Source organism: Streptomyces flavofungini, assembly GCF_041028215.1.
Taxonomy (GTDB): domain Bacteria; phylum Actinomycetota; class Actinomycetes; order Streptomycetales; family Streptomycetaceae; genus Streptomyces; species Streptomyces flavofungini_B.
The window spans coordinates 1-42,998 of sequence record NZ_JASKYR010000004.1; the positions used below are offsets into that span (position 1 = coordinate 1).

General features: G+C 66.6%; 35 protein-coding genes and 2 riboswitches. Of the genes, 18 read left to right on the plus strand and 17 right to left on the minus strand.

Going from position 1 to position 42,998, the window contains the following annotated elements; all coding sequences use genetic code 11:
* The 3 genes from AB8Z36_RS00460 to AB8Z36_RS00470 all read right to left on the minus strand — a co-directional run.
* On the minus strand, positions 1-747 hold a 747-nt coding region (locus tag AB8Z36_RS00460; protein ID WP_369211147.1), incomplete at its 3' end, for a helix-turn-helix transcriptional regulator.
* A 60-nt stretch (positions 748-807) separates the two neighbouring features.
* Positions 808-1,677, minus strand: a complete 870-nt coding sequence (locus AB8Z36_RS00465) for a thioesterase family protein (protein ID WP_369211148.1) — start codon at positions 1,675-1,677, stop codon at positions 808-810.
* A gap of 78 nt (positions 1,678-1,755) precedes the next feature.
* Positions 1,756-2,430, minus strand: a complete 675-nt coding sequence (locus tag AB8Z36_RS00470; protein WP_369211149.1) for a trimeric intracellular cation channel family protein — start codon at positions 2,428-2,430, stop codon at positions 1,756-1,758.
* Between the two features lie 192 nt (positions 2,431-2,622).
* Here AB8Z36_RS00470 and AB8Z36_RS00475 point away from each other — a divergent pair, with 192 nt between their 5' ends.
* A complete protein-coding gene (locus AB8Z36_RS00475) occupies positions 2,623-2,847 on the plus strand; it encodes a hypothetical protein (protein WP_369211150.1) in 225 nt (74 codons plus the stop codon).
* On the opposite strand, the gene AB8Z36_RS00480 is transcribed toward AB8Z36_RS00475, so the two are convergent.
* From AB8Z36_RS00480 to AB8Z36_RS00520, 9 genes are all read right to left on the minus strand, one after another.
* Complete coding sequence (locus tag AB8Z36_RS00480) at positions 2,844-4,235, minus strand: M1 family metallopeptidase (RefSeq protein ID WP_369211151.1); 1,392 nt, start codon at positions 4,233-4,235, stop codon at positions 2,844-2,846. The genes AB8Z36_RS00475 and AB8Z36_RS00480 overlap by 4 nt on opposite strands.
* Positions 4,236-4,356: 121 nt before the next feature.
* A complete protein-coding gene (locus AB8Z36_RS00485) occupies positions 4,357-5,610 on the minus strand; it encodes an ABC transporter ATP-binding protein (RefSeq protein WP_369211173.1) in 1,254 nt (417 codons plus the stop codon).
* A 23-nt stretch (positions 5,611-5,633) separates the two neighbouring features.
* On the minus strand, positions 5,634-6,731 hold the full coding sequence (locus AB8Z36_RS00490; RefSeq protein WP_369211152.1) for an ABC transporter ATP-binding protein: 1,098 nt from the start codon (positions 6,729-6,731) through the stop codon (positions 5,634-5,636).
* Positions 6,728-7,729, minus strand: a complete 1,002-nt coding sequence (locus AB8Z36_RS00495; protein ID WP_369211153.1) for an ABC transporter permease — start codon at positions 7,727-7,729, stop codon at positions 6,728-6,730. Before AB8Z36_RS00495 ends, AB8Z36_RS00490 begins: the two co-directional genes overlap by 4 nt.
* A 148-nt stretch (positions 7,730-7,877) precedes the next feature.
* The gene (locus AB8Z36_RS00500) at positions 7,878-9,641 is read right to left on the minus strand and encodes an ABC transporter substrate-binding protein (RefSeq protein ID WP_369211154.1); all 1,764 of its coding nucleotides are present in this window, start codon (positions 9,639-9,641) and stop codon (positions 7,878-7,880) included.
* 102 nt (positions 9,642-9,743) lie between these two features.
* On the minus strand, positions 9,744-10,748 hold the full coding sequence (locus AB8Z36_RS00505) for an ABC transporter permease (protein WP_369211155.1): 1,005 nt from the start codon (positions 10,746-10,748) through the stop codon (positions 9,744-9,746).
* Between the two features lie 317 nt (positions 10,749-11,065).
* Positions 11,066-11,839 (minus strand): enhanced serine sensitivity protein SseB C-terminal domain-containing protein, encoded by a 774-nt coding sequence (locus AB8Z36_RS00510; RefSeq protein WP_369211156.1) that lies wholly within the window; start codon positions 11,837-11,839, stop codon positions 11,066-11,068.
* 153 nt (positions 11,840-11,992) lie between these two features.
* Positions 11,993-12,766: an enhanced serine sensitivity protein SseB gene (locus AB8Z36_RS00515; protein WP_369211157.1), complete on the minus strand. Its 774-nt coding sequence runs from the start codon at positions 12,764-12,766 to the stop codon at positions 11,993-11,995.
* A gap of 86 nt (positions 12,767-12,852) precedes the next feature.
* Positions 12,853-13,533, minus strand: coding sequence for an AAA family ATPase (locus AB8Z36_RS00520; protein WP_369211174.1), 681 nt, complete (start codon positions 13,531-13,533; stop codon positions 12,853-12,855).
* Positions 13,534-13,677: 144 nt separating this feature from the next.
* Positions 13,678-13,783, plus strand: a riboswitch (glycine riboswitch).
* Positions 13,784-13,896, plus strand: a riboswitch (glycine riboswitch).
* A 35-nt stretch (positions 13,897-13,931) separates the two neighbouring features.
* Here AB8Z36_RS00520 and gcvT point away from each other — a divergent pair.
* The 4 genes from gcvT to AB8Z36_RS00540 all read left to right on the plus strand — a co-directional run bounded on the left by gcvT (position 13,932) and on the right by AB8Z36_RS00540 (position 18,368).
* Complete coding sequence (gene gcvT, locus AB8Z36_RS00525) at positions 13,932-15,056, plus strand: glycine cleavage system aminomethyltransferase GcvT (protein WP_369211158.1); 1,125 nt, start codon at positions 13,932-13,934, stop codon at positions 15,054-15,056.
* A gap of 100 nt (positions 15,057-15,156) precedes the next feature.
* Entirely contained in the window at positions 15,157-15,534 is a 378-nt protein-coding gene (gene gcvH, locus AB8Z36_RS00530) for a glycine cleavage system protein GcvH (RefSeq protein ID WP_369211159.1), read from the plus strand.
* A gap of 23 nt (positions 15,535-15,557) precedes the next feature.
* Positions 15,558-16,820 (plus strand): serine hydroxymethyltransferase, encoded by a 1,263-nt coding sequence (glyA, locus tag AB8Z36_RS00535; RefSeq protein ID WP_369211160.1) that lies wholly within the window; start codon positions 15,558-15,560, stop codon positions 16,818-16,820.
* Between the two features lie 177 nt (positions 16,821-16,997).
* A complete protein-coding gene (locus AB8Z36_RS00540) occupies positions 16,998-18,368 on the plus strand; it encodes an L-serine ammonia-lyase (protein WP_369211161.1) in 1,371 nt (456 codons plus the stop codon).
* Between the two features lie 934 nt (positions 18,369-19,302).
* On the opposite strand, the gene AB8Z36_RS00545 is transcribed toward AB8Z36_RS00540, so the two are convergent.
* Positions 19,303-19,428, minus strand: a complete 126-nt coding sequence (locus tag AB8Z36_RS00545; RefSeq protein ID WP_352280705.1) for a hypothetical protein — start codon at positions 19,426-19,428, stop codon at positions 19,303-19,305.
* A 292-nt stretch (positions 19,429-19,720) separates the two neighbouring features.
* Between AB8Z36_RS00545 and AB8Z36_RS00550 the strand changes: the two genes are divergently transcribed.
* Positions 19,721-20,998, plus strand: a complete 1,278-nt coding sequence (locus AB8Z36_RS00550) for a DGQHR domain-containing protein (protein WP_352280704.1) — start codon at positions 19,721-19,723, stop codon at positions 20,996-20,998.
* Positions 20,999-21,144: 146 nt separating this feature from the next.
* Here AB8Z36_RS00550 and AB8Z36_RS00555 read toward each other — a convergent pair whose 3' ends face one another.
* From AB8Z36_RS00555 to istA, 3 genes are all read right to left on the minus strand, one after another.
* Positions 21,145-22,503: a PIN domain-containing protein gene (locus AB8Z36_RS00555; RefSeq protein WP_369211162.1), complete on the minus strand. Its 1,359-nt coding sequence runs from the start codon at positions 22,501-22,503 to the stop codon at positions 21,145-21,147.
* Positions 22,504-23,536: 1,033 nt separating this feature from the next.
* Complete coding sequence (istB, locus tag AB8Z36_RS00565) at positions 23,537-24,313, minus strand: IS21-like element helper ATPase IstB (protein WP_369211163.1); 777 nt, start codon at positions 24,311-24,313, stop codon at positions 23,537-23,539.
* Positions 24,310-25,725 carry an IS21 family transposase gene (istA, locus tag AB8Z36_RS00570; protein WP_369211164.1) on the minus strand — a complete coding sequence of 472 codons (1,416 nt, stop codon included), beginning with the start codon at positions 25,723-25,725 and terminating at the stop codon, positions 24,310-24,312. Before istA ends, istB begins: the two co-directional genes overlap by 4 nt.
* Before the next feature lie 445 nt (positions 25,726-26,170).
* On the opposite strand from istA, the gene AB8Z36_RS00575 reads away from it, so the two are divergent.
* Entirely contained in the window at positions 26,171-27,373 is a 1,203-nt protein-coding gene (locus AB8Z36_RS00575) for an IS110 family transposase (RefSeq protein WP_369211175.1), read from the plus strand.
* A gap of 1,254 nt (positions 27,374-28,627) precedes the next feature.
* The gene (locus AB8Z36_RS00580) at positions 28,628-30,064 is read left to right on the plus strand and encodes a DNA phosphorothioation-associated putative methyltransferase (RefSeq protein ID WP_369211165.1); all 1,437 of its coding nucleotides are present in this window, start codon (positions 28,628-28,630) and stop codon (positions 30,062-30,064) included.
* Positions 30,065-30,071: 7 nt separating this feature from the next.
* On the opposite strand, the gene dndA is transcribed toward AB8Z36_RS00580, so the two are convergent.
* Positions 30,072-31,217 (minus strand): cysteine desulfurase DndA, encoded by a 1,146-nt coding sequence (gene dndA, locus AB8Z36_RS00585; protein WP_369211166.1) that lies wholly within the window; start codon positions 31,215-31,217, stop codon positions 30,072-30,074.
* A 75-nt stretch (positions 31,218-31,292) separates the two neighbouring features.
* Between dndA and dndB the strand changes: the two genes are divergently transcribed.
* The 10 genes from dndB (at position 31,293) to AB8Z36_RS00635 (ending at position 42,906) form a co-directional block, all read left to right on the plus strand.
* Positions 31,293-32,423 (plus strand): DNA sulfur modification protein DndB, encoded by a 1,131-nt coding sequence (gene dndB / locus AB8Z36_RS00590; RefSeq protein ID WP_369211167.1) that lies wholly within the window; start codon positions 31,293-31,295, stop codon positions 32,421-32,423.
* Positions 32,420-33,913, plus strand: a complete 1,494-nt coding sequence (gene dndC / locus AB8Z36_RS00595; RefSeq protein ID WP_352280945.1) for a DNA phosphorothioation system sulfurtransferase DndC — start codon at positions 32,420-32,422, stop codon at positions 33,911-33,913. The genes dndB and dndC overlap by 4 nt, the downstream gene beginning before the upstream one ends.
* Positions 33,900-35,891: a DNA sulfur modification protein DndD gene (gene dndD, locus AB8Z36_RS00600; RefSeq protein WP_369211168.1), complete on the plus strand. Its 1,992-nt coding sequence runs from the start codon at positions 33,900-33,902 to the stop codon at positions 35,889-35,891. The genes dndC and dndD overlap by 14 nt, the downstream gene beginning before the upstream one ends.
* Positions 35,881-36,261 (plus strand): DNA sulfur modification protein DndE, encoded by a 381-nt coding sequence (gene dndE / locus AB8Z36_RS00605; protein WP_352280949.1) that lies wholly within the window; start codon positions 35,881-35,883, stop codon positions 36,259-36,261. The genes dndD and dndE overlap by 11 nt, the downstream gene beginning before the upstream one ends.
* Positions 36,262-36,559: 298 nt before the next feature.
* Positions 36,560-37,030, plus strand: coding sequence for a hypothetical protein (locus tag AB8Z36_RS00610; protein WP_352280951.1), 471 nt, complete (start codon positions 36,560-36,562; stop codon positions 37,028-37,030).
* Positions 37,027-37,428, plus strand: a complete 402-nt coding sequence (locus tag AB8Z36_RS00615; protein WP_352280953.1) for a GIY-YIG nuclease family protein — start codon at positions 37,027-37,029, stop codon at positions 37,426-37,428. Before AB8Z36_RS00610 ends, AB8Z36_RS00615 begins: the two co-directional genes overlap by 4 nt.
* A 9-nt stretch (positions 37,429-37,437) precedes the next feature.
* The gene (locus tag AB8Z36_RS00620; RefSeq protein WP_369211169.1) at positions 37,438-39,168 is read left to right on the plus strand and encodes an ATP-binding protein; all 1,731 of its coding nucleotides are present in this window, start codon (positions 37,438-37,440) and stop codon (positions 39,166-39,168) included.
* Between the two features lie 110 nt (positions 39,169-39,278).
* Entirely contained in the window at positions 39,279-41,510 is a 2,232-nt protein-coding gene (locus AB8Z36_RS00625) for a hypothetical protein (RefSeq protein WP_369211170.1), read from the plus strand.
* A gap of 124 nt (positions 41,511-41,634) precedes the next feature.
* Positions 41,635-42,618: a tyrosine-type recombinase/integrase gene (locus AB8Z36_RS00630; RefSeq protein WP_369211171.1), complete on the plus strand. Its 984-nt coding sequence runs from the start codon at positions 41,635-41,637 to the stop codon at positions 42,616-42,618.
* 75 nt (positions 42,619-42,693) lie between these two features.
* Positions 42,694-42,906 carry an EF-hand domain-containing protein gene (locus AB8Z36_RS00635; RefSeq protein ID WP_369211172.1) on the plus strand — a complete coding sequence of 71 codons (213 nt, stop codon included), beginning with the start codon at positions 42,694-42,696 and terminating at the stop codon, positions 42,904-42,906.
* Positions 42,907-42,998 lie beyond the last annotated feature (92 nt).

Below are 42,998 nucleotides of genomic sequence, written 5' to 3' on the forward strand. Positions count from 1 at the left end.
GTCGAAGCGGGTGCGCCGGACCCGGGCCGTCACGTCGATGCCGCCGGGCCGCTCCTCCACCTGGCGCTTCAGGACCGCCCAGACGTCGGAGAGTTCGACCCCGGGGCGCCGGACGACCGGCGCCCCGGTGAGGGCCGCCGCGCGGACACGGTCGGCACGGAAGAGCCGGGGCGCACCGTCCATATCGGCGACGAGGTACCAGACACCGGCCTTGGAGACGAGGCCGTAGGGGTCGACGGTGTACTCCCTGGGCGCCGCGTCACCGCTGTGCCGGTAGCGCAGCGCGAGGCGCCGGTCGGCGAAGACCGCGTCCCGCAGGACCTCCACGTCCACGGGCGTGCGCGGCCCGTGCAGCCAGCGCGAGGAGTCGACGAGGATGCGGCGGCTCGTCATCTCGGCGGCGGGGCGGTGCGATTCCGGCAGCGCGGCCATGACCTTGCGCAGGGCCGAGCCGAGTGCCGCGTCCAGGCCGAGCGCGGCGTGCGCCCCCTGGGCGGCGAGGACGAACAGGGCCCGCGACTCGTCGGCGGTCAGCCCGGTCACGTCGGTGCGGAATCCCGCGAGCAGTTCGATCCCGCCGTGCCGCCCGCGCTCGGCGTAGACCGGGACACCGGAGGCGGAGAGCGCCTCGACGTCCCGGTAGATGGTGCGGACGGACACGCCGAGGCGCTCGGCCAGCTCGTGCGCGGGCACCCGGCCCCGCGTCTGGAGCAGCAGCAGGATGGAGAGCAACCGGTCGGACTTCACCGGGCAAGCATCCCCTACCCCCGCCCGCGCCCCACGGGCCCGGCGCGGTACCGGAAGGACCTAGCCCAGCCGTACCCGGGCGAGCTGGCGCGACTGGGCGACCAGGCGGTCCTCGCTGTCCCAGACCTCCGCGTCCTCCTCCAGGAATCCGCCCGCGAGGTTGCGCGTGCTGATCGCGACCCGGAGCGGTCCCGGGGCCGGGCGGTGGCGGACGTGCACCGTCAGTTCCACGGTCGGCACCCAGCCGGTCAGGCCCATCTCGAACGCGGTCGGCGGCAGCGCGTCCACCGCGAGCAGCAGCGACAGCGGGTCCGCGTCGCGGCCGTCGGCCAGGCCGAACCAGCCGCGCATCTCCCCCTTGCCGCTGGGCTGCCCGAGCGCCCAGCCGAGCGTGCTCGGGTCCAGCTTGAGGAAGAGGCGGTCGGCGATGGCCGAACTGCCGGGGACCGGCTGGTGATCGGGGGCGTCCTGGGCGCCGAAGCACTGGTCGAGCGGCGGCATCGCGGGCGGCTCGGCGGTGGTGCGGACGTCCTCGGGGAGCGCGTCGAGGTCCCCGTACGAGGCGAGCACGCGGATGCGCTCGATCTCGCGGCCCTCGTCGTCGTACTGGAAGAGCGAGGCCTGCCCGGTGGAGAGCGTGCGGCCCGCGCGCACCACGTCCGTGCGGATCACGGCGGGTCCCGGGTGCGAGGCGGTGAGGTAGTGCGCGGAGACAGTGAACGGGTCGGCGTGCGGCAGTGCGTCGGCGAGCGCGCGGCCGAGCACGGCGAGGAGATAGCCGCCGTTGACGGCGCTGATGATCGTCCACCCGGCGGAGAGGTCGATGTCGTACACGCCGGGCTCGCGCCGGGTGACCGCCGTGTCGCGGTCGAATTCGCTGTCGCCGATGCCCGCGGGCGCCGATGCGGGTACTGATGCTGCCGTTGCCATGGCAGCAACGTACAACATCTAATTACTGAGCGGTAGCTTTTGCCTGCGGCACCATAGGGCCCTGTAGCCCCTGTGGCGCTACGGCGTCTCCTCCACCTCCGCCTCCACCGCCGTCGAGCGGCGGTTCCAGGCCCGTGGCGCCCTCCAGTGGTAGCGCATCGCGAGCAGCCGCAGCGTGAACGCCGTCAGGATGGCGACGGAGGTGGTGAGGGTCGTGAGCTGCTCGTAGTGGATGCAGAGGGCGACCATCGTGGCGCCGACGATCGCGGGCACGGCGTAGAGGTCACGGTCCCAGCGGACCAGCGAGGGCACCTCGTTGGCGATGATGTCGCGCAGCACGCCGCCGCCCACCGCGGTCATGAGCCCGAGCGCCGCCGACGAGGTGAGGCCGAGGCCGTAGTCGTACGCCTTGGTCGTGCCCGTGACGCAGAACAGGCCGAGTCCGGCGGCGTCGAAGATGTTCACCGCGAGCTGGGTGCGCTCCACCTCCGGATGGAGGAAGAAGACCAGGAGGGCCGCGAAGAGCGGGGTGATGAAGTAGCCGAGGTCGGTGAAGGCGGCCGGCGGGACCGCCCCGATGACCAGATCGCGGAAGAGCCCTCCGCCCAGCGCGGTCACCTCGGCGAGCACGGCGATGCCGAAGACGTCGAAGTTCTTGCGCACGGCGAGCAGCGCGCCGGAGATCGCGAAGACGAAGATCCCCACGATGTCGAGCGCGTGCTGGACGGAGGGCGTGAACAGATCCTGGAGCACGCGCCATTCTTACCCGCGCGCGCCCCCGTCTCTCGCACACCTGACCCGCGTTTGAGACTTGCCCGGCCCGCTCTCCCTCTTCTTTCCGCGTCGCTCGGCGCCACAGAGCTCCAAAGTCCCCATGGGCGGTTCAATGAGACCGTTGAAGGCGTGAAGGAGTGCACGGAAACGGACGAGAGGAGAGCGGGCGGCATGCGGTTCGTGCTGGAGGTCGACATGGGTGAGACGGCGTTCGACGGGCGGGCGGCCGAGGAGCTGGGCCGGATTCTGCGGTACTGGGGCGGCAACCTCGGCCACTACGCCCTGGAGCCCGGTGACGCGGAGACCGTGTACGACTCCGCCTACCGGGCGGTCGGCGGCTGGCGCGTCACGGGACCCGAGCTGCCCGGGACGGCCGGGACGGCCGGGACGCCTTAAGGAAGCGCGGGCTTCCCCTTGGTGAAGAGCCAGGTGTGGAACAGCTCGTCGAGCTGCTCGCCGGAGACCCGCTCGGCCAGCCGGACGAAGTCGTCGGTGGTGGCGTTGGAGTAGCGCTTCTGCCCCACCCAGCTCTTCAGGAGCCGGAAGAAGTCCTTGTCCCCGATGCGCTCCCGCAGCACCTGGAGCGTCATCGCGCCGCGCTGGTAGACGGCCGAGGCGAACATCGTGTCGCGCTGCGGGTCGCCGACGACCGTCTGCCAGAACGGGGAGTCGGCCGGGCGCGCGTTGTAGGCGGCCATGAAGGACTCATGGGCGCTCGCGCGTCCCTTGTACTCGTTCCAGAGCCAGGGGCCGTACGTCGCGAAGCCCTCGTTGAGCCAGATGTGGTTCCAGGACGCGGGCGAGACGGAGTCGCCGAACCACTGGTGGGCCAGTTCGTGGACGATCGTGTTCTCCGAGCGGACGGCCGAGTAGATCGGCTTCGTCTGGGTCTCCAGGGAGAATCCGGCCTGCGGCATGTCGTCGACGATCGCGCCGGTCTCCTCGAAGGGGTACGGGCCGAAGACCTTCGACCAGTAGTCCGTGACCTCGCCCGTGATGCCGTAGACGTCGACGTCGCCCTTCGGCAGCGTCGGGTCGATCGCCACATAGATGGGCGTGCCTCCTGGGGTCCTCCCGGTCCGTACGTCGAACTTCCCGATGGTGGCGGTCGCGAGATAGGTCGCCATCGGCTTGGTCTCGCGCCAGTGCGCCGTGGTGTGCCCGCCCTTGGTGGAGGTGCCGACCAGACGGCCGTTGGAGACCGAGGTCAGCCCCTTGGGCGCCTTGATGCGGATGTCGAAGGCGGCCTTGTCCGAGGGGTGGTCACTGCCCGGGAACCAGGTGGAGGCCGCGTTCGGCTCGCAGGCCACGAAGACGCCGTCGGCGGTCTTCATCCAGCCGTAGTCGGAGCCGAAGACGATGGGGCCGCTGAGCGGTTCGGGCACGCCGCCGTAGTCGACGCTCACCTCGAAGGTCTTGTTCTTGCGCAGGGCCTCGCGGGGGGTGATCCGGATCTCGTCGCCCCCGCGCGTGAAGGCCGCCCGTCTGCCGTTCACCTCGACGCGGGTCACCGTGAGCTTCTGGAGGTCCAGGTCGAAGGAGGAGAGGTGCTGGGTGGCGCGCGCGGTGATCGTGGCGCGGGCGTCGAGCCGGTCGGTGTCCGGTTCGTAGGCGAGGTCCAGGGCGTAGTGGCGGATGTCGAAGCCGCCGTTGCCGAGCTGGGGGAAGTACGGGTCGCCGACGCCGTCGGAGCCGGGGTGGGGCGCGGGGGCGGCGGCGATCAGACAGAACGAGAGCGCCGCGGTCGCGAGCGCGCCCAGACGTGCCGAACGGGAGAGTGCCATGAGTCTTCCCTTCGAACGCGTTCCGATGGGGTGTTCGATGGAACGGACACGCAGACTCTGCACTCTCCCGTTACGGCATGTACATGACCCGTAGCGCGTACTTTGCCCGGGTCAACTTGCCTTAGCCGTCAGTCGACTTCTGACCCTTGTCCTTCGCGACGGCACCCTTGTCCGGCTCGGCCGCGCCCTTGTCGGGCTCGGCGGCACCCTTGTCCGACCCGGCGGGCTCCGGCTTCGCGGCCTCGGGCTCGGCGGGCTCCGGCTTGGCCGTGGCCTCCGGCTCCTCCGCCTTGGCGACCACCGTCACCACCTCGATCGCCTCCTTGGCGACCGAGAGCAGCTTGGTGTCCTCGGGCGCCTGGTCCTCGGCGTTCTCCGGGTGGTGGCAGGCCACCTGGTGGCCCGTGGCCAGCATGGCGAGCGGCGGTTCCTTGGTCTTGCAGATCTCCGTCGCCTTCCAGCACCGCGTGTGGAAGCGGCAGCCGCTCGGCGGGTCGATCGGCGAGGGGACGTCGCCGCGGAGCAGGATGCGCTCGCTCTTGACGCCGCGCCGCTTGGGGTCGGGCACCGGCACGGCGGAGAGCAGCGCCTTGGTGTACGGGTGCATCGGCGTGGAGTAGAGGTCCTTGCGGTTCGCCAGCTCCACGATCTTGCCGAGGTACATCACCGCGATGCGGTCCGACACGTGCCGGATGACCGACAGGTCGTGCGCGATGATCACGTACGTCAGGCCGAGCTCGTCCTGGAGGTCGTCCAGGAGGTTGACGACCTGTGCCTGGATGGACACGTCCAGGGCCGAGACCGGCTCGTCCGCCACGACCAGCTTGGGCCGCAGGGCGAGCGCCCGCGCGATGCCGATGCGCTGGCGCTGGCCGCCGGAGAACTCGTGCGGGTAGCGGTTGTAGTGCTCGGGGTTGAGCCCGACGCGCTCCAGCATCTCCTGCACGGTCTTCTTCACGCCGCCCTCGGGCTTGACGCCCTGGAGCTTGAAGGGCGCGCCGACGATCGTGCCGATCGTGTGCCGCGGGTTCAGCGACGAGTACGGGTCCTGGAAGATCATCTGGACGTCGCGGCGGAGCGGGCGCATGCCACCGGTGTTCAGATGGGTGATGTCCGTGCCCTCGAACTCGACCCGGCCGCCGGTCGGCTCGAGGAGGCGGGTGATGAGGCGGCCCATCGTCGACTTGCCGCAGCCGGACTCGCCCACCACGCCGAGCGTCTCGCCGGGACGGACGTCGAAGGTGAGCCCGTCGACCGCCTGCACGGCCGCCACCTGGCGCTGGAGCAGCCCCTTCTTGATGGGGAAGTGCTTCACCAGGCCGTCGACCTTGAGCAGCGGCTCGGGCGAGCCCTTCGTCTGCGCCGGGATCGTCATCTCCTGGCCCTTCACGTCATCGTTCACAGCTTCGGCGCAATCTCTTCGGTCCAGATCCGGGTGCGCTCTTCCCGCGACATGTGGCAGGCGGAGTAGTGTCCGTCGGCCACCAGGGTCAGTTCGGGACGCTCGCGGCGGGTGATCTGGTCCTTGGGGACGTCCGCGTAGGGGCAGCGCGGGTTGAAGGCGCAGCCGCTCGGCAGGTTGATCAGGCTGGGCGGGGAGCCCTTGACCGGGATGAGCCGGTCGGTCTCCTCGCGGTCGATGCGGGGCATCGAGCCGAGGAGGCCCCAGGTGTAGGGGTGCTGGGGCTCGTAGAAGACCTTCTCCGCGGGGCCGCGCTCCACGCACCGGCCGCCGTACATGACCAGGAGCTCGTCGGCCATCTCGGCGACGACGCCCAGGTCGTGCGTGATCATGATGACGGCGGAGCCGAACTCCTTCTGCAGATCCCGGATGAGATCGAGGATCTGCGCCTGGACGGTGACGTCGAGGGCGGTGGTCGGCTCGTCGGCGATGAGCAGCTCGGGGTTGTTGACGAGCGCCATGGCGATCATCGCGCGCTGGCGCATGCCGCCGGAGAACTCGTGCGGGTAGGAGTCCACGCGCTTGTCGGGCTGCGGGATGCCCACGCGGTCGAGCATCTCGACGGCGCGCTTGCGGGCGGTCTTCTTGTCGACGTCGTTGTGGACCCGGTACGCCTCGGTGATCTGCTGGCCGATGGAGTAGTACGGGTGCAGCGCGGAGAGCGGGTCCTGGAAGATCATCGCCATCTCGCGGCCGCGCAGCTTGCGCACGGCGACGGGGTCGGCGCCCAGCAGCTCCTGGCCGTTGAGCCAGATCTCGCCGGAGATCTGCGCCTTGCGGGAGCCGTACTGGCCCGCGGTGTGCAGGCCCAGGATGCCGAGCGAGGTCACCGACTTGCCGGAGCCGGACTCGCCCACGATGCCGAGGGTCTTGCCCTTCTCCAGCGTGAAGTTGAGCCCGTCGACGGACTTGACCAGGCCGTCGTCGGTCGGGAAGTGCACCTTGAGGTCGCGCACCTCCAGGAAGGCGGAGGGAGCGGGCGATCCCGCGACGGGCTCGCCCACCGCGGCACCGCTCTTGGACAGTTCGGTCATCCCAGCCTCACTCGCGGGTCGATGACGGCGTACATAAGGTCGACGACGAGGTTGGCCACGGCGATCGCGAGCGCCGCACACAGGGTCACGCCGAGAATCACGGGCAGGTCCTTGCTGCTGATGGCCCTGACCGCCTCCAGGCCGAGCCCCGGCAGGTTGAACGTGGACTCGGTGAGCACGGCGCCGCCCATGAGGACACCGAGGTCGAGTCCGAAGACCGTGAGGATCGGGGTCATCGCGGAGCGCAGCGCGTGCTTGCGGATGACGACGCCCTCACCGAGGCCCTTGGCGCGGGCGGTGCGGATGTAGTCCTCACCGAGCACTTCCAGCATGGTGGCGCGGGTGAGTCTCGCGTACATCGCGGCGTTGAGGAAGGCCAGCACGATCCACGGCAGGATCAGTGTCTCCAGCCAGACGTCGATGGAGTCGTCGGTACTGAGACTGTCGGCGATCTTGACCCAGCCGAGCTGGTGGACGAAGACGCCCATCGCGATCATGCCGGTGAAGAAGACGGGGAGCGAGACACCGGCGAGCGCGGTGGTCATCGCGGCGCGGTCCCAGATGGTGCCGCGGCGCAGTGCGGAGACGACGCCGGTGGCGACACCGCCCGCGAGCCACAGCACACAGGCGCCGGCGGCGAGTGCGGCGGTGACGGGCAGCGCGTCCTTGAGGGTCTCCCAGACGGGAGCCTCGGTGCGGAAGGAGTAGCCGAAGCAGGGCGCGGGGCAGTGCGTGACGTCACTTCCGTTGACGTAGTCGCGCCCCATCGGGATGCCCTTGATGAAGTCCCAGAACTGGACGAGCAGCGGGTCGTCGAGTCCCAGTTTGGTCCGGATGCCCTCGATCTGCTCGGCTCCGGTGGCCTTGCCGGCGAAGAGGACGGCGATGTCCTGTCCCGCCCACTTGGGCAGCATGAAGAAGACGGTGAAGGTCGCGAGCAGTACGACCAGCACCATGATGACTACGGCGATCAGGCGCCGGATGAGATAAGCAAGCACTGTGCGCGGCCCGGCGGTGGCCGGAACCCCCTTGTGAGGGGTCCCGGCCACCGCCCGGGGCCATCACCTGCCCTTCGGACTGGCGGGATTCGGCGGCGGTGTTCGTTCAACTACGGGACTTGCGTGAACTGCGTTTCCTGCTGGGGTGTTACTTCACGACGCCGAGGGAGACGTAGTCGTAACGGCCGTTGTAGCCGTCCGACATGTAGGCGTTGGTCAGCCGCGGCCCGCGCCAGGTGATGTTCTTCTCGTAGAGGAAGGGCATCCAGTCGGCGTTGTCAAGGATCTTCTTGTCGAGCTCCTTGTAGATCTCACCGGCCTTGGCGGGGTCGGTCTCCGCGATCGCCTTGTCGAAGAGGCCGTCGACCTTCTTGTCCTTGATCTGCGACTCGTTGTAGTTGCCGGTCGGGTTCAGGAAGCGGCTGTCGAACAGCGGCTGCGCGTAGCCCTGGCCGGACGGGAAGTCCGGGCCCCAGCCGCTCATCGTCATGCCGTAGCCGCGCTTCTTCACGACGGAGGGCGAGCCGGTGATGCTGGAGGTGTCGGCGCCGTCGAGGGAGTCGACCTCGACCTTGATGCCGACCTTGGCGAGCTGGGCCTGGAGCGCCTCGGCGGCGTCGACCTCACCCGGGTTGTTGTTGCGGGCGGTCAGCTTGGTGGCGAAGCCGCTGGGCTTGCCGCACTGCTTGAGCTCGTCCTTGGCCTTGGCGGCGTCCGGCTTGCCCTTGCGCTCCAGGACACCGTACGGGTCGTAGTCGCTGTAGCCCGGGATCGCCTTCGGGAAGGTGCTGTTGGCGATGTCACCGGCCGCGACCTTGCCGCCGCGGGTCTGCTGGAGGCTCGCGAAGTCGGTGGCGTAGAAGACGGCCTTGCGGCAGTGGACGTTGTCGAAGGGCTTCGCCGTGTGGATCAGGGCGACGTAGCGCACGAAGGACGTGTGCATGTTGTCGACGCTGTCACGGTGGTCGGAGACGGCCGTGACACGACCGGACTGGGTCATGCCCGTGCCGTTCATGTCGAGGTCGTAGTCGCCCTCCATCAGCTTCTTGTCGTTCTCCTCCAGGTTGGCGGAGATCGTCACGTCGATCTTGTCCGGCAGCGCCGCGCGGATCGGGTCCGAGGACTTCTTCCACTTGTCGTTGCGGACGAGGACGATCTTCTTGCCGGCCTTGTACGACTCGAACTTGTACGGGCCCGCGGAGAACGGCCGCTGGGTGTACTTGGCCTTGGTGTCCTTCTCCTTCTTCACCGCGGAGCCGGTCGGCATCGCGAGGAACTGCTCGAAGTCACCGTTGCGCTTGGGCAGCTTGAAGACGATGGTCTGGTCGTCGGGCGTCTCGATCGCGGCCAGACCCTCCTTCGAGGTGTCCTTGTACGGGCCCTTGTACTTGCCCTTGGGGTCGAGCGTCTGCTTGATGTAGCCCGGGCCACCGGTGATGGTGTCCGTCGCCCAGATGCGCTCGATGCCGTACTTGACGTCCTTGGAGGTCAGCTTCGAGCCGTCCTCCCAGGTCAGGCCGTCACGCAGCTTGTACGTGTAGGTCTTGCCGTCCTTGGAGATCTTCGCCGTGGAGGTGGCGAGGTCCGGGACCAGCTTCGTGCCCGCCTTGCCCGGCTTGGTGTCGTACGTGACGAGCTGGCGGGTGTAGAAGCGCATGAAGTCCCACGACATGCCGTAGTAGGCACGCTGGGGGTCGGCCGAGTCGAGGTCCTGCTTGCCGACCATCTTCAGCGTGCCCCCCGTCTTCTTCGAGGGGTTGGCGATCTTGTTCAGCGCGGCGTTGTAGCCCGCACCCTTCGAGTCGCCGTCTCCGTCACCGTCACCGCCGCCGCACGCCGTGGTGGTCACCAGCGCCGCGACCACGAGGGCCGCACCAGCGGTGAGCCGTCGTTTCGAGGAAACTGTGGGCATTTTCTCGTAACCTCCGAGATTCGCGGTCCCTGGCCATCTGCTGCCTGAGAACCATGGGTAGAGCCACCTGACATGCGGCAGGGGCAAGTCAGTAGGGGACTTCTAACGCGTCCCCTTCGGGTCGAGCGCGTCCCGCAGCCCGTCGCCGAAGAGGTTGAAGGCCAGCACGGTGATGAAGATCGTCACGCCGGGGAAGACCATGAACATCGGGTCGTGCTCGTAGGTCTCCAGCGCGTCCCGCAGCATGCCGCCCCAGGAGGCCGTCGGCGGCTTCACGCCGGCGCCGAGGAAGCTCAGGGCCGCCTCCGTGAGGATGTTGGTCGGGATCATCAGCGTCGCGTAGACGGTGATCGGCGCGACCAGGTTGGGCAGCAGCTCACGGAAGAGGATGTGGCGCTTGCCGCCGCCGAGGCTGCGGGCCGCTTCGACGTACTCGCGCTCACGCAGCGAAAGCGTCTGGCCTCTGACGATGCGTCCGACGTAGGGCCAGCCGAAGAAGCCGATGACCAGGACGAGGATCGCGACGCGCACGCTGGTGCCGGTCAGGCCCAGCAGGTCGTCGGGGAGCACGGAGACCAGGGAGATGATGAAGAGGAGCTGCGGGAACGAGAGCAGCACGTCCATCACGCGGCTGATCAGGGCGTCGACCCAGCCGCCGAAGTAACCGGCGATGATCCCGAAGAGGGTGCCGAGCGCCACGGCGACGATGGCCGCGAGGAACGCCACGAGGAGCGAGATCCGGGCGCCGTAGACGATGCGGCTGAAGACGTCGCGGCCCTTGTTGGGCTCGACCCCGAAGAGGAAGTCGCTGCTCACGCCGCCGAGCGCGCCCTTGGGCAGGTTCGTCAGCTCATCGAGCTTGTCCTGGTGGAAGTCGTTGGGCGGATGGCCGAGCAGGCTCACGATCAGGGGCGCGAAGACGGCGACCAGGACCAGGAAAACCACCGTGATGCCGCCCGCGAGGGCGACCTTGTCCCGCTTCAGGCGGTTCCAGGCGATCTGCTTGAGGGAACGGCCCTCGACCTTCTTCACCCCTGCATCAACTGCGGGAGCGACGTCCTCGGTCGGGTCCGCGTCCGCAGGTGTGTCATGCAATGGTGCCGTCATCGTGGCAGGGACCCCTCTCAACCGGTGGTGACCGGCCCGCACTTGCCGCTGTAGCGACGTGATCAGTCCGTCGTACACAGGGGCGAAGGCCCCTGGAGCGGGAGTCTTCATCCCCGTCGCGATCTGTTACCAGTCTTGAAGGTGAATGGATGCGCAACCGTGATGCTGTTCGAGGTGTTCCGTTATGCGGACGCGTGTGAACGGGGTGCGAACACGGGGCAGTTGGGTCACAAGATGGCACAGGAGTCCATAGGACCCCTGTCGCACCAGAACGGACATCCTGTCCGTTCGCGCTGTTCAGTGCCGGTCGGAGGCGCTCAGTACTGCGCCGGGTAGCCGTAACCGCCCGCGGGCGCCGGGGCGGCCTGGGCCTCGCGGTCGTAAAACGGCCTGGCGTTGGCTCGTAGCCACATCGCCACCGGGTCGTAATCATCGGACATCGCGACGGTCGACACCGGGAGCCCGTCGGGGACGGCCGCGATGGACTGCTGCATCATCGCCCGCACCGCGTCGACCGACGGCGGCGAGGTGTCGTACACATCGAGGCCGATGGCCAGATACGGCGCCCCGAGGGCGGGCTGCACCCAGGCGCGGCGCAGTGAGCGCACGGCGGAGGTGCGGTGCGCGTTCTGCGTCAGGAGGGCGTAGAACTGGGGGATCTCGATGGCCGGCTCGGTCAGCCTGAGCGGTCCGGCTGGCAGCAGGTCAAGGCCGCACGCGATGCGGCGCAGATCGAGCCAGGGGACGCCGACGCCGCCGCCGGGGGCGTGCGGGTTGAGCCAGAGGCCGTACAGGTCGGGGTAGAGGGTGCGGGCGACATCGATGCCGCGCACCACCTCATGGCTGCGGTTCCAGCCACTCGCGGAGAGCTCCTGGGCGGAGGTCACGCACGGTGCGTACCCAAGGCCCGCCACCTCCATGTTGCCGTACTGGGCGTCGGGCGATCCCGCCTGGCCGTGCCAGAGCAGCATCCACACCTGGTCGGCGGCGAGCGCGCGCAGCAGTGCCTCGTACGCGTCGTAACCCCCGGGCGTCACTTGGCGCAGCATCTGCTCGACCTGCCCGGCCGCGGCCGTGCCCGACGCACTCACCCGTTACCGCCCCTTCACGACGAACCTGGTGGACTCAAGGACCCTGACGGCCGGGGTACCCCGGCCGGGTCATGCAACCAGCTTAAGCGTCGGCCCCGGCGCGGACTTGACGTACGCGGCCCTCGGCCCGGCGCGTACTGGTATGGGTCGCCGCTAGCGGGAGTAGAACGGCCGCACCCTGTCGCGCAGCCAGTCGCCCACCGGGTCCTGGGCCACGTCGAGCAGGACGAGGTTGACCGGCCAGGGGACCGGGACCTGTCCGAGGGCGCGGCCGAGGGCCTCCATGGGCAGATCGCGCGCGTTGCCCTCCCAGGTGCTCAGCTCGACGCCGACGAAGAGGGTGGGGTCGTCGGTCTCGACGTCGGCCAGGCAGCGGCGGGCGGTCAGGACGACACCGGCCGCTTCGAACTCGCGCGCGGCGGCGGAGAGGAAGTCCACCGGGTCGTGCTGCCAGTCCGGCTCGTACAGGCGGACCCGGCCGCCGGCCGCGGGGCCGTCCAGTTCGGTGCGCCCGGCCCGGCAGAGCTCGGCGACGGCCGCGGGCGGCAGCGGGACGCCGACGGTGCCGTCCGGGTTCAGCGCGATGCCGAGCTGGGGCGGGAGGCCGCGCGCGAACTCCACCGCGGGCGCCACGGTGCGGCCCATGCGGTCGGCCGCGTCACCCAGGGCCTGGCGGAACTGCTGCTCGGAGGTGAAGACGGGGACGTAGGCCTGGCCCTCGATCTCCAGGGTCGGCAGGTCGAGGGTGCCGTCCTCGGGGCCGCCGCCGTTCGGCAGCGGTATCCACAGCTGGCTGCGGCCGAGCACCTCCACGATCCGGCCGCCCGCCGACGCCGGGGCGCCGAGCGAGGCCGCGAGGACCTCTTCCAGTTCGTTGCCCGGCCATCCGGTGTACGGGTGCGCCTGTGCCTGCCCCGGAAAATCCATCAGTCCAACCCCTGCTCGCGACCGCTCTGCCTGCGGCTCGCACCCTAGCGCCGCCCCCGCTCACCGGTCGAAGGCACCGCCCGCGCTCATCCGTCGAAGGCGATCCCCCGCAGCACCCGGGCCGCCGCCCGGTCCATGAGCACCGCGGAGCCGCAGCCGCGCGGCAGCTCGCCCCGCTCGGCGTCGCCGACCAGGCGGCCGACGGCCCTGCGGTGCCGCGCGAACGCGTACCTCGAGACGCCGCGCCCGCGCTCGCGCTGGCCCTGGAGCGCGGTGTCCGCCGGGACGTCGAGGAGGAGCAGGTGCAGAGTGCGTCCGCGGCGCAGCGCCTCGCGGGCCAGCCAGCGGCGGACCCAGGCCTGCGTGCCGCAGTCGTGCACGACGACGCTCGCCCCCGAGCGCAGCACCCGGCGCAGGCCGCGGTAGTGCGCGAGGCGGACCAGGGGGCGGTAGACCGCGTACGGCAGGCGGCCCGGCATGCGCGCCGCCCAGCGGTCCCGGGTGTCCTGGGAGTCGATGCGCGGCCCCGGCACCGCCTGCCGCATCAGCGTCGACTTTCCGCCACCGGGCAGTCCGGAGACGACGACGAGGTCGCCCTCGGCGAAGGTGAGGCGGTGCGGGCTGTGTCCGGCCCGCTGCCGCAGGTCGCGGACGACGGCCACGGGGAGCAGCGGTTGGCAGCTCTCCCTGGGCGGGGCGGCGGCCTGCCCCGGCAGCGCCACCCCCGTGGTCGTTGCGTAGGCACTGGTCCTGCTGCGCACCGTGATCGGCCTCCCCGTAGCTGTCACGTACTGCTTTCCCCGCCAAGTGTAAAGAGAAGGTAATGCCGGACAAGGGCATTTCGTGGACCGCGGCTCCCCCTTTACGAAGCCGCGTGCAATGATGTGCCCGCCAACTCCATACAGGCCGTTTGAATCCGCGCGGGAGAGTCCCCAGCACCCGTCGTACGACGTGCAGGGGCGCCGAAGGAGCAAGTTCCTCCCTTGAATCTCTCAGGCCCCGTACCGCGCGGGCGAGGCACATCTGAAAAGCGGGCCGTCTCCACGGTCCCACCCAAGGTGCAAGCCGTTCGTCCCGACGCCGGGACGCTCGCGGCGAACCTCTCAGGTACTGATGACAGATGGGGAGGATCGACCTCGCCCGTCATGCCCTGGGAGTTCCCTTCATGAGCACTGCCCCCCGCCTCACCGCCCTCGATGCCGTGCATCGGGCGCTCGGCGCGACCATGACCGACTTCGCGGGCTGGGACATGCCGCTGCGGTACGCCAGCGAGCGCGACGAGCACAACGCCGTGCGCACCAAGGCCGGCCTCTTCGACCTCTCCCACATGGGTGAGATCACCGTCACGGGCCCCGCGGCCGTCGACTTCCTGAACTTCGCCCTCGTCGGCAACATCGGCTCCGTGGGTGTCGGCCGCGCCCGCTACACGATGATCGTCGCCGAGGACGGCGGCATCCTGGACGACCTGATCGTCTACCGCCTCGGCGAGACGGAGTACATGGTCGTCGCCAACGCCTCGAACGCGCAGGTCGTCCTGGACGCGCTCACCGCCCGCGCCGGTTCGTTCGACGCCGAGGTCCGCGACGACCGCGAGGCCTACGCGCTCCTCGCCGTCCAGGGCCCCGAGTCCCCCGGCATCCTGAAGTCACTCACGGACGCCGACCTGGACGGCCTGAAGTACTACGCGGGCCTGCCCGGCACCGTCGCGGGCGTCCCCGCCCTGATCGCCCGTACGGGCTACACCGGCGAGGACGGCTTCGAGCTCTTCGTCGCCCCCGGTGACGCGGAGAAGCTGTGGGGCGCGCTGATGGAGGCGGGCACGCCCGTCGGCATGGTGCCCGCGGGCCTCTCCTGCCGTGACACCCTGCGCCTGGAGGCGGGCATGCCGCTGTACGGGCACGAGCTGACCGCCCAGCTGACCCCGTTCGACGCGGGGCTCGGCCGGGTCGTGAAGTTCGAGAAGACCTCGCAGGCGGAGACCTTCGTGGGCCGTGCCGCCCTCGCGGCCGCCGCCGAGCGCGCCGAGACCGCGCCGCCGCGCAAGCTGGTCGGCCTCGTCGCCGCGGGCCGCCGGGTGCCGCGCGCGGGCTTCTCCGTGGTCGCCGACGGCAAGGTCATCGGCGAGGTCACCTCCGGCGCCCCGTCGCCGACGCTGGGCAGGCCGATCGCCATGGCCTACGTCGACGCCGGGCACGCCGCCCCCGGCACCGAGGGCGTGGGCGTGGACATCCGCGGCACCCACGAGCCGTACGAGGTCGTGGCGCTTCCGTTCTACAAGCGCCAGAAGTGACACTCGGTGCGCGGGGTCATGGCACTCCAGCGCCAGGAGTGACCCCACCCACACCGTCCCCGTTCCGCAGCACCCACCCGCGTACAGGAGAATTCAGGACATGAGCAACCCCCAGCAGCTGCGTTACAGCAAGGAGCACGAGTGGCTGTCGGCCGCCGAGGAGGGCGTGTCGACCATCGGCATCACGGAGCACGCCGCCAACGCGCTCGGTGACGTCGTCTTCGTGCAGCTTCCGGAGGTCGGCGACACCGTGACCGCGGGCGAGACCTGCGGCGAGCTGGAGTCGACCAAGTCGGTCAGCGACCTCTACTCCCCGGTGAACGGCGAGGTCGTCGCCGCCAACCAGGACGTCGTCGACGACCCCTCGCTGGTCAATTCCGCTCCCTTCGAGGGCGGATGGCTGTTCAAGGTGCGCGTCACGGAGGAGCCGGGCGACCTGCTCTCCGCCGACGAGTACACCGCCTTCTCCGCCGGCTGACCTTTACCGATAGGGACCGTGTGATGTCGCTTCTGAACACCCCTCTCCACGAGCTGGACCCGGATGTCGCCGCCGCCGTCGACGCCGAGCTCCACCGCCAGCAGTCGACCCTGGAAATGATCGCCTCGGAGAACTTCGCTCCGGTCGCCGTCATGGAGGCCCAGGGCACCGTCCTCACCAACAAGTACGCCGAGGGCTACCCCGGCCGCCGCTACTACGGCGGCTGTGAGCACGTGGACGTGACCGAGCAGATCGCGATCGACCGGCTCAAGGACCTGTTCGGCGCCGAGTACGCCAACGTTCAGCCGCACTCCGGCGCCTCCGCCAACCAGGCCGCCCTCTTCGCGATCGCCCAGCCCGGCGACACGATCCTCGGCCTTGACCTGGCGCACGGCGGCCACCTCACCCACGGCATGCGCCTGAACTTCTCCGGCAAGCAGTTCAACGTGGTCGCCTACCACGTGGACGACACCGGTCTGATCGACATGGCCGAGGTCGAGCGCCTGGCCAAGGAGAACAGCCCGAAGGTGATCATCGCGGGCTGGTCCGCCTACCCGCGCCACCTGGACTTCGCCGAGTTCCGCCGGATCGCCGACGAGGTCGGCGCGAAGCTCTGGGTCGACATGGCGCACTTCGCCGGTCTCGTCGCCGCGGGCCTGCACCCGAACCCGGTGCCCTACGCGGACGTGGTCACCTCCACGACGCACAAGACCCTCGGCGGCCCGCGCGGCGGCGTCATCCTGGCCCGCGACAAGGAATTCGCCAAGAAGCTGAACTCCGCGGTCTTCCCCGGCTTCCAGGGCGGCCCGCTGGAGCACGTGATCGCGGCCAAGGCCGTCTCCTTCAAGGTCGCGGCCTCGGATGAATTCAAGGAGCGCCAGCAGCGCACCCTGGACGGCGCCCGCATCCTGGCCGAGCGCCTGGTCCAGGACGACGCGAAGGCCGTCGGCGTCGACGTCCTGTCCGGCGGCACGGACGTGCACCTGGTCCTGGTGGACCTGCGGAACAGCGAGCTCGACGGGCAGCAGGCCGAGGACCGCCTCCACGAGGTCGGCATCACGGTCAACCGCAACGCGGTCCCGAACGACCCGCGCCCCCCGATGATCACCTCGGGCCTGCGGATCGGCACGCCCGCGCTCGCCACCCGCGGTTTCGGTGACGAGGACTTCCGCGAGGTCGCCGACATCATCGCCGAGGCCCTCAAGCCGGGCTTCGACGCGGACTCCCTCAAGGCCCGCGTGACCGCTCTGGCCGACAAGCACCCGCTTTACCCCGGCCTGAAGTAGTTTCGTACGCTTTTGTTCGTACGTACGAAACATCGGGGCACCTTGCACACTGGATGGTGAGCAGGGTGCCCCGCACCACGTGTGTCGTCACCCGCCACCCGTAGTTCCCGCACCGCCTTGTACCTCTGCACGACCCCGGCAGACAACGGCGTCTACCAACCACCCTTGGAGTGTTCCGTGGCCATCTCGGTCTTCGACCTGTTCTCGATCGGCATCGGCCCGTCCAGCTCCCACACGGTCGGCCCGATGCGCGCCGCCCGCATGTTCGCGAGCCGCCTCAAGAACGAGGGCCTCATGGCCCACACCCATGCGATACGGGCCGAGCTCTTCGGTTCGCTCGGCGCGACCGGGCACGGCCACGGCACCCCCAAGGCCGTCCTGCTCGGCCTGGAGGGCGAGTCGCCGCGCACCGTGGACGTGGAGAGCGCCGACGACCGCGTGGAGCGGATCAAGGAGAGCGGCCGGATCAGCCTGCTCGGCATGCACGAGATCGACTTCGACTTCGCCGAGGACCTGGTCCTGCACCGTCGCAAGGCCCTGCCGTACCACGCCAACGGCATGTCGATCAGCGCCTGTGACCATGAGGGCGGCACGCTCCTCACCAAGACCTACTACTCCGTGGGCGGCGGCTTCGTCGTCGACGAGGCGGCGGTCGAGGGCGACAACCCGATCGTGCCGGACGACACCGTCCTCAGGCACCCCTTCCGCACCGGCGACGAGCTGCTGCGCCGCGCGGAGGAGACCGGCCTCTCCATCTCCGCGATGATGCTGGAGAACGAGAAGGCCTGGCGCACGGAGGACGAGATCCGTGCCGGGCTCCTCGACATCTGGGGCGTCATGCAGTCCTGCGTCTCGCGCGGCATGTCCCGCGAGGGCATCCTGCCCGGCGGCCTCAAGGTCCGCCGCCGCGCGGCCAACTCCGCCCGCCAGCTCCGCGCCGAGGGCGACCCGCAGGCCCGCGCGATGGAGTGGATCACGCTCTACGCCATGGCCGTGAACGAGGAGAACGCCGCGGGCGGCCGTGTCGTCACCGCCCCGACGAACGGCGCCGCGGGCATCATCCCCGCCGTCCTGCACTACTACATGAACTTCGTGCCCGGCGCCGACGAGGAGGGCGTGGTCCGCTTCCTGCTCGCCGCGGGCGCCATCGGCCTGCTCTTCAAGGAGAACGCCTCCATCTCCGGCGCCGAGGTCGGCTGCCAGGGCGAGGTCGGCTCCGCCTGCTCGATGGCGGCGGGCGCCCTCGCCGAGGTCATGGGCGGCTCGCCCTCCCAGGTGGAGAACGCCGCCGAGATCGGCATGGAGCACAACCTCGGCCTGACCTGCGACCCGGTCGGCGGCCTCGTCCAGATCCCGTGCATCGAGCGCAACGGCATGGCGGCCGTGAAGGCCGTGACCGCCGCGAAGATGGCGCTGCGCGGCGACGGCTCGCACAAGGTCTCCCTGGACAAGGTCATCAAGACCATGAAGGACACGGGCGCCGACATGTCCGTGAAGTACAAGGAGACGGCGCGGGGCGGGCTCGCGGTGAACATCATCGAGTGCTAGACAGATGGGCCCTGACCAGCGCGTTCACATCGTTCAGCGCTGTCGGGGCCTTCCCTGCTTACGCGGCGAAACGTCCCTGGAATCTCCCTGCGACAGACGTGAAAGTCCCTGAAAAGTCCCTGGGATATCCCCGGGGACTTCGCTGCTTGCGGTTGGGTACGGCCGACATCAGGACCGAGCCAGCGCTCTTGCCGTCTGAGGGTATGAGTGCAGTGGGCACAGCCAGGTAGCGGGACCTACGCATTACGAGACCGTGAGCGATCGTGTTGCGTGGCGCCTGGTCGTGGCCCCTCAGAAGCCGGGCTGGGTCCGCACCTGAAAGCCGAGCGACATCTGATCGTCAAGGCATTTGGACGGCAGACTGGCTCGAACATCGGAGAGACATCGCGGCGGCCGCCCCTGGTGAGGGGCACGACAGGGGTCGCGCGAGGAAGGGCACAAGGGGTACCGCGATCAAGCCGACCGGTAAAGCGCCTGCTGGAAGCTCTCGCGCTGAAGTGGCACCGGCGGCGGTTGCTGCTCTACGGCGGGTTACATCCAATCCCCCTGGCCTGCCAGTTCACGCACCCCCGCCGTCTCGGAGGACACCTGAGAGAAAGAGGGCCAGAGTCGGCTAACAGAGACCACCAAGACGCCCAGGCCACGAGGCCAGCGGATGGCTCGGCGCGAGCTTGTAACGACACAGGGTCTACACCGCCGTTGGCGGCCGACATTATACCTTACCGCGACCTTTTGGCCTGGTGTACAGTCCTTACTAGTAGGTAGCCGCCCAACTTGGCCGGGTACCAGAAAAAAGGAAGGGCCCAGCTCGTGCCAGAGCCAGGCCCTCCCTGCAGTAACACGAGCCCGGTCGCCTTGTTCGAGGCCGGGCTCGCTGCATATCCAGCGGCCCGCCGCGGCCGGGCGTACTCGCGTGTGGACGCTTCCTAGTGACCTAGGAGGCGTACTGCACCACGATGGCGGCAAGCGCAAGGGCCAGCCCGATCACACCGATGATCACCTGAGCCTTCTCGGGTCCGGTCCACGGTCGACGGGGCTTCCCTTCATCGAAACCTGCCACTTCGCGCCTCCTATCCTCCAGCCCTGCCCTTCAGGGCGCCACGCTGAACAGCCCTTGCTGTTCAGCCAGTTGAGGGGAGGATCTTGCGGCGCGAACGTCACACTACTCTATCCGTACGTCAACCATTTAACGTACACACGCCCCCGTGGAGACTTGCCATCCCACGTGCATCCGTCAGCGCTGACGTACCATCAGTACACCGTCTGGCGCTGTTTTCGCAAACAACTCCACGAGTATCACAAACAGTTGGCAGACTAGCCCCGGAACAGCTGATAAGTCATGGGGAGTTGACATGCCCACTCTGCACACCGCGATCCGAGCCAAGATGGGATCGACCCCGTACTACGTGACCACCATGAAGGTGAGCGACCTCGTCCAGGTCGCCCGGCCAGCGAGCGAGCAGGAGGAATGGGCCACCAGCGGTTTGACCGAACGACTCCAGCGCGAGCTCAACGACTACCGCGTACGCACCGAGATCGCCCCGTACCTCGCCAACTCTCCTGACCGCTTCTTCGGCGCCATCATCCTGCTGCTAGACGCCGAGGAGGAACCGGAGTTCGAGTCGTTCAGCGAGGTGGCTAAGAACCTACCGAAGGCGTACCGGTCCACGATGGCCAAAGACTCCTTTGGCTTCCTGACCATCGACAGCGGCGAGCGCATCATCCTCGATGGTCAACACCGTTTCGCCGCCCTACGGGAGGTGCACCTCATGCGCACCGTTGAGGGTGACTACGTTAAGGATGTCGGGGACGACGAGGTAACCGTCATCATCGTCCCGCGCATCAGCACGCAGCACACGCGGAAGATCTTCAACAAGGTCAACCGCTACGCCAAGAACACCAGTCGCGGCGACAACATCCTGACCAGTGAGGACGACGGGTTCGCTATCCTGACCCGACGCCTGGCCGATGGCGACGGTCCGCTGGCCGGCAAGAACCACAAGAACGAGTCGCTGGTCAACTACAGAAACAACACGATCGCCGAACGCAGCACCCAGCTCACCACCCTCAGCGCCATCTACGAGACCGTCCGCATCATCGCCGAGCACTACGACATGGCGGACGAGCTGAACGAGAAGAAAACCCACGTTCGTCCCTCAGAGGAAACCCTGGATCAGGGATACGAGCACGTTGAGGGCTGGTGGAGCACCGTCCTTGACGGTATGCCGAAGCTCAAGTACGGCCGGGACAACACCAAGCTTCTCCCCGAGCTGCGTGCCAAGGACGCCGACTACGGGCTGCTGTTCAAGCCAGCCACCCATATCGTGCTGTTCCAGGCACTCTCCCAGATCCTCAAGGCCGAACCTGGCCTGCTCCTTGAAGATGCCGTGGAACGGACCTACGAGCTCGACTGGAAGCTCACCGCTCCTCTGTGGCGCGACGTTCTAATTAACTCCGCGCACAACATCCTGACGAAGAAAGAGAACTACAACCTCGCCGCTGATCTGATCACCTACATGGTGGTCGGAGATAAGTGGCCCACCAATCAAATCGATCACTTGCGCGAGCGCGTCGCTAGGGCACGCGGCGAGGACGAGTCAACGCTCCAGCTCCCGGACCCGCTCTCGTGACGAAAGGCAACTAGAGCCATCGGACACCACGCTTAGGGCTGACGACCACGCGCACCTCCGGCCGTCAGCACCGGGTAGTGTCAAGACATGTCGCGTAAGACATATTGATGACGAACCGGCGGGTTCCAGGTTTCTGTTGCACCAAGTTAGGTGGAAAGGAGGCCCAGCTTTCCCATCCACCGCAGAAGAAGCTCACTTTGGGTAGCACTGAGGTCAAGGTCGGGCTGCTCGTCCAGCAGATGTCTCACCTCAGCCACTGAGGCTCCTTCGTCAAGCAGCTGGCGAACTTCCTGGGCGCCCAAGATCCGCTCCATGAAAAGCCGGCGCAGCAACTGCGCGTCGCGGTTCTCGACGAACTTGCGGCCGTGGGCGGTGAGAAAGATCTGCCCTCCCTGGACGACGGACAACCCAAGGGAGACCAGGTTCATGAGTCTTTTGCGTGCCTCGGGCTCAAGCGTGACACTCGTGAAGAACTCCATGAACTTCTCAAGACAGGTCTTCAGTTGAGAGTTCTCCTCAACCAGCTGGGCCATCAGCCATAGCGTCTCAATGTAGTCATTACTGCGTCCGCCGGGGACTTTGGCTAAGCGGTAGCGCGAGCGGGTTGCAGCGTGGCGCAGTTCGTCGGCGTCGGCTTCGGCTGCCTCCAGGTGTCGCAAGGCATCGACCGAGTTCTGGTCAACTTGCTTTTCGAGATGGAGTACCCTACTCACCAGTTGCATCAGAGTGCTGGGTTCGACCATGAAGAGTCGCAGACCAGTGAGGTCACGCAGCTCATTCACTAACTCGATACGCGGGAGACGAACGGCTTTAGCGGAGGCCTTCCGCCACCAGTCTTCCTTCAGGTCCCGAGTAACGAAGAGAACATCCTTCCCGTGACTCTGGGCAGCGTCCATGAGCTGACGCCAGACCAGGTAGTCGCCCGCCGCCTCCTCGTCCTCCTTCTTTCCGCTCTCAAAGTCCTTGTATCCAGGCGGTATTTGCTGGTCAGCTCTCTCCTTAGCCAGCTGCACCTCCTCCGCGTGTCGTTTCGGAGGGTAGGGAACTCCGACACGTTGATCGAGGAGCTGCTCCAGGACAGTGATCACCGGGTCGGTGTGTGTGTTGCGAATCCCCGGAACTCTATCCTTCGCGGCCTGGCGCTCCGACCTCTCTTCGATTTCCTGGTAGAGCTTCTCTGCGCGATCGAGCTTCTCATGCATCGGTGAAACGATGTCAGTGTTGTCACCTATATGAACATTCCTAGCCCACTCTTCCAGAGCACTACGTGACCGGTTTATGGAACTTTTCAATATTTCTGCTGCGGTAGCGGCTTTCTTGTCGTGGTAGGCGATGAGCTCTTCACTCTGTCGATTGCGCCAGAACTCGACCAGCACTTGCTGGGGGACCCACAGGCGTTCGGAGATCGCCTTGAGGACGGTCAGCATGTCTTCGCGGACGCGCCCATTCATGCGGTACAGGTCGAGCAGAACGTTGGTGTCCAGGACTACGAGGCCATGTTGCAAGGCCAATCGGTAGTCGCGATCGGAGGGTGTGCGGGTATGCCTCGAATCCATCGAACATGCCCCGTGCCGTGGTCATGATGCTTTCCTTCCCCAGAAAGTACGCACTCATGATCCCAGAAGTGTGAAGCGGTAGCCCGGGTGTTTTCGATGCCGTACGCGCAGCGGCCATCCGACACGAAATCGATCAAGGCCGATCAAGCAGCCTGTTGAGACGCTACGCAAGCCAGGACAGGTTCGATGGCTTTGACCTGCGGTTTCCACTGGGGCCGCATCGAAGGAAGAAGTGTCTGCCCCCGATCACCACTCGAAGCGAAACAGCCCCGCCGCCACTACGACCGCCGGCACGCTGGCGTCTCGTTCTGGCTCAAGTCCGGAGTAGACGCCATGGAGTGCGCCCTCCGTGTCGGACACAGCATCGCGGTGCTGCACAAGGTCTACACCAAAGTGCTTGACCAGACCCGGGGCGGGCGAACAGCCGGACCGACGCAGCACGTTCGAGAGTGGAACGAACCCCGAGTGATCATGCTACCCCTGGGGGACACGCACTGATCAACGGTGGAATATGGGCAATACGAAGTGAGAGTCATCCGCGTCCGGTCCATGGCGAGTCGATCAGAGGTGATGAACGAATGTCCCCCTCCGATCAGGTCATATCCCTGATCAAGGGGGTCTCTCTCAGCGTGGCGATGCCAGGGTTCGAACCAGGGAAAACTGAGCCGGCAGATTGTGTGTTCGACACCCCTAACTCGATTGATGCTCGCGGGGTCGCCCGGCCAACGGACCACGCCGAAGCACACGCGAAGCGCGAGTCCCAGCAAGGCGTTCGCCGGCATCAGCTGCAGCCCGAGCGCCGCAGCAACTGTCAGCAGTTCATCACCTGACCACCCGCTCAGCCTCCAGGATATCCACCATTTGTCGGGGTACGAGCTCACGTGCAGAGACGAGTACAGGCTCATGTGCAGAGGCGGTACGAAGTTTTAGCCGGGGCGAGGGCGTCAGCCCTCGCCCCGGCCCTCGGGGTGAAGCCGCAGGTTCAGGCGGTGGCTGCGTCGCCTCCGCCGTCGATCGCGAAGAGCTTGTTCTTCAGCCGGTAGCTATTGCCGTTGATCGAGACGACCTCGCAGTGGTGCAGGAGACGGTCGAGGATCGCGGTGGCAAGGACCTCGTCACCGAAGACCTGGCCCCACTCGCCGAAGGTCTTGTTCGAGGTCAGGACGACCGAGCCCTTCTCATAGCGTTTCGAGATCAGCTGGAATACGAGGTTGGCCTCGTCGCGGTCGAGCGGGAGGTAGCCGACCTCGTCGACCACGAGGACGTCGGGCCGCTGGTAGAGGCGCATCTTGGCAGGCAGACGCCCGATCGCGTCGGCTTCTTTGAGCTGGCGGACCATGTCGTCGAGGCTGGTGAAGTAGACAGTGAACCCGGCCCGGCAGGCCGCGACGGCCAGGCCTACCGCGATATGGGTCTTGCCGACGCCCGGCGGGCCCAGCAGGGCGACGTTCGTCTTGGTCTCGATGAACGAGAGGGCGGCCAGATCGCGGATCTTGCGGGGGTCGAGGTCGGGCTGGAAGGAGAAGTCGTACTCGTCCAGCGTCTTGTGGTGCGGCAGGCGCGAGAGCCGCAGCCCGGTGTGGAAGCGACGGTCGTCACGGATTGCGAGTTCCTCGGAGAGAGCCAAATCGAGGAAGTCGAGGTAGCCCATCTTGCTCGCGTCAGCCCGCTGGATCAGGTGCTCCAGGCTGGTCGCGGTGTGTGGCAGGCCGAGCTTGGTGGCGGTGGATCGCAGTCGGGCGGTGACCAGTTCGCTCACGCGGTGTCCTTCGATTCCGGAACGATACGAGGCTTGGGGCGGGTGCCGGCGATGTCGTCGTAGAACGACAATGGCCGCTTACCGACTGGGACTTGGGCGGCAGCGGACCGGTTGATCAGGTCCTGCAGCGGGCCGGTGGACGGGCTGACATCCCGCGGCCGGGGAGCGAACTCGGGAACGACCGTGGTCGTTCTGCGACTGCTGCCATCAGGCAAACCGCCCCAGTGCGACTCGTCCACGACCCAGGTGCCCCGGGCATGCGAGCGCGGGTGGACGGCCAGCAGCGTCGAACCGCTCAGATCCGGGGCCAGCAGATGGAGCGAGACGCTGTCCCCACCAGCCCTGACCTCCACCAGCTGCCGGGGCCGGACCCGGCGGGCCGGGACCGAGTACAAGCTGGCCTCGAAAGCGACCAGACAGTCCTTGCCGACGTGCCGCAGGTGCCGGTCGGTGACCAGATAGGGCCGGGCCGGCACCGGTCGAAGAGCCGCGTGGTCCCGCTCGGCCCGCAGCCCGATCACCTCGCGGTGGGTGCGGTGAGTACGCGATCGCCGCAGCGGCACCCAGCTCATGAACGCCGCGTCCAGCTCGACGACAGAACTGAACGACCGGCCGGCCAGCACGTGATCGCGGACGATGGTGACCTGCCGCTCGACTCGCCCCTTGCCCTGCGGCCGGTAGGCGGCCAAGACGTCGATGTCGAAGTTGTAGTGACCGGCGAACGCGACGGCCTCCGGATGTAGCGGGACCGCCTCACCGGGTGCGACGTGCCGGCGCACGACGGTCTTGGTGCGGTCGTAGACGATCGTCTTGGGCACCCCGCCGAAGTGCGTGAATGCCCGACGGTGACAGTCCCAGAACGTTGCCAGGTCCATCGAGGTGGTGAAGCAGCAGAACGGGTCCCGGGAGTAGGACAGGACCATGTGGAAGGAGTAGACCTTCTTGATGCCCGCCCGGGTGAGGATGCCGCCCTCGTCTCCCCAGTCGACCTGGGCCTGTGCGCCGGGGATCACCTCGAACCGGCGGTGCAGACCGTCGAGTTCATCCGGCCCGATGCCCAGCTCGTCCATCACCCGCGGCCGGGCCTGCTGCAGATAGAGCTTCACCCGCTGGTAGTTGCCGGTGAACCCGTACTGATCGACGAGCCGTTCGTGGATCACCGTTCCCTTCAACGTGATGTCGGCCCGCAGCCACGCGTCGATGATCGGCTTGAACGGCTCGATCACCAACACGTGACAGCCCTTGCGGGACGGCCCCCTCGGAGGCACCACCGGCGGCGGCGCCTCAACGTACTTCTTCACAGTCCGCCAGTTCAGCCCGGTCTCCCGGGCGATCGCGGAGATGCTCATGCCTGCTTCATGCAGGGCACGGAAACGGCGCAGATCCATCCATCGCTCCGAGTGCAGGATCATCGAGACGGGACACCCTTCGCCTCCTCTCAGCTCCCGCGATGGCTGTCCCGCACCCAACGGACCTACTCACGACACGGGTACGACACGCCCAAGATCAACCCGATCGAGTGTGTACGTGAGTCCGTACCAACCTCTGTAGATGAGCCAGTACGCGGACACCATTTACTGTGTTTCATCTGCAGCGGCACCGCGGCGCTGAACTGCCCCCCATTACCGTCTTCGTAGCCCCGCAACGGGGCTACCGGCCTTCGGAGTTGGCATGACTACCTCCCCTTGTCGAACGGATGGCCCGGGGGGTGGTGTCACCAGCTCCGAAGGCACTGACAGACCGCTGATTAGGGGCATGACCACCGACTTCTTCGCAGGTCGGGAGGCTCTTCGTAATGTGGATGTGGCGATCAGTGCCGTGGTGAGGCCGGGTGAACAGCACCGAAGGATCCACGACGTGATCGATACCAGCGACATCGACGTCTACCTCGGCCTGGACGTCGGCAAGGGCGAACACCACGCCACGGCACTCACCCCAACCGGCAAGAAGACCCTCGACCGGCAGCTGCCCAACAGCGAGCCCAAACTCCGCGAGGTCTTCGCCAAACTGCAGGCCAAACACGGCACCGTCCTCGTCATCGTCGACCAGGTGGCATCCATCGGCGCCCTGCCGCTGGCCGTCGCCCGCGACCTGGGCTGCCACGTCGCCTATCTGCCCGGCCTGACCATGCGGCGAATCGCGGACCTTTATCCCGGCGAGGCCAAGACCGACGCGAAGGACGCGTTCATCATCGCGGACGCGGCCCGGGCGATGCCGCACACACTTCGTTCGGTCGACCTCGACGACGAGACCGTCGCCGAGCTCCAGATGATCGTCGGGTTCGACGACGACCTCGCCGCCGAGGCAAACCGCCTGGCCAACCGGCTCCGCGGCCTGTTCACTCAGATCCACCCGCACCTGGAACGAGTGATCGGCCCACGCATCCAGCACCCGGCGGTCCTGAAGCTGTTGGAACAGTTCGGCTCGCCGGCCCAGATCCGCAAGGCCGGCCGCCGACGGCTGATCACCTTGATCCGGCCGAAGGCCCCGCGGATGGCCGAGCGACTGGTCGAGGACATCTTCACCGCGCTCGACGAACAGACCGTCGTCGTTCCCGGCACGGACGCGGCCGCACTGATCGTTCCGAGCCTGGCCGGCTCGCTACAGGCCGTGCTTGACCAGCGCAGACTCCTGGCCCACCGGATCGAACAACTGCTGGAGGCACACCCTCTTTCCGAGGTCCTGATGTCCATGCCCGGCATCGGCATCAGGACCGGAGCCCGCATCCTCATAGACGTCGGCGACGGCACCAGCTTTCCCAGTGCCGCCCACCTCGCGGCCTACGCAGGGCTCGCTCCAGCGACCAGAAGCTCCGGGTCCTCGATCCGAGGCGAACAGCCCTCCCGCAGAGGAAACAAGCAGCTCAAGAGGGCGTTCTTCCTCTCAGCATTCGCCGCGTTGGCCGATCCGGCCTCGCGGACCTACTACGACAAAGAGCTCAGCCAGGGCAAGCACCACACCCAAGCCCTCCTCTGCCTCGCCCGACGCCGAGCCGACGTCCTCTTCGCGATGCTCCGCGACGGCACCTTCTACCAACCCCCAGCCCCGATTGCCCCTTGACCAAAGTCATAGGGCCCCCGGGACTGGCGCCACCGAGCTGGGCGCCGCCATCCCACCGGCACTCCGAGGTCAGTTCGTTACCCACAGCGACAGGCAGCATCTTCGCTGCACACGCTTTCGCCAGCACCTTGCCCACCGAGCCCCAGACAATCACGAACCGCTGCCATGCGGCCTCGGCCTCGCAAGGCTCGGTCTAACGATCGCTGCTGCGCAGCGCGCTCACACTCCTGCCACCTACGAACCGTCAATTACTTGCGTACAGCGCAGACCTATTCTATCGCTCACAGCAGACACTAAGGACTGGATTCCCTGATCCAATCCATGTCAACGTAGGGGTATCAGGAAAATCGTCTCGCCAGTGAGGAAAAACCTCCCGTAAGGCCCAGGGATCCGACTTTCAACACAGGCGGCGGTGAATTGATTGAAAATCATCGAGCGTACGGGAGTTTCGCACGTGGCTCCAAATAATCCGACCACCAAAAGAATTCGCTCCCCATTGCCCAAGTGGCTGGCTAACCGCCCTCGTGACCACAGGGTTACCCAATCACCTACGTCACAGCAATTCGCTCCGATGGCCTCCCCGACTTCACCGAACTGGACGGTGCTCGACGCCTGGAGTGCATCCGCGACGATCTGTGCGGCCTGTGCGGCCTGTGCGGCGATCCTCTTCGCTACTGGCGTGCAGTTATCGGCGGCCCGTCGGTGATTCGGCTTCGCCTGACGCTGGACCCTCCCATGCATGCTGAGTGTGCGAGCTTTGCGGCAACAGACAGGTCTGCTGGCTGCCCGTTCTTGCTGAACACTGGCACGGCCCGTTACTCAAAGCCTGCTATGCCGGGAACGTCGGAGCGCCCCAGTCGGATGTTCTTGGCCACCACACGCTCTCACCAGTTGGAGCACGATGGCTCCGATATCCTCGCTCGCTGCGCGGCGTTCAAAAACGTGTGGGAAATCCAGAATGGCAAGCTGTTGCCCCTTCCAGAGAATGTCTCCTGTCCTCAAGGCAGATGACGCAGCAGGCACACCGGATGCCCTCGCCCGGCAGCCGTAGATGGCGAGGAGCTTCCAAGCGAAAGAGGGCTCACGTCTGTCAGCCAGAGCTATCCTTAGCGCGAAAGCCCCGGTGGACCGCTGACCTCGGTCATGTCGCCGGGGCTGAAACGTACCCGGCGGTCTCCGGCGGTCAGGTTGTTCAACGGCCGTCTCGTGGATGCAGTCGGGTCTGTCAATTGATTGTGCGTGAGGACGTGATCAATGGGCCAGAGAGGCTGGGGCAGCGACCGTCGGCTGACCGCGATCAGCAGGGGTGGGCTTTCCGTTCCTGCTCGCCAGGCGGTCGTCGACGGGCAGATCCTGCCGGGCAGTGCAGTGCTCGACTACGGGTGCGGGCGTGGGGAGGATGTGCGCGCGCTGGAGCACATGGGGTGTGAAGCGGTCGGCTGGGATCCGTTCTACCAGCCGGATGTGCGCTTGGAACCCTGCCCAGTCGTGCTGCTGACCTATGTCCTGAACGTGATCGAGGACCCCTCTGAGCGGCGCCGCACCCTTCAGCGTGCCTGGGGACTGGCAAGCACAGTCCTGATCGTCTCCGCGCGCCTGACTTGGGAGCGGTCGAAGGTCAGCGGGGAGGAGTTTGGTGACGGCCTGTTGACCCGGCGCAACACCTTCCAACACCTGTACGGTACCCGCGAGCTACGGACGTACGTAGAAGAAGTCACGGGGGGCCGTGCCGTCTCCGCCTCACCGGGGATCATTTACGCCTTCAAGGACGACACAGCGCGGCTGAGCTACCTGGCACGTCGCATCATCGCCGACGACCACTGGCTGGCCTCGGACGACAGGGCCTCCGCGATTGCTGCGCTGGTTGACCATGTGGAGCGTCGAGGGCGGCCACCGCGGCTGGAGGAGATGCCCTTGCCCACTGCCCAGTTGCTGGGACATCTGCGCCCGGCCGAGGTGAACCGGCTCGTGCGTGAATCCGCCGACCCAGCCAAGGTGGACGAGGGCGCCAAGCGGACCACCCTCAATACGCTACTGTTCCTCGCGGTCGAGCTCTTCAATGGCCGAGGGCCGTTCACCAGCCTGCCGTTGACTGTGCAATTGGACATCCGGGCGTTCTTCTCGTCCTACAAAGAGGCATGCCAGCGCGCAGATCGACTACTGCTCAAGCTGCGGGACGACACCTACGTCCGTGGGGCGATGAACGCCTCCGCGGTGGGCAAGTTGACGCCCACCGCCCTGTACGTCCATCTGCGTGCTGTGGAGCAGATGCCCACAGTGTTGCGACTGTATGAGCATTGTGCTGCTGTCGCTGCCGGGCGTCCGAAGGCGTGGACGGTGCTCAAGCTCTGCCACCGGGGGCGAGCAGTCAGCTGGCTGGACTATCCCGACTTCGATCGCGACCCCCATCCCCGTCTGCTGACGTCCTACCAGGTAGATCTCACAACGTTCGAAACCTTCCATCACTTCTACGGCAGCCGCGAGAACCGCCCGCTACTGCACCGCAAGCACGAGTTTCTCCACCCCGCCGATCCGGACGCCGCCAAGTATCGGCGGCTGACCGAGGCCGAGGTGCGGGCCGGCTTGTACGCGCACCCGCACCTGATCGGCACAGAGAATGGGTGGGAGAGCGAACTCGCCCGCTGCGGACGGGCCCTGCGCGGGCATCGCCTCATCCACGCATGTGAATGAGCAGATCTCAATATCTCGGCTTCAGCTTCGCGACGCCTCGGGCCAGCTCCTCCACGTCCAAGTCTGCTGCCTGCCCGGGGGTCCAGGAGAAGCGCAAACCCTTCGAGGCCGCCTCCTCGGGCAGTCCCATGGCACGGAGCACATGACTGGGTGTGAAGGAGGCGCTGGTGCACGCCGAGCCTGTCGCAACCGCGACCAGGTCTTTGAGAGTGACGAGGAATGCCTCGGCGTCCACGTCCTCGAAGGACAGGTTGAGGATGTGCGGAACGACGTGATCCTGGTCACCGTTGACCTGGAAGCTCGTCGAGGCAAGCCCGGCCAGGAGCCGGGAACGCAGATCCTGGGCAGCAACCTGCCACTGGGCGTGCTCGGCTTCGAAGATCTTCGCCGCCTCGGCCAGCCCCATGATCAGAGGAACGGGCAGGGTACCGGGACGCAGTTTCCGCTCCTGGCCGCCGCCGAACATGATGGGCTCGAGGGGAACGCGCTCGTCGTCCATCTCCTCGCGGCGGCGGGTGACCAGCGCTCCCACACCCTTGGGAGCACCGATCTTGTGCCCGCTGATGCTGATCATGTCGATGGGCGCACTGAGGTCGCCGGGTACCTTGCAGTACCCCTGGGCGGCATCCACATGCAGGTAGGTGGGGGTGGCCCGCAGCTGCTGCGCGAGCTCGGCGACCGGCTGGATCACCCCGGTCTCGTTGTTCACATGCATGAGAGATACCAAGAGGGTGTCTGGCCGCAGCCGTTCCATCACCTCTTCCACCGAGATCCGGCCGGAGGGGCCGGGCGTGAGGAACTCGACTTCGAACCCACGGTCGGCCAAGTGCTCCAGCGGCTCGAGGACCGCCTTGTGCTCGATGGCGGAGGTGATGATGTGGCGCCGGCCGGTGCGCTCGCCGTAGGGGGCGAGCCCCAGCAGGGCGATATTGTTGCTCTCTGTGGCGCCGCTGGTAAAGATCAGCTCGTCAGGCTCCGCGCCCACTGTGCTCGCCAGGTACTCACGGGCCCGCTCTACCCCGCGCTTGGCCCGGATGCCGTACTCGTGGCGGCTGCCGGCGTTGCCGTACTCCGCGGTCATCCAGTGCAGAACAATATCGGCCACCCGCTGGTCCACGCGCGTCGTCGCCGCCGCATCGAGATACGTCACCATCGAACCCAATCCACCTTTGAGCGTTAATCTGCACGTCCCGTACGTCATTTACCTGACGTACGATAGCGTGAGCGGGTGGGATCTTCTGCAGCTTCTCAGTCCGTCGAACCGGCGACTTCTGCCGGTTTCGAGTACGTTTTTCCAGCCATCCGCGGCATCCAAGCCGGGCGCGAGTTCTACGTGTCCATGTGCCCACTGCGGCTCATCCCGAAGATCTTCCTCTTCGACGAGGACGAGCTGGCACCCGAGGTGCGCGCCCAGCGGATCTTGAACAAGGGACGGCTGCCAGCGCTGACGCGCTACCTCGTCGACAACCCCACCGACTACGTCTTCAGCGCGCTGACGGCCTCCGTCGACGGTGACATGCGCTTCGAAGGCATCGCGGACAGCGGCGTAGGGATGCGGGCCGGCCAGATCGTGATCTCGATGGCTGCCCGATTTCTGATCAACGACGGTCAGCACCGGCGTGCTGCGATCGAGCAGGCCCTGAAGGAGAACCCCGACCTGGGCGAGGAGACCATCGCCGTGGTCTTCTTCCACGACGCCGGACTCGCCCGCTGTCAGCAGATGTTCGCCGACTTGAACCGGCATGCCGTACGGCCGCCGCGCTCCATCGGGGTTCTGTACGACCATCGTGACGATCTGGCGACCACGGTGCGGCTGCTGGCGATGCGTGCGTCAGTGTTCAAGGGTTTTGTGGAGATGGAGAGTTCCACGCTGTCCCAGCGCTCGCGCAAGCTATTCACCTTGAGCTCTGTGTACTACGCCACCCAGTCCTTGCTGCAGGGCTTGGAGATCACGAAGGACCAGTCCCGGGAGCTGGCTGAGGCGTACTGGGCCGCGGTCGATGCGGTGATCCCGGAGTGGATGCTGGTCCGACGTAGGGAGCTGTCGGCGCAAGACGTCCGCCGCGACTACCTGCACACCCACGGGATTGCACTGCACGCGCTGGGGCGGATAGGGAATTCGCTGCTGCGCAAGTCACTGGCGCCGCGAAGCTGGACGCCGACGCTTAAGCGCCTGTCGTCGGTGGACTGGTCGCGCGCCAACACCGACTGGGAGGGGCGCGCGCTGGTCGGCGGACGGGTATCCAAGAGCCACCAAAACTTGACCTTGACCGTGAACTACTTGCGTCAGCACCTGAAGCTCGAGCTGAGCGCCGAGGAACAGCGTGCAGAAGACGCTTACCTGCGAGGAGAGTCATGAGCACCCCAAAGGCGGCGCCTTTCCAGGACCGGCCCCTGGCGGAGATCGTCGAGGAGCTGACGGAGGAGATCCGCGAGCTCTACGTCGCTGATGAGGTGCCGTGGGTGGTCGGGTACAGCGGCGGCAAGGACTCCACCGCCGTCCTCCAACTAGTGTGGCTCGCGCTCAAGGACCTTCCGGCCGAACAGCGCACGAAGCCGGTGCATGTGATCAGCACGGACACCTTGGTGGAGAACCCCGTCGTCTCTGCATGGGTAGGCCAGTCCCTGGACACCATGCGCACCGCCGCGCAGGAACAGCAGCTGCCCATCGAGTCGCACAAACTGACCCCGGAGATCAAAGACACCTTCTGGGTCAGCCTGATCGGCAAGGGCTACCCTGCACCCCGTCCGAAGTTCCGGTGGTGCACCGAGCGATTGAAGATCAAGCCATCGAACGCCTTTATCCGGCGCGTCGTACGACGGCACGGCGAGGCGATCCTCGTACTGGGAATCCGCAAGGCGGAAAGCCAAGCACGGGCACGAGCGATGACCCGGCACGAGAAGGGGCGAGTCCGCGACCGACTCTCACCCAACGGCAACCTCCCCAACTCCCTCGTCTACAGCCCCATCGAGGCGTGGTCGACCGAGGAGGTCTGGGCGTTCTTGATGCAATACCCCAATCCGTGGGGCCACAAGAACAAGGATCTGCTGACCATGTACCAGGGTGCGTCGGACGACTCCGAGTGCCCGCTGGTAGTCGACGACACCACCCCCTCGTGCGGTGACAGCCGCTTCGGGTGCTGGACCTGCACGCTGGTGGAGCAGGACAAGTCGATGACCGCCATGATCCGCAACGACGACGAGAAGCAGTGGATGCGGCCGTTGCTCAAGCTGCGCAACGAGCTCGACGACGTCACTAAGGAAGCTCAAACACGGGACTTCCGCCGCATGAACGGCAACGTGCAGCTGTTCGGCGACCGGCCCATCCCCGGCCCATACAAGCAGTCAGCCCGCGAAGACTGGCTGCGCAAGCTCCTCGCCGCCCAAGCCCAGGTCCGCAAGAAGGCGCCCGAGCACGTGCGCAACATTGAGCTGATCTCGATGGCAGAGTTGCAGGAGATCCGGCGGATCTGGGTCTTCGAGAAGCACGAAGTCGAGGACTCCCTGCCGCAGATTTACGAGCAGGCGACCGGCGAGAAGTTCCCCGGACTGCCGCTCGACGAGCAGCTCGTCCTAGGCGCCGAGGAGATCGGCCTGCTCAAGGATGCCTGCGAGGACGATCCGATCCACTTCTCGATGACCCGTGAGCTCCTCGCGATCGAGCGCCAGTATCGGACCATGACCCGGCGGGCCGGCCTCTTCGAGGCCCTGGAGAAGGCGATCAAGAAGGGCTACTACGAGGACGCGGACGACGCATTGCGGTTCGCCAAGCGGCTGCAGGAAATGCGCGAGAGCGACCCGACACAGACGACGGCGGACGAAGAGATCACCACCGATGCACCTGCATAACCTCACACTGCACGACTTCGGCGCCTACCAGGGCCGGCAGAGCCTGGACCTTCGGGTGAAGCCCAAGCGCCCGATCGTCTTGATCGGTGGCCTGAACGGCTGCGGCAAGACGACCCTGCTCGACGCCATCCAGCTCGTGCTGTACGGGCCCAGGGCCCGCTGCAGCGGGCGCGGTAACCGCTCGTACGACACCTACCTGCGTGAGAGCATCAACCGGGCAGCCGATCCGCAGCGGGGCGCCGAGCTGCGGCTGGAGTTCTCAATCACCGTCGAGGGTCGTCCCCGCACCTACGAAGTGGCCCGCACCTGGTTCGCCAAGGGCAAGCAGGTGCGGGAGAGCCTCGCCGTCAATGTGGACGGCAAGTACGACGACACGATCAGCGAGACATGGGCTGAGCACGTCGAAGAAATCCTCCCCCTCGAGGTGGCGTCGCTGTTCTTCTTCGACGGCGAGAAGGTGGAACAGCTCGCCGACCCCGAGCGCGCCGCCGACGTCATCGAAGCTGCCGTACAGTCCCTCCTCGGCGTCAGGGCCGTCGAACAGCTGCGGACCGACCTGCTCGCCCTCCAGCGCCGCCAACGGCTGTCGCAGGAGGATCAGGGCCTTCTGGAGCAGATCCGCGACTTCAAGGTCAAGTCACAGGCGGCGGCCCAGGAGGTCTCTGACCAGAGCCAGCTCCTGGCGCAGGCCACCTCGCACCTGGACGTCGCCCAGGCCCAGCTCGCCAAGATAGAGCGCAACTTCGAACGCGCCGGGGGAAGGCTCTACGAGGAGCGGCGCGGGCTCGAGGCTGCGAAGGAGGCCACGGCTGAGCGTCTGACCCAGACGCAAAAGGACCTTCGGGGCCTCGCCGAGGGGCCCCTGCCACTTCTGCTGCTACGCGGGCAACTGACTGCACTGCAGGAACAGTCCGTGCGCGAGCAGGAGGCGGTCGAAGCTCGTCAGGTCATCGGCGTCCTCGAGAGGCGTGACGCCTGGCTGGTCGACCAGCTGCCGGACGGTGTGCCCACCGCAGACCGCACGGCGCTGAAAAGGAAACTGACCGCAGACCGCAAGAAGCGCGCAGCAGCCACCGAACTGGCCCTAGACCTGTCTCTGCCGCCCGATCTCCCGCAGAAACTGGCGGCGCTCGACGAGGTGCTGGAAGCAGACGCAGCCCGCGCGGCGGAACTTCTTCGCTCAGCCGACAAAACCGTGCACGAACTTCAGCAGGCCGAGCGCCAGTTGGCGGCCGTTCCCGACGAGCAGCAGATCAAGACTTTGATCGAAGACCGTCAGCAGGCTTCCGAGGCGGTCATCGTCGCCCGCGCCGCAGTGGAGCAGCACAGAGAGCTGGTCGCGGAGGCCAGGTCCCGACATGAGCGTCTCGAAGCGGACCTGGAGCGCGCGCGACAGAAGATGGTCAGGACTTTCGTCCGCGAGGAGGAACTCCAGCGCGTCGTCGCCTATGCAGACAAGGCCCGCACCACGTTGGATCGGTTTGGGGAGGCGCTCCTGCGTAAGCACATCAGCAGCCTGGAAGTAGCTGTGCTGCGCAGCTTCCAGACGCTGATGCGCAAGAGCGGGCTGATCAAGGACCTGCGGATCGATACCAACAAGTTCACGCTCGCGCTGACCAACCGCGACGAGGAACCCCTCGACCCCGCCCGACTCAGCGCGGGAGAGCGGCAACTGCTGGCCATCTCGCTGCTATGGGGGCTGGCTAAAGTCGCGGGCAACCGTCTACCCACAGTGATCGACACCCCGCTCGGGCGTCTGGACAGCCGCCATCGCGAACACCTCGTCGACCGGTACTTCCCTCACGCTGGCCGACAGGTCCTCCTCTTGTCCACAGACGAGGAGATCGACGAGCACCTCCTTCAGCGGCTGAAGCCGTCCATCGCCCATAGTTATGTCCTCGTGCACGATGACACCACGTTCACCACCCGCGTCGCGGAAGGCTACTGGTGGACCGAGGGAGCCTTGCATGCCGTCTGAGATCACCATCCGGCTGTCCCAAGCCGCAAAGGACCAGCTGTCCTGGCTCAAGCGCCACACGGGCCTGACCCAGTGGAACGAACTGTGCAGATGGGCGCTGGCGCTTTCCCTGCGCGACCCCTCTACCCCACTCGTGCGAGAGGTCATCACTGACTCCAACGTCGAGATCGCCTGGAAGACCTTCGCTGGCCCGCACGGTGACATCTACCTGGCCCTGCTCAAGCAAAGGTGCGTCGCGGATGGGGACGAGCCCACCGACGCCGCCGTGGGCAAGACGCTTCTTATCCACCTGCACCGCGGCATCGGCTTCCTCGCCGGACGACAAGACTTGCGCTCCATCCAGAACCTCATCGCCGTCACCGCCGAGTAGGCCAACATCGGCCAGGACCCGCCTCCCTCATCGCTCGGGAGGCGGGTCCTGGCGTATCTGCCGCCTGACTTTTCCCGACGGTCCGTCAAAAACCTTACGGACGCGGTGCAACAATTGCGCCTGCCACCCGACCTCTAGGAGTGAGGGGGCAGTTGGACCGAAGCAGCCGACTTCAAGCAAAACACCGTCATCTGTCAGTCCCGCCAAGTACTCTCAAGCAGACAACTTCATATAACCGCTTCACCTTTCGGACGTGTGCCACCGCATGGGGCCCACCACCAGACAACCCGGAGCGAACATGATCAGCCACCCCGTCGCCGGGGCGGTCACTGCTCTGCAGAAGCAGGCACTGGCCAGTCGCGACACCTATGAGCTCGACCGCATCGATCGCGCGCTCGACGAGCTCCTGCGCAACCCGACGGACGCCTCCACCCCTGCTCAGCACCGCATTCGGTCGGCCATGGGGCACGCGTATGAGGCGCTGGAGCGCCGCCGCGTCATCGCCCCCGTAGTCCCGCTCAACCACGAGCGCGCCGACCACGGGCACGCGGACGCCCGCTACCTGGTCGTGGAGATCATGGCGTGGCTGCAGGCCGAGCAGGAACTTGCCAGCGCCGAGCGCGACTTGCTCGACGACCTCGCTCGTGGCCACGACGCCGCCTCCATGGCCCGCCACCTCGGTGTGCCGCTGCCGCGGATGCGCGAGCGGATCAGCCGCGCCCGCCGTCACGCCAGGACGCTCTGGCGGAATGCGGAGGCTGGTGCGTGACCCCCAGGCCCATCCGGCTGCGGCCCTGGCTCGTCCGCGCCCTCATCCCGCCGCAGCGGATCGGTACTTACATCCTGTACACGGCGGCCGGCCGCCCGACGTACATCGGTCGCAGCGACACCGACATCCGCCGACGGCTCCTCCGACACTGCACCGACCGGCACGGCGACTACTTCACCTACGACGTGCATCCCAGCGTGGCCGGGGCCTACGACGTCGAATGTGCGCTGTTCCATCTCCTAGCGCCTCACGTGTCCAACCGCATCCACCCCGACCGGCCCGACTTCCACCCCACGCCGTGCGCGTTCTGCCTTCCCAATCAGCGGGCCGCGAGACAGACCCGCCTCCACACCCAAGCCCAGGGACGCCATGAGTCCCTGCCCACAGACGCCAGCTAAGGACTCGAAATGACGACACCTTTCTTCCTCTCTCCGGACGACCATCGCGCCGAACTCATTCAGGTAGACCGCGCACTGGACTCCATGCGCGACGCTGGCTTCGACCTCACCGCCGCCATCGGAGAGCCGCTAGACAACTCCATCGAAGCCGAAGCCACCTTGATGCGTGTGCTACCGGTCTTCGGTCGCGGCAAGAAGACGATCGACAGCATGATCATTTCCGACAACGGCATCGGCATCGACCCCACTCAGATGCACCATGTGCTTTCCATGGGCTACAGCAGCCGCTACGGAAAGCGCGAGGGACTGGGACGGTTCGGCGTCGGGCTTAAGCTCGCCGGCCTCAGCCTGGGTGAGCGCATCGACATCTACAGCAAGCAGACGGGCAACCCGAAGATCTATCACAGTTACATTGACCTGCAAGAAATCCGGGACGGTAAGCAGCAGTACATCACCACCACCGAGGCCGAAGTCTGGCCCGCTGAGGCGGCCAAGCTGATGGTCGGGCGCGACGACCGGCCGTTCGCCTCCGGAACGGTCGTGGTATTCGGGAAGATTGACCGACTCTCCAGTGGCGGCACTTACGGCACATCCCTCGACCAAAAAATCTCGGAACTGCGCAAGTTCATCGCCCGCGCGTACCGAACCTACATTGACACCGGTCGGGTGTTCGAGCTGGACGGCAAGGTCATCACGCTCCACGACCCGCTCTTCCTCCGGGACAACCCCAGGATCATCTCCCGCTACAAGCCGCTGGACCCGCGCGGCGAACTCGTCGAGGAAACCGACCTGACCATCGACGGCCACAAGGTGCACGTCGCGGTAGCCATCGTCCCCAAGGAGTTCCGACCCTGGCAGGGAGCGGGCGGCGAGACGGACCATAAGGGCCAGGACATCACCGAGTTTCAGATCAACGCCGACAACACTGCCAAGATCAGCATCCTGCGCAACGGCCGTGAGATCTACTACGACATCATCCCGCGCCTGCTTGAGGGCGGACGCAGCGACAAGGTCCTGCGCTACGTCGCGGTAGAGGTGAGCTTCCCTGCGGAGCTGGACGAGTACTTCCAGGTACGCAACGTCAAGCGCGGGGCGGAACCGGTCAGCAAGTTGCGGACCGAACTGCGGGAGTGGCTCAAGCCCCCGATGAAGCAGGCTCTCAGGCAGGTCCGCGCTATGTGGAAGGAGACCGAGACCCAGAAGCGGTTCGAGAATGGCGAGCACAGCGGCAGCATGGACACCGCCTCCAAGGTCGTCCCTGCCCTTCCCAACGGCCTGGCCGGCCGGGGGGCGACCCCCGAGCAGGAGGAGAAGGTGGTTCAGCAAGCCGCCGCAGACATGGGCCTGGACGCCAACGAGGACGCCGCAAAGATCGAAAAGCTGCGTGAGCAGATCAACTCCAAGCCCATCACGCTGCTGGACGCACAGTGGCCAGGGAAGGAGTTCCTCGTGATTCACCACCTCAACGGCAAGTCCGTGGTCAAGCTCAACCACCGCCATGCGTTCTTCGACAAGGTATACGCGCCGTTGAAGAAGGTCGCCGACGAGGGCGCGCAAGGCATGGAGCCGGAGGAGCTCACCGACCTGGCTCGCCGAGCGGAGGCGGCCATCGACCTGCTCTTCATGGGCTACGCGCGAGCGGAGGGTATGTACGAGGACCCCGAGCGCTTCGATGATCTGCGGACGTACTGGGGCATGTTCACGGAAGCGCTGCTGCGCGAAGAATACAAGGACCAGTGAGGCGGTGTGGGCGGGGTGCCTCCGGCGCCCCGCCCACGGCGCCGCTCCCATGCACCACCGGCCGCCGATGTTCGCGCGAGGGCCTAACTTGCGCACCTCCGAGCGGCCCCATGAGCACCTTCTCCTGCCGCCTGCCGCGGCACGACCGTCTTCAGAGAGGCAACGTAAGGATGTATGGCGCAGGCTCCAAGATTACTTTCCGTGACTACGTGCAGGGCACCTGGGGCAGCTTTGACACTCCGGCCGGCCGGGTCGACTACATCATGACCAAGGCCAGGCTCGGAGGAGACGCCGACGCGCCCGAGCGGCAGCTCACCAAGAGCCTGGTCCCGGTTCGGGAGGTCATGGACGCGGGAGATCTCGACTTCAACCAGCTGCTTCAACGGGACCTGGACGATCACCGGGTGGCTGTCAACCTCATCCCGTATCTACTCAAGCAGAAGTCCACCGGTCCGGCGTTCTTTCCTCCGATCGTGGCCGTGCTCCTGCCGTTTCAGAACAAACGGCCGACCGCCTTCCCTGCGCTGGGGGCCCCGACCTCGGTCGAGCATGACGATGCGCAATGGCAGGAGGAACGGGCCGCCAACGCCTTCCGGGTGCACCGTCTCGTCGGCGCCGACGGACAGCTCCACGGGGCAAACCTTGGCAAACTGTGGTGGAACCAGTCGGAGTCGAGCCTTGTCGTCCTCGACGGCCAGCACCGGGCAATGGCCTTGCTGGCGATCGAGCGGACTCTGTCCCGTAGCTGGCAGGGCAGCGGTGAACAGTTCCGCCCCTTTTATCAGCACCAGGTTGAGCACCTGCTCCACGAGTACCAAGTCTCCGAGTTGGACTTGGCGAAGATTGAGGTGCCGGTGACGGTCTGCTGGTTCCCGGGTGAGACTGGCGAATCCTCTCGGGCGCATGAGGCGGCGCGAAAGCTGTTCGTCGACGTCAACAAGGAGGCGCGCCCCCCGAGCGAGTCCCGGATCATCCTGTTGTCCGACGGCGAGCTGTCCAACGTACTCACCCGCAGTCTGCTGAGTGCCCTGCGTGGCCGCAGCGGCACGTATCTGCCGCTGTACGCCGTGGAATACGACAACCCTGAGGTAAATACCAGTCGCCCCGCCCGCTGGTCGGTCATGACGAACATCCATCTGCTCAAGATGGCCGTCAACCGCTGCATCTTCGGCCCGCCCAAGTACCTCACCAACCTGGCTCAGCCGATCAGCGGCAGAGAGAAGGGCGAGGAACGCGACCGCTTCATGCGCACCCAGCTCGACCTGGTTAGCCTCCTGCCGGAGTACTTCGACGACGCCGGCTACCCCTACGATCTGGACAGCATCGGCGACACCAAGTTTCCCCTCGGCCGCTCGGAAGCCCTGGCCAGCAGGTTCATGGACACCTGGGGTCAGGCAATCCTGACTCTCCTGTCCCGGACCGCGCCGTACGCCGCCCATGCAGCCAGTCTCACCAGCTTCAAGGACAGCTGGCACACTGCGAACACCCACGCCCAGCTCGCCCATGACGCCCTGTTCGGCGGCGTCGGGATCTACTGGACTCTGCGCGACAGCTACGACCACTACCAGGCCAACCGCGCGCAGGACGGCCCGAAACCGCCGAAATCAGACGTGATCCGAGCTTGGGAGGCTCAGAAGGAGAAGGAAGCCGAGTTCGACGAGCACCGTGCTCACGAATACCTCGGCTCGGTCCGCCCGGACGCCGTCAGGCGCTGCAAGATCGCCTTCGGCGTCTTCAACACACACGCCTGTCAACTCGGCATGATCATGACTCTCGGCTCCCTGTGGGAGATGCGCAAGAACCAGCCCGGTGGTGCCGACCTTAAGGATCTTCCTGCATTCGCGGACGCCTTGGTCACGGCGTGGAACACGTTCTTCGCGATGGACCGTGGCCGCGCCCGCGACCGTAGGTACGCCTTCAGCAAGGACTGCAGCAACCCGATCAACCAGATCGCCAACATGGACACCCCCAACGCGGTGTACTTCCGGTACTTCTGGATGCAGGCCCTCACCATGCCCTCGGTCTGGCAGCACATCTCCCCGTGGCTGACCGATCGAGATGCCTTCGATGCTGGACTCTGCGACGCCCGGCGCCTCTACCTGGCCTTGTGCGTTAAGCAGCAGTGCAAGGCTCTCGAGATCAGCCAGCCTGCGCTCGGCTCCGACAAGCGGGAGGAACAGGCTAAGAAGCTGGCGACCAGCGCACTTAAGAAGGCTCTCCGCAACTGGTTCGGAGTGTCGGACAAGGAATTTGAAGCATGGCATGCTGCCCAGCCCGCCCGGTCCAGTCAGATCGAACTGGAGCTGGATGAGGAAGATCCTGCTCCGGGCGCCCCTGTGTAGCAGAGCATCGCCAGGCAGCCCAACTTCACCTGCTGCCGCAAGTGCAAGCGCCGTCTCCTCCGCCAGGAATACTGCCGTGCGCGTTTCGATTGCCTCCTTTGACTGATCGCGAGAGGAGGCGCTCGTGGCCGATGCCGTCGACGACCAGCGTCTGCTGCGCAACCCGATGAAGATGAAGAACAGTGTCAAGCCCCCACGAGCGATCGACAGCAAGGCCAAGGCGTGGTCACGTGAGGTCGTCGACGCCGTCCGCGCGAAGTTGCAGGACCGCTACCAGATCGCTGTCGACCTTGGCATCGGCCTCGGGCTGCGCCAAGGCGAAGCATTCGGTCTCGCCGAAGAGGACTTCGACTTCGCGGCTGGAGTCGTCCACGTCCGCCGCCAGCTCAGGTGGGATATCAAGGGGCGCCCCTACTTCTCGCTCCCCAAGGGGCGCAAGATCCGCGAGGTCCCCCTGCCGACCAATCTCGCGCTCCGGGCCCGAGCTCACTTCCGCCGGTTCCCGTCGACTTCCTGCACGCTGCCCTGGCGGAACCCAGAGGCGCCCACCACCGCACTCGAAGAGCGCCAGCGCAAGCCGATTACGGTCGACCTGATCCTCACCTCGTCACACGGCAACCGCATCTACTACCGGACCTGGAACGACCGCAGCTGGAAGCGTGCCCTCGCCGCCGCCGGGCTGATCACACCCGTGGGCGAGAAGGTCCGCCATGACGGCAACCGGATTCGTCGGGTGCCCCGCTACGCCGCCCCACGCGAGGACATGTTCCACGTCCTTCGCCACACCTACGCGAGCGTCCAGTTGAAGGCCGGCGAGTCGATCGTCAGCCTCTCCAAGTGGCTCGGGCACTCGACACCGAAGGTCACGCTCGACCACTACGCTCACTTCATGCCCGGCGCGGGGCAACGTGGCGGCGCCGCCATGGACGCCTGGCTGCAGGACCCCTCCCGGCCGAAAGTCCCTGAGAAGTCCCTACTGTCGTGGCGGACCACTCCGCTGCCCTCGAACGTGCAGGTCAAGCGCCTAGCAGGGCAGGGGGCGGACATGTCCGTGAAGTACAAGGAGACGGCGCGGGGCGGGCTCGCGGTGAACATCATCGAGTGCTGAGCCCGCGTCCCCGGCGTCACCCGTACGGCCGATACCCTGACCCCCGTCAGTAGTGCACGAGAAGGGGTGGATCCGGTGGCGGACATCGAGGAAGCGCGGAAGACGTTCGAGCAGTTCGACGCGGACGGCGACGGCTTCATCACGGCGGCCGAGTGGAAGAGCGCCATGGCCAAGATGGGCGACTTCTACATGACCGAGACGGTGGCCGAGGCCGTCATCGGCACGAAGGACTCCGACGCGGACAAGCGTCTGTCCTTCGACGAGTTCTGGGCGAGCCTGAACAAGTAGGCGGCCGTGGCGGAGGGGCCCGGCGCATCGCACTCACATGCGACGCGCCGGGCCCCTTGCCGTGCCCGCCACCGCCCTACGCCTCCCCCGTC

Coding starts and splice junctions, on each gene's coding strand:
- AB8Z36_RS00465 (WP_369211148.1), bottom strand. CDS start 1,677: ATGGCAACGGCAGCATCAGTACCCGCATCGGCGCCCGCGGGCATCGGC.
- AB8Z36_RS00475 (WP_369211150.1), top strand. CDS start 2,623: ATGCGGTTCGTGCTGGAGGTCGACATGGGTGAGACGGCGTTCGACGGG.
- AB8Z36_RS00480 (WP_369211151.1), bottom strand. CDS start 4,235: ATGGCACTCTCCCGTTCGGCACGTCTGGGCGCGCTCGCGACCGCGGCG.
- AB8Z36_RS00485 (WP_369211173.1), bottom strand. CDS start 5,610: ATGACGATCCCGGCGCAGACGAAGGGCTCGCCCGAGCCGCTGCTCAAG.
- AB8Z36_RS00490 (WP_369211152.1), bottom strand. CDS start 6,731: ATGACCGAACTGTCCAAGAGCGGTGCCGCGGTGGGCGAGCCCGTCGCG.
- AB8Z36_RS00500 (WP_369211154.1), bottom strand. CDS start 9,641: ATGCCCACAGTTTCCTCGAAACGACGGCTCACCGCTGGTGCGGCCCTC.
- AB8Z36_RS00505 (WP_369211155.1), bottom strand. CDS start 10,748: ATGACGGCACCATTGCATGACACACCTGCGGACGCGGACCCGACCGAG.
- AB8Z36_RS00515 (WP_369211157.1), bottom strand. CDS start 12,766: ATGGATTTTCCGGGGCAGGCACAGGCGCACCCGTACACCGGATGGCCG.
- gcvT (WP_369211158.1), top strand. CDS start 13,932: ATGAGCACTGCCCCCCGCCTCACCGCCCTCGATGCCGTGCATCGGGCG.
- gcvH (WP_369211159.1), top strand. CDS start 15,157: ATGAGCAACCCCCAGCAGCTGCGTTACAGCAAGGAGCACGAGTGGCTG.
- glyA (WP_369211160.1), top strand. CDS start 15,558: ATGTCGCTTCTGAACACCCCTCTCCACGAGCTGGACCCGGATGTCGCC.
- AB8Z36_RS00550 (WP_352280704.1), top strand. CDS start 19,721: ATGCCCACTCTGCACACCGCGATCCGAGCCAAGATGGGATCGACCCCG.
- istA (WP_369211164.1), bottom strand. CDS start 25,725: ATGATCCTGCACTCGGAGCGATGGATGGATCTGCGCCGTTTCCGTGCC.
- AB8Z36_RS00580 (WP_369211165.1), top strand. CDS start 28,628: ATGGGCCAGAGAGGCTGGGGCAGCGACCGTCGGCTGACCGCGATCAGC.
- dndA (WP_369211166.1), bottom strand. CDS start 31,217: ATGGTGACGTATCTCGATGCGGCGGCGACGACGCGCGTGGACCAGCGG.
- dndC (WP_352280945.1), top strand. CDS start 32,420: ATGAGCACCCCAAAGGCGGCGCCTTTCCAGGACCGGCCCCTGGCGGAG.
- dndD (WP_369211168.1), top strand. CDS start 33,900: ATGCACCTGCATAACCTCACACTGCACGACTTCGGCGCCTACCAGGGC.
- dndE (WP_352280949.1), top strand. CDS start 35,881: ATGCCGTCTGAGATCACCATCCGGCTGTCCCAAGCCGCAAAGGACCAG.
- AB8Z36_RS00610 (WP_352280951.1), top strand. CDS start 36,560: ATGATCAGCCACCCCGTCGCCGGGGCGGTCACTGCTCTGCAGAAGCAG.
- AB8Z36_RS00620 (WP_369211169.1), top strand. CDS start 37,438: ATGACGACACCTTTCTTCCTCTCTCCGGACGACCATCGCGCCGAACTC.
- AB8Z36_RS00625 (WP_369211170.1), top strand. CDS start 39,279: ATGAGCACCTTCTCCTGCCGCCTGCCGCGGCACGACCGTCTTCAGAGA.